This is a genomic window from Paraburkholderia tagetis, assembly GCF_022213065.1.
In the GTDB taxonomy this organism is placed as follows: Bacteria; Pseudomonadota; Gammaproteobacteria; order Burkholderiales; family Burkholderiaceae; genus Paraburkholderia; species Paraburkholderia tagetis.
The window spans coordinates 1-56,331 of the sequence record NZ_JAKLJA010000011.1; the positions used below are offsets into that span (position 1 = coordinate 1).

General features: G+C 64.3%; 56 protein-coding genes (1 of these 56 only partly in view). 43 read left to right on the plus strand and 13 right to left on the minus strand.

The features are described 5' to 3' along the window. Positions 1-659: 659 nt before the first annotated feature. The 6 genes from L5014_RS15305 to L5014_RS15330 all read left to right on the plus strand — a co-directional run bounded on the left by L5014_RS15305 (position 660) and on the right by L5014_RS15330 (position 6,708). Entirely contained in the window at positions 660-2,723 is a 2,064-nt protein-coding gene (locus L5014_RS15305; protein ID WP_338019289.1) for an FUSC family protein, read from the plus strand. Beyond that, the gene (locus L5014_RS15310; protein ID WP_238464581.1) at positions 2,720-2,947 is read left to right on the plus strand and encodes a DUF1656 domain-containing protein; all 228 of its coding nucleotides are present in this window, start codon (positions 2,720-2,722) and stop codon (positions 2,945-2,947) included. Before L5014_RS15305 ends, L5014_RS15310 begins: the two co-directional genes overlap by 4 nt. A gap of 1 nt (position 2,948) precedes the next feature. Next, positions 2,949-3,848, plus strand: coding sequence for an efflux RND transporter periplasmic adaptor subunit (locus tag L5014_RS15315; RefSeq protein WP_274389380.1), 900 nt, complete (start codon positions 2,949-2,951; stop codon positions 3,846-3,848). After that, positions 3,842-5,266 carry an efflux transporter outer membrane subunit gene (locus L5014_RS15320; protein WP_238464583.1) on the plus strand — a complete coding sequence of 475 codons (1,425 nt, stop codon included), beginning with the start codon at positions 3,842-3,844 and terminating at the stop codon, positions 5,264-5,266. Before L5014_RS15315 ends, L5014_RS15320 begins: the two co-directional genes overlap by 7 nt. A 188-nt stretch (positions 5,267-5,454) precedes the next feature. Beyond that, positions 5,455-6,438: a transcriptional regulator CynR gene (gene cynR, locus L5014_RS15325; protein WP_238464584.1), complete on the plus strand. Its 984-nt coding sequence runs from the start codon at positions 5,455-5,457 to the stop codon at positions 6,436-6,438. Between the two features lie 66 nt (positions 6,439-6,504). Continuing rightward, on the plus strand, positions 6,505-6,708 hold the full coding sequence (locus L5014_RS15330; RefSeq protein WP_238464585.1) for a hypothetical protein: 204 nt from the start codon (positions 6,505-6,507) through the stop codon (positions 6,706-6,708). 4 nt (positions 6,709-6,712) lie between these two features. Here the strand turns inward: L5014_RS15330 and L5014_RS15335 are convergent, their stop codons facing one another. Continuing rightward, on the minus strand, positions 6,713-7,237 hold the full coding sequence (locus L5014_RS15335) for an Lrp/AsnC family transcriptional regulator (RefSeq protein ID WP_238464586.1): 525 nt from the start codon (positions 7,235-7,237) through the stop codon (positions 6,713-6,715). A 205-nt stretch (positions 7,238-7,442) separates the two neighbouring features. Here L5014_RS15335 and L5014_RS15340 point away from each other — a divergent pair, with 205 nt between their 5' ends. Then, the gene (locus L5014_RS15340) at positions 7,443-8,459 is read left to right on the plus strand and encodes a 1-aminocyclopropane-1-carboxylate deaminase (RefSeq protein ID WP_238464587.1); all 1,017 of its coding nucleotides are present in this window, start codon (positions 7,443-7,445) and stop codon (positions 8,457-8,459) included. A 130-nt stretch (positions 8,460-8,589) separates the two neighbouring features. Further along, on the plus strand, positions 8,590-9,843 hold the full coding sequence (locus tag L5014_RS15345; RefSeq protein ID WP_238464588.1) for a M20 aminoacylase family protein: 1,254 nt from the start codon (positions 8,590-8,592) through the stop codon (positions 9,841-9,843). Here the strand turns inward: L5014_RS15345 and L5014_RS15350 are convergent. Further along, positions 9,840-10,274: a phosphate-starvation-inducible protein PsiE gene (locus L5014_RS15350; RefSeq protein WP_238464589.1), complete on the minus strand. Its 435-nt coding sequence runs from the start codon at positions 10,272-10,274 to the stop codon at positions 9,840-9,842. The genes L5014_RS15345 and L5014_RS15350 overlap by 4 nt on opposite strands. A gap of 279 nt (positions 10,275-10,553) precedes the next feature. On the opposite strand from L5014_RS15350, the gene L5014_RS38625 reads away from it, so the two are divergent. Next, positions 10,554-10,688, plus strand: a complete 135-nt coding sequence (locus L5014_RS38625; protein WP_274389381.1) for a hypothetical protein — start codon at positions 10,554-10,556, stop codon at positions 10,686-10,688. A gap of 156 nt (positions 10,689-10,844) precedes the next feature. Here L5014_RS38625 and L5014_RS15355 read toward each other — a convergent pair whose 3' ends face one another. Further along, positions 10,845-11,387, minus strand: coding sequence for a gluconokinase (locus L5014_RS15355; protein WP_238464590.1), 543 nt, complete (start codon positions 11,385-11,387; stop codon positions 10,845-10,847). 138 nt (positions 11,388-11,525) lie between these two features. Between L5014_RS15355 and gntR the strand changes: the two genes are divergently transcribed. The 3 genes from gntR to infA all read left to right on the plus strand — a co-directional run bounded on the left by gntR (position 11,526) and on the right by infA (position 13,586). Next, positions 11,526-12,554, plus strand: coding sequence for an HTH-type transcriptional regulator GntR (gntR, locus tag L5014_RS15360; RefSeq protein ID WP_238464591.1), 1,029 nt, complete (start codon positions 11,526-11,528; stop codon positions 12,552-12,554). Between the two features lie 217 nt (positions 12,555-12,771). Continuing rightward, complete coding sequence (locus tag L5014_RS15365; protein ID WP_028216504.1) at positions 12,772-12,975, plus strand: cold-shock protein; 204 nt, start codon at positions 12,772-12,774, stop codon at positions 12,973-12,975. Between the two features lie 347 nt (positions 12,976-13,322). Beyond that, entirely contained in the window at positions 13,323-13,586 is a 264-nt protein-coding gene (gene infA, locus L5014_RS15370; RefSeq protein ID WP_238464592.1) for a translation initiation factor IF-1, read from the plus strand. A 211-nt stretch (positions 13,587-13,797) separates the two neighbouring features. On the opposite strand, the gene L5014_RS15375 is transcribed toward infA, so the two are convergent. Both L5014_RS15375 and L5014_RS15380 read right to left on the minus strand, forming a co-directional pair. After that, the gene (locus L5014_RS15375; RefSeq protein ID WP_238464593.1) at positions 13,798-14,265 is read right to left on the minus strand and encodes a YaiI/YqxD family protein; all 468 of its coding nucleotides are present in this window, start codon (positions 14,263-14,265) and stop codon (positions 13,798-13,800) included. A 146-nt stretch (positions 14,266-14,411) separates the two neighbouring features. Next, the gene (locus tag L5014_RS15380; protein WP_238464594.1) at positions 14,412-14,819 is read right to left on the minus strand and encodes a hypothetical protein; all 408 of its coding nucleotides are present in this window, start codon (positions 14,817-14,819) and stop codon (positions 14,412-14,414) included. A gap of 456 nt (positions 14,820-15,275) precedes the next feature. On the opposite strand from L5014_RS15380, the gene pdxR reads away from it, so the two are divergent. The 3 genes from pdxR (at position 15,276) to xsc (ending at position 19,545) form a co-directional block, all read left to right on the plus strand. Then, entirely contained in the window at positions 15,276-16,808 is a 1,533-nt protein-coding gene (gene pdxR, locus L5014_RS15385) for a MocR-like pyridoxine biosynthesis transcription factor PdxR (protein ID WP_238464595.1), read from the plus strand. 323 nt (positions 16,809-17,131) lie between these two features. Next, positions 17,132-17,545, plus strand: a complete 414-nt coding sequence (locus L5014_RS15390; RefSeq protein ID WP_238464596.1) for a nuclear transport factor 2 family protein — start codon at positions 17,132-17,134, stop codon at positions 17,543-17,545. A 182-nt stretch (positions 17,546-17,727) separates the two neighbouring features. Continuing rightward, entirely contained in the window at positions 17,728-19,545 is a 1,818-nt protein-coding gene (gene xsc, locus L5014_RS15395) for a sulfoacetaldehyde acetyltransferase (protein WP_238464597.1), read from the plus strand. A 346-nt stretch (positions 19,546-19,891) separates the two neighbouring features. On the opposite strand, the gene L5014_RS15400 is transcribed toward xsc, so the two are convergent. The 3 genes from L5014_RS15400 to L5014_RS15410 all read right to left on the minus strand — a co-directional run bounded on the left by L5014_RS15400 (position 19,892) and on the right by L5014_RS15410 (position 22,848). After that, a complete protein-coding gene (locus tag L5014_RS15400; protein ID WP_238464740.1) occupies positions 19,892-20,281 on the minus strand; it encodes a nuclear transport factor 2 family protein in 390 nt (129 codons plus the stop codon). A gap of 82 nt (positions 20,282-20,363) precedes the next feature. Further along, positions 20,364-21,806 (minus strand): NAD(P)/FAD-dependent oxidoreductase, encoded by a 1,443-nt coding sequence (locus L5014_RS15405; RefSeq protein ID WP_238464598.1) that lies wholly within the window; start codon positions 21,804-21,806, stop codon positions 20,364-20,366. A 139-nt stretch (positions 21,807-21,945) separates the two neighbouring features. Beyond that, positions 21,946-22,848, minus strand: coding sequence for a LysR substrate-binding domain-containing protein (locus tag L5014_RS15410; protein WP_238464599.1), 903 nt, complete (start codon positions 22,846-22,848; stop codon positions 21,946-21,948). Between the two features lie 229 nt (positions 22,849-23,077). On the opposite strand from L5014_RS15410, the gene sdhC reads away from it, so the two are divergent. From sdhC to gltA, 6 genes are all read left to right on the plus strand, one after another. After that, positions 23,078-23,494, plus strand: a complete 417-nt coding sequence (gene sdhC, locus L5014_RS15415) for a succinate dehydrogenase, cytochrome b556 subunit (RefSeq protein WP_238463951.1) — start codon at positions 23,078-23,080, stop codon at positions 23,492-23,494. Between the two features lie 3 nt (positions 23,495-23,497). Next, a complete protein-coding gene (sdhD, locus tag L5014_RS15420; protein WP_238464600.1) occupies positions 23,498-23,866 on the plus strand; it encodes a succinate dehydrogenase, hydrophobic membrane anchor protein in 369 nt (122 codons plus the stop codon). Positions 23,867-23,870: 4 nt separating this feature from the next. Next, positions 23,871-25,646 carry a succinate dehydrogenase flavoprotein subunit gene (gene sdhA, locus L5014_RS15425; RefSeq protein WP_238464601.1) on the plus strand — a complete coding sequence of 592 codons (1,776 nt, stop codon included), beginning with the start codon at positions 23,871-23,873 and terminating at the stop codon, positions 25,644-25,646. Positions 25,647-26,347: 701 nt separating this feature from the next. Continuing rightward, on the plus strand, positions 26,348-27,049 hold the full coding sequence (locus L5014_RS15430; RefSeq protein WP_133193348.1) for a succinate dehydrogenase iron-sulfur subunit: 702 nt from the start codon (positions 26,348-26,350) through the stop codon (positions 27,047-27,049). Positions 27,050-27,064: 15 nt separating this feature from the next. Continuing rightward, entirely contained in the window at positions 27,065-27,331 is a 267-nt protein-coding gene (locus L5014_RS15435; RefSeq protein ID WP_027797784.1) for an FAD assembly factor SdhE, read from the plus strand. Positions 27,332-27,440: 109 nt separating this feature from the next. Beyond that, complete coding sequence (gltA, locus tag L5014_RS15440; RefSeq protein ID WP_238464602.1) at positions 27,441-28,742, plus strand: citrate synthase; 1,302 nt, start codon at positions 27,441-27,443, stop codon at positions 28,740-28,742. A 13-nt stretch (positions 28,743-28,755) separates the two neighbouring features. On the opposite strand, the gene L5014_RS15445 is transcribed toward gltA, so the two are convergent. Continuing rightward, a complete protein-coding gene (locus tag L5014_RS15445) occupies positions 28,756-28,956 on the minus strand; it encodes a hypothetical protein (protein ID WP_238464603.1) in 201 nt (66 codons plus the stop codon). 60 nt (positions 28,957-29,016) lie between these two features. On the opposite strand from L5014_RS15445, the gene L5014_RS15450 reads away from it, so the two are divergent. Both L5014_RS15450 and L5014_RS15455 read left to right on the plus strand, forming a co-directional pair. Next, positions 29,017-30,414, plus strand: coding sequence for a sensor histidine kinase (locus L5014_RS15450; protein ID WP_238464604.1), 1,398 nt, complete (start codon positions 29,017-29,019; stop codon positions 30,412-30,414). Between the two features lie 3 nt (positions 30,415-30,417). Continuing rightward, positions 30,418-31,074 (plus strand): response regulator transcription factor, encoded by a 657-nt coding sequence (locus L5014_RS15455; RefSeq protein WP_238464605.1) that lies wholly within the window; start codon positions 30,418-30,420, stop codon positions 31,072-31,074. 131 nt (positions 31,075-31,205) lie between these two features. Here the strand turns inward: L5014_RS15455 and L5014_RS15460 are convergent, their stop codons facing one another. Beyond that, a complete protein-coding gene (locus L5014_RS15460) occupies positions 31,206-32,249 on the minus strand; it encodes a TerC family protein (RefSeq protein WP_238464606.1) in 1,044 nt (347 codons plus the stop codon). A gap of 254 nt (positions 32,250-32,503) precedes the next feature. Here L5014_RS15460 and loiP point away from each other — a divergent pair, with 254 nt between their 5' ends. Further along, positions 32,504-33,274, plus strand: coding sequence for a metalloprotease LoiP (gene loiP, locus L5014_RS15465; RefSeq protein WP_238464607.1), 771 nt, complete (start codon positions 32,504-32,506; stop codon positions 33,272-33,274). On the opposite strand, the gene L5014_RS15470 is transcribed toward loiP, so the two are convergent. After that, positions 33,258-34,166: a MipA/OmpV family protein gene (locus L5014_RS15470; protein WP_420800075.1), complete on the minus strand. Its 909-nt coding sequence runs from the start codon at positions 34,164-34,166 to the stop codon at positions 33,258-33,260. The genes loiP and L5014_RS15470 overlap by 17 nt on opposite strands. A gap of 360 nt (positions 34,167-34,526) precedes the next feature. Here L5014_RS15470 and leuC point away from each other — a divergent pair, with 360 nt between their 5' ends. The 18 genes from leuC (at position 34,527) to L5014_RS15560 (ending at position 54,756) form a co-directional block, all read left to right on the plus strand. Beyond that, complete coding sequence (leuC, locus tag L5014_RS15475) at positions 34,527-35,936, plus strand: 3-isopropylmalate dehydratase large subunit (RefSeq protein ID WP_238464608.1); 1,410 nt, start codon at positions 34,527-34,529, stop codon at positions 35,934-35,936. Positions 35,937-35,949: 13 nt separating this feature from the next. Beyond that, positions 35,950-36,600 carry a 3-isopropylmalate dehydratase small subunit gene (gene leuD, locus L5014_RS15480; protein WP_238464609.1) on the plus strand — a complete coding sequence of 217 codons (651 nt, stop codon included), beginning with the start codon at positions 35,950-35,952 and terminating at the stop codon, positions 36,598-36,600. 55 nt (positions 36,601-36,655) lie between these two features. Next, complete coding sequence (gene leuB / locus L5014_RS15485) at positions 36,656-37,723, plus strand: 3-isopropylmalate dehydrogenase (protein ID WP_238464610.1); 1,068 nt, start codon at positions 36,656-36,658, stop codon at positions 37,721-37,723. Positions 37,724-37,862: 139 nt separating this feature from the next. Next, complete coding sequence (locus L5014_RS15490; protein ID WP_238464611.1) at positions 37,863-38,051, plus strand: hypothetical protein; 189 nt, start codon at positions 37,863-37,865, stop codon at positions 38,049-38,051. Positions 38,052-38,133: 82 nt separating this feature from the next. Then, the gene (gene asd / locus L5014_RS15495; RefSeq protein ID WP_238464612.1) at positions 38,134-39,255 is read left to right on the plus strand and encodes an aspartate-semialdehyde dehydrogenase; all 1,122 of its coding nucleotides are present in this window, start codon (positions 38,134-38,136) and stop codon (positions 39,253-39,255) included. A 240-nt stretch (positions 39,256-39,495) separates the two neighbouring features. Continuing rightward, on the plus strand, positions 39,496-41,778 hold the full coding sequence (locus L5014_RS15500; protein WP_238464613.1) for a FimV/HubP family polar landmark protein: 2,283 nt from the start codon (positions 39,496-39,498) through the stop codon (positions 41,776-41,778). A gap of 15 nt (positions 41,779-41,793) precedes the next feature. Further along, a complete protein-coding gene (gene truA, locus L5014_RS15505; RefSeq protein ID WP_238464614.1) occupies positions 41,794-42,597 on the plus strand; it encodes a tRNA pseudouridine(38-40) synthase TruA in 804 nt (267 codons plus the stop codon). 120 nt (positions 42,598-42,717) lie between these two features. Further along, positions 42,718-43,404, plus strand: a complete 687-nt coding sequence (locus L5014_RS15510) for a phosphoribosylanthranilate isomerase (RefSeq protein ID WP_238464615.1) — start codon at positions 42,718-42,720, stop codon at positions 43,402-43,404. Positions 43,405-43,465: 61 nt separating this feature from the next. After that, positions 43,466-44,659, plus strand: a complete 1,194-nt coding sequence (gene trpB / locus L5014_RS15515; RefSeq protein ID WP_238464616.1) for a tryptophan synthase subunit beta — start codon at positions 43,466-43,468, stop codon at positions 44,657-44,659. A gap of 21 nt (positions 44,660-44,680) precedes the next feature. Further along, complete coding sequence (locus tag L5014_RS15520) at positions 44,681-45,598, plus strand: DNA-methyltransferase (protein WP_238464617.1); 918 nt, start codon at positions 44,681-44,683, stop codon at positions 45,596-45,598. Positions 45,599-45,659: 61 nt separating this feature from the next. Continuing rightward, on the plus strand, positions 45,660-46,475 hold the full coding sequence (gene trpA / locus L5014_RS15525; protein WP_238464618.1) for a tryptophan synthase subunit alpha: 816 nt from the start codon (positions 45,660-45,662) through the stop codon (positions 46,473-46,475). A 131-nt stretch (positions 46,476-46,606) separates the two neighbouring features. Then, positions 46,607-47,479 carry an acetyl-CoA carboxylase, carboxyltransferase subunit beta gene (gene accD / locus L5014_RS15530; protein ID WP_238464619.1) on the plus strand — a complete coding sequence of 291 codons (873 nt, stop codon included), beginning with the start codon at positions 46,607-46,609 and terminating at the stop codon, positions 47,477-47,479. A gap of 207 nt (positions 47,480-47,686) precedes the next feature. Further along, entirely contained in the window at positions 47,687-48,997 is a 1,311-nt protein-coding gene (gene folC, locus L5014_RS15535; protein ID WP_238464620.1) for a bifunctional tetrahydrofolate synthase/dihydrofolate synthase, read from the plus strand. Positions 48,998-49,045: 48 nt separating this feature from the next. After that, complete coding sequence (locus L5014_RS15540; protein ID WP_238464621.1) at positions 49,046-49,966, plus strand: SPOR domain-containing protein; 921 nt, start codon at positions 49,046-49,048, stop codon at positions 49,964-49,966. A gap of 6 nt (positions 49,967-49,972) precedes the next feature. After that, positions 49,973-50,467 carry a CvpA family protein gene (locus L5014_RS15545; RefSeq protein ID WP_213301534.1) on the plus strand — a complete coding sequence of 165 codons (495 nt, stop codon included), beginning with the start codon at positions 49,973-49,975 and terminating at the stop codon, positions 50,465-50,467. Between the two features lie 145 nt (positions 50,468-50,612). Then, positions 50,613-52,157, plus strand: coding sequence for an amidophosphoribosyltransferase (gene purF / locus L5014_RS15550; protein ID WP_238464622.1), 1,545 nt, complete (start codon positions 50,613-50,615; stop codon positions 52,155-52,157). Between the two features lie 315 nt (positions 52,158-52,472). After that, on the plus strand, positions 52,473-53,669 hold the full coding sequence (locus tag L5014_RS15555; protein WP_238464623.1) for an O-succinylhomoserine sulfhydrylase: 1,197 nt from the start codon (positions 52,473-52,475) through the stop codon (positions 53,667-53,669). Positions 53,670-53,823: 154 nt separating this feature from the next. Continuing rightward, a complete protein-coding gene (locus tag L5014_RS15560) occupies positions 53,824-54,756 on the plus strand; it encodes an MOSC domain-containing protein (RefSeq protein WP_238464624.1) in 933 nt (310 codons plus the stop codon). A 102-nt stretch (positions 54,757-54,858) separates the two neighbouring features. Here the strand turns inward: L5014_RS15560 and L5014_RS15565 are convergent, their stop codons facing one another. Together L5014_RS15565 and L5014_RS15570 are read right to left on the minus strand one after the other, a co-directional pair. Then, positions 54,859-55,692 carry a helix-turn-helix domain-containing protein gene (locus L5014_RS15565; RefSeq protein ID WP_238464625.1) on the minus strand — a complete coding sequence of 278 codons (834 nt, stop codon included), beginning with the start codon at positions 55,690-55,692 and terminating at the stop codon, positions 54,859-54,861. Between the two features lie 57 nt (positions 55,693-55,749). Further along, positions 55,750-56,091, minus strand: a complete 342-nt coding sequence (locus L5014_RS15570) for an FKBP-type peptidyl-prolyl cis-trans isomerase (protein WP_238464626.1) — start codon at positions 56,089-56,091, stop codon at positions 55,750-55,752. 231 nt (positions 56,092-56,322) lie between these two features. On the opposite strand from L5014_RS15570, the gene L5014_RS15575 reads away from it, so the two are divergent. Then, on the plus strand, positions 56,323-56,331 hold the beginning of the coding sequence (locus L5014_RS15575; protein ID WP_238464627.1) for a sensor histidine kinase. The gene runs 819 nt beyond the window's last position; the window shows 9 of its 828 coding nt (coding positions 1-9); it begins with the start codon at positions 56,323-56,325; the stop codon falls past the right edge of the window.

Here is a 56,331-nt window from a genome sequence, read left to right on the forward strand (position 1 = left end):
TGAATAGCACCGGAACCCATTTCTTCGCAAAATTCATCACAGAAAGGCAGGACCCCGAGACATTCGAGATGTTCCGACTGGGAACCTAGCCGAAAATGGGCTCGAATTCGGCACTCACGAGTCCATTAGGTAAACCGATAATATGGATTTCCCGAATATTGACAAAATCCTTTCAATCTAAATTTTTTGCGCGCGGCATTATTTTCATCTTCGATGAACCTGGCATTAGTCTTTTGTGTTATTTACGCGCGCGCATCCGCACTGAAGAGGAGGCGCACGATGGCTTCCATAAGCTAAACCGATCGTCATCTTCGGAAATCCATCTTGGACGCGATGATCCAGAACAGGCACAATTTCTCCCGTTGCAATCGAGTAAAACCCGTACCTTTCGTTCGGGTTCGTCGTAGCCCCGGTTAGTTCGAATGCGCATCGCCAGGCTCACGGTTCAATAACAAGATGGCGCATTAGTGCTGGAAATGCCTTCAAGTACCCACTTTTTCGTGTGGATTCCTTTTCTCCACACCGGTCTCGCCCTCCCCCTTGCCGATCCTGGCGCATGCCACCCGGAACCCTCGATGTGGCGCTTTCATCTGGCGTAGTCAGCCGCTCTTCGTTACGCGCTTGACGTATTCATCAGTTGTTTTGCCAAAGGATTCCCTGTGCCGCACGCCTCTGCCGCGCCGCTTCGGTCGCGCCGCCCATTCACTGTCGATTTTGGAAAGCTGTCTTTCTCGTTAAGCACTTTTCTCGCGGCGGCGCTCGTGCTTATTATCTCGTTCGCGGCGAGTTTGCCGCGTCCGTGGTGGGCGCTTTTGACGGTTTATGTGACGGCGCAGCCAATGGCCGGCGCATTTCGCCCCAGAACGATTTACCGTCTCGCGGGTATTGCCACAGGGGCTTTCGTCACCATTCTGGTGGCGCCCAATTTACAGAATTCCCCTCTGTTACTGGTTTTATGCCTCGCAATCTGGATTGGGCTGTGCATTTATCTGGCGGTACTCGATCGCACGCCGCGGGCATTCCTGTTTCAGATGGCCGCATTCAGTTCCGCAGTCATTTGCTTTCCCTATCTAGATGATCCTTCGAACATTTTCACGACGACCATTTCGCGCGTCGAGGAAATGACGGTGGCCATTCTTTGCGTGACGATCGCACACCGGATCCTTCGGCCCGTCGACATCCGTGAGGTCATTCACGAGCGCGCACTCGCCTTCCTCTCCGATGCGTGCCGCTGGACCGCCGAGGCGTTCGGCACGCACCACACGCGGTTCGAGTACGAGCACCGCCGCAAGCTGGCAGTCGACGTGACGGAGCTCGGCATGATGGCCGTGAATCTGCGCTACGACCCGCGCTTCGCCCATGCCACGCGCGACACGGTGCGCGAATTGCAGCACCGGCTCGCGGTGCTGCTTTCGATTGCATCGGCGGCCGCCAATCGGCTCGAGCAACTGCGTGCCTTGAATGCGGTCGATGCCGAAACCGAGGCGCTGGTCGGCTCGTTGATCGACAGCCTCAAGTCCCCGCAGGATGTTGCCGAAGCGCTCGACGAAGGCCTCGTGTCGCGTTGCCGTGCGCTGGCCGCGAAGCACTTGCGCAGCACGGAGTGGACTTCGTTGCTCGCCGCCAACCTGTTCGAGCGCACCGCCGAATTCGTCGAGACGCTGCACATTGCGCGCGGCCTCGTGCGCGCATTCGCCGAGGGCGATCTCGACCATGAGATCCAGAAGCACGTCGCAAGCGGCGGCGACAACTTCCCGCTCGCGCGCGATCACGGCGTGGCGCTGCTGGCCGGCGCCGCGATGACCACGGCCATCATGATCTATTGCGCCGTGTGGATCCTGCTCGCGTGGCCCAACGGCGCGGCGACCGCGGCGTTCGCGGCGCTGGTGACCTGTTCGTTCGCGGCTCAGGACGACCCCGCGCCCATGATCGGCCGCTACCTGATTGCGACGCTCACGACGTTCCCGCTGGCCGCGCTCTATCTGTTCGTGATCCTGCCGCACGTGGACGGCGCCGGCATGCTCATCGTGACGCTCGCGCCCGCGCTCGTGTGGATGGGCTATATCCAGGCCGACCCCGCGCGCGCCGCGCGTGCGCTGCCCATGCTCTCGTGCTTCATCGTTGCGATGGGTTTTCTCGACCGCTTCCAGGCCGACTTCGCAGTGTTCATGAACACCGGGCTCGCGCAGGTCGGGGGAATCGTGACCACGCTCGTCGTGACCAAGCTGTTTCGATCCGCCAATTCGCGCTGGACCGCCTACCGGATCGTGCGCCAGAACTGGGCGGATCTCGCCCAGCTCGCCGACCCCGCCCAGCCGCTCGCCGCCAACGCGTGGACAGCCCAGGCCGTTGACCGTCTCGGTCAGGTGGCGGCGCGCATGGCGCTCGCCAACGCCGACGACAAGCTGCATGCAGCCGATGGCCTGAGCGACCTGCGCGTGGGCCGCAACATCATCCGCGCGCGCCAGGGCCTGGAGCAGCGCGACGCGCCCGTGCGCCTCGCGATCGAAGCGGCGCTCGGCGAGGTGTCGGCGCTCTTTCGCGCACAACTGGCCGCGCATCATCCGCTGCCAGGCACGAACCGGTTGCTGGACGCGCTCGACCGCGCCATCGACATCGTGGCGAGCCAGCCCGCGAAGCGCGGCGACCCCACGCTGATGGCGCTCGTCGGCATGCGCTGCAATCTTTTCCCGCAAACGTATTCACACGGAGCCGCAGCATGATGATCGAAGAGATCCGCCTCTTTGGGGTCTATATGCCATCCGCCCTGTTCTGGGCAGTCATTGCATTGACTGTCACGTTCCTGCTGCGCGGGGCGTTGCTGCGCTTGCCGTTGCGCCAGTTGCTCTGGCATCCGGCACTGATCGATCTGGCTGCGTTCTTCGCGCTCTGGTGGGGCATCACCCGCCTCGCCGACACCTGTTTCCCGCACGGCTTCATTTCCTGACATGCAGCGATTCACCAGTTTCCTCCGCACCGCCCTGACCGTGGCAGTCATCCTGGGCATCCTCGGCGCGATCTACGCGCTGTGGATCCGCTATCAAATCGAGCCGCTCACGCGCGACGGCAAGGTGCGAGCCGATATCGTGCCCATCGCGCCCGACATCAGCGGGCTCGTTACGGACGTGCGCGTGCACGACAACCAGAAGGTCAAACAGGGGCAGGTGCTGCTGGTGATCGACCCGTCGCGCTATCAGATCGCGCTCGCCCAGGCCAGCGCCAATCTGCAAAGCGAGCAAGCGGACTACGACGAAGCCGTGCGCGAAGACCGGCGCAACCGCTCGATGCCCGATGTCGTCGCCACCGAATCGACCGAGCAAGGCACCGCGCGCGTCGAGAAACTGCGCGCCGCGCTCGCACAAGCCAAATCCGCACGCGATCTCGCGGCGCTCAATCTCGAACGCACGCTCGTGCGCGCCCCCGTCGACGGCACCGTGACCAACGTTGGCCTGCTGCCCGGCGTTTATCTCACCGCAGGCAAAGGCGCGATGGCGCTCGTCAGTCAGGAGTCGTTGCGCGTGGAAGGCTATTTCGAGGAAACCAAGCTGCCGGCCATTCATGTGGGCGACCCCGCGAGCGTCTATCTGATGGGCGTGGCGAACCCGATCCGCGGTCACGTGCAAAGCATTGCGGGCGGTGTGCAGGACCGCGAGCGCGAAGGCGGCGATGCGCAGCTCGCCAACGTGAATCCCTCGTTCACATGGGTGCGACTCGCGCAGCGCATTCCGGTGCGCATCGCCATCGACTCGGTGCCGCCTGGCGTGCGTCTCGTGCCGGGCCAAACCGCCTCCGTGGAAATTCAATCCCGCGCGGGCGATGTCGTGGTGCGCAGGAGCCTGCCATGGTGAGCATGCGTGCGATGGGCGTTGCGGCGATCTGTGCGGCGATCTGCGCGGCCCTCGCGGCGTGCGCCGAAGTAGGCCCTGACTATAAAGTGCCGCCGCAGGCGCTGGTCAATGCGCCCGCTGCCAATGGCGCATTCGTTTCGGGCGCAACGGTCGCGACCAACGATCCCTTGCCCGATCACTGGTGGCGCCTCTACGAAGATCCCGTCCTCAATGGACTGATCGAAAAAGCCCTCGCCAGCAATGTCGATCTGCGCGCCGCGCAGGCCAACCTCGAGCGCAGCGACGCGCTGCTCGCGTCGGCACGCACGGCCCGCGAGCCCGACATCGCGGCCGACGCATCGACCAACTACACGCAGCAATCCGCACAGGCCGTGCTCTCGCATGTCCAGCCGCCCCGGCACGAGACCTACAACATGGGCATCGCGATCAGCTACGACCTCGATCTCTTCGGCGGCATCCGCCGCGGCATCGAGGCCGCGAGCGCCGATCGCGAAGCCGTCGTCGCGGCGCGCGACCTCGTGCGCGTGAACGTGGCCGCGCAAACGGCGCGCGCGTACTCGGACCTGTGCAACGCCGGCAACCAGCTCGACATCCTGCAACAGCAGATCGCGGTGCAACAGCGGCGTCTCGCACTCACGCGCGAAATGATCGCCCATGGCCGCGCGCCGTCCTTTACGCAGGACCGCGACCAGAGCGCCATTGAAAGCAGCCGCGCGCAGCTCGCGCCGCTACAGGCGCGCAAGCTCAATGCCGCATTCCGCCTTGCCACCTTGATGGGAAAGCCGCCCGAGCAGTACGACCCTTCCCTGCTCGCCTGCCATACGCCGCTCGCGCTCACGACGCTGATTCCGAGCGGCGACGGACGCGCGATGCTGAGCCGGCGCCCCGACGTTCGCGCCGCCGAGCGCCAGCTCGCCGCCGCCACCGCGCAGATCGGCGTGCAAACGGCAGCGCTCTATCCCGACATCAAGATTGGCGCATCGATTGGCTCGACGGGCGGCGCCGCCAGCTTCTTCACCCCGCTCACGAACCGCTTCGCCGTGGGCCCGATGGTGAGCTGGGATCTGCATCGCGATGCAATCCGCGACCGCATCGAAGCCGCTCGCGCAGGAAGCCGCGTGAGCCTCGCCCATTTCGACAGCACAGTGCTGACTGCGCTACGCGAAACGGAAACTTCGCTGGATAATTACGCTGCGGCGCTCGACCGGCTGCAACGGCTCGAGTCCGCGCGCGATGCGGCACGCTCGGTCAACGACCGAACCGACCAGCTCTGGCGCGGCGGGAAAGTCGGCGGCCTCGAAGCGCTCGACGCGCAGCGCACCTGGCTTGCCGCCGAAAACGCCGTCGCGGCTGCGCAAGCGGACGTCAATAACAACCAGATTTCAACGTTTCTGGCACTCGGAGGTGGATGGCAATGAACCTGTCTAACGTATTCGTCGAGCCTGCCCCGGGCGCCCGTCATCAACCGTCCTTTCGCTCGATGTTCGAAAATCATCCTCCTGCACCACACCGCGCGCCACACGAAGACATTCGCGGCCGCTCCGCAAACGATGGCGAGAAAGACCCGGCCAACGATCCATCATCCAACCAGCGGAGCAAGAGGACCATGCAGCGTAATCCACTTCTTCGGAACATCAGCTATCTGCTCGCGATCGACGAGCATCGCAACTTCACGCGCGCAGCCGATGCGTTATGCGTGTCCCAGTCGGCGCTCTCGCAGCGGGTCCGGCAACTGGAAGAGGAAGTCGGCGCGCAGTTGTTCGATCGCAGCGGGCGCGTGGTTCGCGTCACCGATTTCGGCGCCGTCTATCTGGAGTACGCGCGCCGCGCCTATAACGACCTGCTCACCGCGCAGCGCGCCATGCAGGACGTGCACGACCTTTCGCGCGGCCAGTTGCGGGTCGCCTTTACCCCGACCTTCACCGAATATCTCGTCGCTCCGGTCATCGAGCATTTCCACGAGTTGTATCCGGGCATCGTGGTCGAAATGACCGAGATGTCGCTGGACTCCGTGGAAAGCGCGCTGATCGACGATCAGGTCGATCTCGCGTTCGGCTTCGTCGACGTGCGCTCCGAGGAAATCGAAGCGGAGCCGCTGTTTCCCGAGCAATTGATGCTGGTGGTCGGCAAGACGCATCCGCTCGCGCAGCAACGCACGCCCATCACGCTGAACCAGTTCGCCAAAATTCCACTCGCGCTGCTGACGACCAGTTTCGTTTCGCGCTTCTATGTCGACAGCTATTTCCAGTCCTTCGACATGCGGCCCACCGTGGCCCTGCAGGCGAATTCGATCAGCGCGGTGCTCAAGATCGTGAGCCGTGGAAAGATTGCGACGATCCTGCCGAGCACCATCGAATTCGAGCATCGCGACCTGCAATACGTTTCGCTGGATCCCGCGTTTCCCGTGCGCACGACCGCGCTTCTCAGGTCGAGGCGCGCGTACCGCTCCACCGCCGCCGCGGCCTTCACGGCCACGGTGCTCGAGATGCTCAGCAACGGCTGTCTTTCGTCGCTACGCACACTGACGCAGCGGATCGGTCACGGCACGGCCATGAGCCCCGAACTTCCGCACGATCGGCGCGAGCCATAAGCGTGGGTACGCGAGCCGGACTCACGCTCGAACGTACCTGACCGTGCATTCTCGTCGACCCATTCCATGTCAGCCAGAAAATACCCCACACCGCCAGCCAGTACACCACCGCCCTCGGCCCGTAAAAACAAGGTGCGCATCATCGTCTCGATCGACCCCGATCTGCTCGCGGCGCTCGATCATGTAGCCACGCGCAAGGGACTCAGCCGCGCGGGTACGATGTCGCTCGCCTGCGCCGATCTGATCGATCGCGAGCATGAGCGCCGGTAGCACATCACAACGGCAGCGCATGGGTCGAGAGAATCTCCTTGAGCACCATGAAGCTGCGCACCTGCCGCACGCCGGGCAGATACAGCAACTGCTCTGCGTGAAGCTGATTGAAACTCTCGTTGTCTCGCGTGCGCACGAGCATGAAGTAGTCGAACTCGCCGGTCACGACGTGACACTCGACGCACCCCGATACCTTGCGCGCTGCTTTCTCGAATGCGCTGAACGCCTCGGGCGTCGAGCGGTCCAGCACGAAGCCGATCACGACCAGCATCCCCGCGCCCAGCGCCTTCGGATCCAGTAACGCGACGATCCCGCGTATCAACCCAATCTCCTTGAGTCGCTCGACGCGCCGCAGGCACGCGGGCGCGCTCAGCTTCACCTTGGCCGCCAGGCTCACATTCGAGATCGACGCGTCCAGTTGCAGATGCTTGAGGATCGCGCGGTCGATGCGATCCAGTGCCGGCAGCGTATCCGCCGTGGCTGCGGCCCTGGTTGTCGCAGTGGTTGCCGATCTCTTGCCTAATTTCATTGCGTCTTGCTCCTGGATTACGAATCAATTGTGTCCATCTAACCAAATATCCGTATCTAAAGTAGGTTTTGTCGATTTTTTTCGCAAGCACATTTCGCTGGCATCGGCTTAGCATTGGTCGAGCGGACGCCCGCCGCAATGGCGGCCCAACTGCGCCCCAACCGCCGCCGCTCCCCGCGTGCGCCAACTCTTCCGGAGACATTCGATGAACCTCCAACGCTTTCCCCGCTATCCGCTGACGTTCGGGCCAACGCCCATCCAGCCGCTCAAGCGCCTCTCCGCGCACCTCGGCGGCAAGGTCGAGCTCTATGCGAAGCGCGAGGACTGCAACAGCGGCCTCGCGTTCGGCGGCAACAAGACACGCAAGCTCGAATACCTGATTCCTGACGCGCTCGCACAAGGCTGCGATACGCTGGTCTCGATTGGCGGCATCCAGTCGAACCAGACGCGCCAGGTCGCCGCCGTGGCCGCGCATCTCGGCATGAAGTGCGTACTCGTTCAGGAGAACTGGGTGAATTACGCGGATGCCGTCTACGATCGCGTCGGCAATATCCAGATGTCGCGGATGATGGGCGCCGACGTGCGGCTGGTGCCCGACGGCTTCGATATCGGCATTCGCCCGAGTTGGGAGGAGGCGCTCGACAGCGTGCGCAAGGCGGGCGGCAAGCCGTATCCGATCCCGGCCGGCTGCTCCGAGCATCCGCTCGGCGGCCTCGGCTTCGTGGGCTTTGCCGAGGAAGTGCGCCAACAGGAAGCACAACTCGGCTTCAAGTTCGATTACATCGTCGTGTGCTCGGTGACGGGCAGCACGCAGGCGGGCATGGTCGTCGGCTTCGCAGCCGATGGACGTGCGGATCGCGTCATCGGCATCGACGCCTCGGCGACGCCGGAAAGGACGCATGCGCAGATCGCGCGCATCGCGCGTCATACGGCGGAGCAGGTCGATCTCGGGCGCGATATCCGCGAGAGCGACGTGGTGCTCGACAAGCGCTTCGGCGGCCCCGAATACGGCTTGCCCAACGAAGGCACGCTGGAGGCCATCCGCCTGTGCGCACGGCTCGAAGGCGTGTTGACGGATCCCGTCTACGAAGGCAAATCGATGCACGGGATGATCGACAAGGTCCGCCTTGGCGAATTCGAGCCGGGTTCGAAGGTGCTGTACGCGCATCTGGGCGGCGTGCCCGCGCTCAGCGCGTACAGCTTCCTGTTTCGTGACGGGTGAGCGACGGGTGAGTATGGCGTCGGTGCAATATACTCGGCGCTGCACGGGTTCAAGGCGTCAGCCCGAGCGGCACGCCACCCCACGAGACTCGACGCCCCGCGTCCACGCCCCTTTCAGGAGCCATCACCCCATGAGCGAAAGCCGCGAAAGCCGCGAAAGCCGCGAAAGCCGTTATTGCGAAGTTGCCGATCTGGCCGATGCCCGCGAGCAACTCGGCGAGATCCGTCATCACATCCACAAGCATCCCGAGCTCACTTACGAGGAAGCCAATACCTCGGAATTCGTGGCGCAAAAGCTCGCGGCGTGGGGCTACGACGTGACGCGCAATATCGGCGGCCATGGAGTCGTCGGGTCGCTGAAGGTGGGCACGAGCGCACGCACGGTGGGCGTGCGCGCCGACATGGATGCGCTGCCGATCCAGGAGCAGACCGGCCTAGACTACGCGAGCATCCACGACGGCAAGATGCACGCGTGCGGCCACGACGGCCACACCACCGTCCTGCTCGGCGCGGCGCAGCAACTCGCGAAGACGCGCAATTTCGACGGCACAGTGCACCTGATCTTCCAGCCCGCCGAAGAAGCCGGCTCGGACAGCGGCGCCGTGCGCATGATCGCCGATGGCCTGTTCGAGCGCTTCCCGTGCGAAGCCATTTTCGGGCTGCACAATCACCCGGGCGTGGCGGCCGGCACCTTCGGCTTTCGCAGCGGCGCGTTGATGGCCGCCTGCGACACGGTCAAGTTGCGCATTACCGGGCGCGGCGGCCACGCCGCGCGTCCGCATCTGGCGATCGACCCGGTACTGGTGGGCAGCAGCATCGTGATGGCGCTGCAATCGGTGGTGTCGCGCAATGTCGACCCGAACGAAGCGGCGGTGATCACCGTGGGCTCGTTCCACTCGGGCTTCGCGCCGAACGTGATTCCCGAGGACGCCGTGCTGGAAATGAGCGTGCGCTCGTTCTCGCCGGCAGTGCGCGAGACGCTCGAAACGCGTATTCGCGGGCTGGTCGAATCGCAGGCGCAAGCCTATGGCGCGAGCGCGGAGATCGACTATATCCGCGGCTATCCGGTGCTCGTGAATAGCGAAGCCGAAACGGAGTTCGCGCGCCAGGTGGCCGAAGAGTTGGTCGGGCCGGGGCGCATCATCGCGCCGTTCCCGCCCATCGCGGGCAGCGAGGACTTCGCGTACTACCTGCAGCAGCGTCCCGGCTGCTTCGTGCGCCTCGGCAACGGCGAAGGCCAGCCGATGCTGCACAACGCCCGCTACGACTTCAACGACGAGAATCTCACCGTTGGCGCGGCGTTCTGGACGCGTCTCGTCGAACGCTTTTTGAGCGACGCGCGCCCCATTCCTCCAAGGCCTGCTCACGCTAATAACCGGCCCTAGCTAACCCCTTCGTTTTTCGACCCACCCGTATCGCTTGGATATTTCGCCCGCCCGTAGCGAATCAAGAGGACGCCCAGCGCGATCAGCACGATCGCGCCCGCCGACGCCAGCAGATGCAGTTCCGTATTCGATCCCGAGCGAAGAATCAGATCTCGCGCGATCGACACCATCGCGATGTAAAGCGGGAAGCGAACGGGCAACTGGCCGGCCTTCAGGTATTGGCCGACCATCGCGAAGACTTCCAGATAGAGAAACATCAGCAGCAGATCGGTCAGCGTGACGCCGTCGGAATTCACCATCCGCCAGATCAGATGAACCATTGCCGCAACGGTGCCAATGCCGATAATCCCGAGGCCGAATAGCTCCGCAAGCTCCATCGCGCGCTCGAGACGTCCCTTGATCGCCTTTTGCAAGGCGCTCTCGTATTTCATGTTCCTTCAACCCATTGAATAGTCAGTCGGAACGAGGAATCGTAACGCGAGACGATGAATTTTGAGAAATCGTGCCGGTAAAGTGCGCGGGCGAGGCGCTGCGGCCCAAGCGTCGGGCTTTCATCTGCGGAATGTGGCGGTAGCGCAACGGTCAATCGGCGCGCGCCCCGCAAATTGGCGGTTTGGCCCTCCATTGCTCGCTCTGTCCTTGCTTTCCCGCAAGGCATCACTATAATAGGGTTAACCCTTAGGTAACTACCCTAGCCAAACGAGGACAGCATGGCCGCGCTCATCGCCGCAATTTCGTCTACCGTAACTCACGCTCTCGAGGCAACTGGCCGCCTCGGCGTCAAGGCACTCAACCGCCACCTGGAATACTGCGAACTGCTCGCAGAAGCGCAACGCCGCTACTAAATCCGCTGATTCAGTAAAACCCGGTCTGGAGCGCCAGACGCCGCGCGCTTGTGTGCCTTGCGCCGCGGCGGCGCCGGACCGGCACAGCTGCGCCCGTTCCCGGGCGCGGTCCGCCGTTACGCCGGCCGCTCCAGCCGACGATGAGACAGCGCTATCTCATGCAGCCGACGCGAAATCCGGTTGCATCTGCACATTCGCGCACCACGCAACCGCATCCGCGACGATATTGGCCAGCGAGCGCGTGCCGTCGACGGTCAGGGTCAACGGCTCGGCGACCGGCGGCTCCAGCGCGGCGAACTGGCTTTCGACCAGCGACGCCGGCATGAAATGATCCTCGCGCTGCGCGACACGCTGCAGCGCCTCCGACTGCGGCAGCTCGAGAAATACGAAGCCGAGCGACGCCGTGGCCGCCCGCAGCCGGTCGCGGTAGCGCTCCTTGAGCGCCGAGCACGCCAGCACGGCGCGCTCTCCCCGGCTCGCGACGCGCTCGAGTTCCACGGACAACCGGTCGAGCCAGCCTGCGCGGTCCTCGTCGGTGAGGGGGATACCGCGGGCCATCTTGTCGACGTTCGCCTGCGGGTGGAACGCATCGCCCTCGATCAGCACGCCGCCAACCTGCTCGGCAACGGCCCGCGCCACGCTGCTCTTGCCGCAACCTGCCACGCCCATGACGACGAGAGATGAAATTTGCCGGGTCATTCGAGGCTCCCTGAATGCTGAGATAGCGCTATCTCACGTTCGCAAAAAAAGTGCACCTTCGCGTACTATCCGTGGCGGCCCGTCAATAAGGGACACTACGCTTGCGCGGGGTGCAAGACAGCGCTATCCTAATCGATCATGGCGACATCGACACTCAGGAAAACCCGCAGCACCGGCCGGCCCACGCTCGAAGAGGTGGCTCGTCGCGCCGGCGTGAGCACGATTACGGCGTCGCGCGCCCTGCGCGGCGTGGGCTCCGTGGGCCCGGACTATGTGGAGAAGGTCAAGGCCGCCGCCGCCGCGCTCAACTACGTCACGAATCCCGCAGCCCGCGCGCTCGCATCCTCGCGCAGCGACGCCGTCGCTGTGGTGATTCCGTCGATCTCGAATGCGGTGTTCGTGGACGTGCTGGAGTCGATTCACACCGTGCTGCGTCCGCGCGGCTACGAAGTGCTGATCGGCAACTCGCACTATTCGCGCAACGCGGAGGAAGACCTGATCCGCCATTACCTGGCGTCGCCGCCCAGCGGCCTGATCGTCAGCGGCTTCGACCGCACGGAAAGCGCGCGGCGCCTGATCGCGGCGAGCGGCGTGCCCTGCGTGCACATCATGGAGCTCGACGAAGGCGCGGGCGTGCACTGCGTCGGCTTCTCGCAGATGCAAGCCGGCGAGGCCGTTGCGGGGCATCTGCTGAAACGTGGCTGCCGTCGCAATGCTTTTGTCGGCGCGCAACTCGATTCACGGACCATGCAGCGCGCCGAGGGCTTTCGCGAGGCGCTCAGGCGCCAGGACCTCTACGACCCCGATCTCGAAGTGCTCACGCCATCGCCGTCGTCGATCGGGCTCGGATGCGATCTGTTCCGGCAACTGCTGCAACGCCGCCCCGACGTGGACGGCATTTTCTTCGGTAACGACGACCTCGCGCAGGGCGCACTGTTCGAGGCCCGCCGCCAGGGCATCGAGGTGCCGTCGCAGGTGGCCATTGTCGGCTTCAACGACCTGGCCGGCGCCGCCGACTGCGTGCCGCGCCTGACCACGGTTCGCACGCCGAGAGCGGAAATGGGACGCGTGGCGGCCAACCTGCTGCTCGCCATGATCGAGCGCGAGCCGATCGCAAAACCGGCGGTCGATCTGGGCTTCGAACTGGTGGTGCGCGAAAGCGCTTGAGCGAGTGACACGAGATGTCGGCATCCATCGAGAAAGCACTTGACTTGGCACCGTGTACCGCGTACCGTCCCATATCTAAGTCTCCAAATTGCTCGATTGCTCATCAATAGCCGCAATGACTGTTATACGCGGCTCTCGTTGACCTCTTCTTTTTGATCTTTGATTCGCCCTTTTTTCGAGGGCGTGCATCTTTATTCGTCTGTTTAAGGAATATCTAGTGGAAACCGGTACCGTCAAGTGGTTTAACGACACCAAGGGCTTTGGCTTCATCACGCCGGACAAGGGCGGCGACGACCTGTTCGCACACTTCTCGGAAGTGCGTGGCACGGGCTTCAAGACCCTCGCAGAAGGCCAGAAGGTCAGCTACGAAACGAAGCGCGGCCCGAAGGGCCTCCAGGCTTCGAACATCACGCCGCAGTAACGCTTTCGAATCGCGTCCTCCCGCTGCTCTCCTGCTTTGGGCGGACGCGATTCTCCCGCCTTACCGTGGCGCTCGCACGCCACGCTCGCCAGCCATATTTCCTGCATTCCCGCTCCCGCTGCACCCGCAGGCTAACGGTGCGGTATGGTTCTATGGCTCGCGCGGTCTTCGCGCTCGCTACTCGATATCAGATTCCCGCCTGTCGGCGGAGAACCGATGGTTTCATCGACAGCGTCACTCGAGCGCATTCCCCGGGCAATCCGGGGCCTTGAACTGCAACTGCAATCGTCGGCGTATTCGCCGGCGTCTTGCATCGACGCAGCATCACGCTCTCTGGAGGTATTGATTTGGCAAAAGAAGAACTACTGGAACTGGACGGGGTCGTCGACGAAGTGCTGCCGGACAGCAAATACCGCGTCACGCTCGAGAACGGCGTGGTGGTAAATGCGTATGCATCGGGCCGCATGCGCAAGAATCACATTCGCATTCTTGCCGGTGACCGGGTCACGCTGGAATTGTCGGTCTACGACTTGACGAAAGGCCGGATCAACTTCCGGCACAAAGACGAGCGCGCGCCTACCGGACCGCGCCCCGCCATGCGCCGCCGCTAAGCGCGCCAAGGGTCCCGAAACGCCCCAAACGCACGCGGGCGCGCCTGCATGGCGCGGCGCTGCGTTTGTGCTGCGTTTGCGCTGCGTTTGAGCGGCGGCCCGTTCAATAAAGCCCTGGCAAGCCCAGACAATCACCTGTTCGATCCGCTTCCAGTTCGCGCCCCAACCAACTGCAACTGCGGCGCTAAACCGTGCGGATATCAGCGCGGAATCAATCGGTCTCGCGAGGCGACGTTCTGTGTCGTGCGAGGAACCGGTCAAGCTGGCTCGCAAACGCCTTGCTGTCGCGCGCGCTGAACGGCGCCGGCCCACCTGTATCGATGCCGGCACTGCGCAGTTGATCCATGACGTCGCGCATCGTCAAGCGCTCCTGAATATTTTCACGCGTAAACCAGTTCCCGCGCGGATCGAGTGCTTGTGCGCCCCGCTCTATTACCGCGGCGGCGAGCGGGATATCCGCGGTAATCACCAGGTCGCCCGACGCGACGAGCTCGACGATACGGGCATCGGCCACGTCAAAACCCGCCGGCACCTGGATCGATTTGATAAACGGAGACGGCGGTGTGCGCAAATATTGGTTGGCAACCAGCGTCACCAATACTTCGGCACGCCGCGCGGCCCGAAACAGCATGTCCTTGATCACGGCAGGACAAGCATCAGCGTCAACCAGCACTTGCATATGGGTAATTCCCGTACATGACGACGCGATTATATATTCAGCGATGTTTTGAATGGTCGGCGAGCAATTGCTGATGGTGCGCTTCGGTTTCGTCGTCCGCGGAAAACAGGCATGCCACGTGTCGCGCGGACGCATCGTGCCAGCATTCAGCGGCGATCGGTAATCGGGCCTTCGGCATCCACGCGCCCAACGGCGCCGGCCGGGCCACCCACGTTGATCGGGCCACGCGCTTCCAGATCGCCGTGCACGACCAGCGGACCGTGCACGGTAAGCGGGCCGTAAAACGTGTTTTGTCCCGGGCGCCGGTCCAAGGCGGGATCGTCGGGAGAAATTCGCTCGACCCGTGCCGCCTTGATGGGCCCGACAGCGTGGATGTTACCGGCCACCATCAGCGAGCCGTCGACGGTCAACGGCCCGCGGACGACGAGCGACCCGTTGGTGCTGAGCGGCCCGGTGGCAACGGGCTCGGCATACGCCGAAGCAAAGCCGATGGAAGACACGAACAGAAGCGCGCCTGCCGCCGCGCGCCGCGTCAGTCTCGATGTGGTGCTCATTCCGACCCTCGCGATATAGAGTTTCAGGTTGCCTCACGGCTGGAGCAACTTGCGCGCCCGCCGGTGTGGCCGCCGTCGGCATGCGCGCGGCCAATATGAACAAGCGTGAATGAGCACGCGTGAGCATGAATAAGCGCTTCACCGCGAGAGGCGATTCGCAAAATATTCATGAGGATCACTATCCATTTACGGAATCGCAACGCCTCACGACCATCTCCTCGGTACAACCAGCCGGCTATGGCTATGACAACTGCCACGGCGCATCGCCCCAGCGTTCCCCCAGCGCCTCCAACGTCGCCAAGGCCCGCCCGAAGCGGGCAAACCGCCCACGCCGCATAAGCAGGGATCGGCCACTTCCGCATGCTCGGTAATTTTTCTGGTCGACGCGAACCCGTCAATTTGGGTATTGTCTTGCCAATCACTCGTCCAACCCAATACCAACACCCAGGAGACAGCATGCCGCCCCGTACCCCGTCCGCCCTATGGGCTCAGCAATTCAGGCGGTCACCGGAGTCGAAGGCAACGCTGCAGCACCAGATTCGCCAGATGCTGGTCGCGGCAATCCTCGATGGCCAGCTCCCTCCCGACTCGGCGCTGCCGTCGAGCCGCGAGTTGGCCGACCAGCTCGGCGTGGCCCGCAATACCGTCGTGCTCGCCTATCAGATGCTCGTGGAAGAAGGCTATCTGCTCTCACGCGAGCGCAGCGGGCACTTCGTCAACCCGGAAATGCTCCAGGGCCTGCACGGCGTCACGGCGCGCCAGCCCGAGCCTGGCCCGGAGGCCCCGCAGGATGGCGAAATGCTCGCGCGGCCCGTCTGGCAACAGCGCATCGTGCGGCCGCCCTCGGCCCAGCGCAACATCGTCAAGCCCGCAAATTGGCAGAACTATGCATATCCGTTCATTTACGGGCAATTCGACCAATCGCTCTTTCCCACCAACGACTGGCGCGAGTGCTGTATGAAGGCGCTTTCGATCATGGAGATCCGCAACTGGGCGCCCGACCTGATCGAGCGCGACGACGAATCGCTGATCCAGCAAATCCGCACGCGCGTGCTGCCGCGCCGCGGAGTGTTCGCGATGCCCGAGGAGATCGTCATCACGAACGGCTGCCAGCAGGCCCTGTATCTCGTGGCCGACCTGCTCTGCGGCAAGCGTACGACGGTGGGTTTCGAGAATCCGGGCTACCCGGACGCGCGCAACATCTTCGTGAATCGCAACGCGCATCTGCTTGAACTGCCCGTGGACGCCGAAGGCATCGACCCGCAGCAGCTCGCCGACTCGCTCGCGCGCTGCGACTACGTGTACGTCACGCCGAGCCACCAGTGCCCGACCACGGCCACCATGCCCATCGAGCGCCGCCGCGCGCTGCTCGAACTCGCGCAGCGCAACGACTTCGTCATCATCGAAGACGACTACGAGAGCGAGAACACGTTCTCCGGCACGCCGCATCCGGCCTTGAAGAGTCTCGATACAGCAGACCGCGTGATCTACGTCGGCAGCCTTTCGAAGACCTTCGCGCCGGGCCTGCGCCTCGGCTACGTGGTCGGGCCGCAGGAACTGGTCCGCGAGTTGCGCTCGCTGCGCCGCCTGATGGTGCGCCACCCGGTCGCCTATATCCAGCGCGCGTTCGCGACCTTCCTCGCGCTCGGGCATCACGACGCGCTGCTGCGCCGGCTCGCGCATGCCTACAAGGAGCGCGCGCAGGCGCTGATGGCGGCGCTCGACGCGCATCTGCCCGAGGTGCGCTACGTGCCAGTGGCGGGCGGCGCGTCGTGCTGGGTCGAAGGCCCGCCGTGGCTCGACTCCGTGCGTCTCGCCGACGACGCGCGTGAGGCCGGCATCCTGATCGAACCGGGCGGCGTGTTCTTCGCCGACGAAACCGAACGCAGATGGTTCCGCATGGGCTTCTCGGCGATCAAGCTCGAGAAGATCGAGCCCGGCGTGCGCGCGCTCGCGCAGGTCGTGCGCCAGCAGCAGCCGTCGCCGTAGTTCACGCCGTAGTTCACGCCGTAGTTCACGCCGTAGTTCACGCCGTGGTTCACGCGGTAGTTCACGCCGTAATCCTCGTAACCGCTCTCGTAGTAGACCACGCAACAGCCGTCCAGGCAGCCCTCGCGCTGCCGCCTTCGCTCATCCCCCTCGCCCTCTCCGTCGAGCCTCGCGCAGCCCGCCTGCGCGCTGGCCCAGGCGAATCCTCAGCACTGGTGCTACCCGCCTCGACGCACGAACTCTAACGTGTCGCTATACCGTGCTGCGCGCATCGTCGGCGCAACGCACGCCACCCGCTACCCCACAGTTACGAGGAGACACGCATGGCAGACACGCTCACCGCTCGACCCACTGCAACGGTCGTCACAGCCGACACGCTCGCCGCCTTTTCCGACGCCTTCAACCGCCACGACGCCAATGCGCTGATGGGGTTCATGACCGAGGACTGCGTATTCGACGCAGCCGGCGGGCCCGAAGTATACGGCGCCCGATTCGTTGGCCGCGAGGCGGTGCGCGCCGCATTCGAAGCGGTGTTTCGCACTTTCCCCGACGCGCACTGGGGCAAAGGGCGCCACTACGTCGTGGGCTCGCGCGGCGTATCGGAGTGGGTGTTCACGGGCACGCATGCGGAAGGCTGGCGCATCGAAGCCGAAGGCTGCGACCTGTTCGAGTTCCGCGACGGTCTGATCGCCGTGAAGCGCGCGTTCCGCAAGGAGCGCCCGAAGCAGCCCGCCTGACGCGGCACGGCTGTACAGCGGCACAGCATTTTTTGAAACGAATCGTTTCATTCCATTTCAGATTCACCCATCAAGAACGGAATCGCTTGATCCGCAAAACGCGGCGAATAGCATTCGATGCATAGCGTTCAAAGCGCATTCGAAAACAGGCCATTCCGTCACACGACAACCGGAGACAGCTGATGAGCGACAAGACCCCCAACCAGACGGCAACGGCCAATGGTCCGCAGGACATGACCCCCTCCGAAGCCTTCGTCGAGACCATGGCCGCCAACGGCGTGACGGACATGTTCGGCATCATGGGCTCCGCGTTCATGGACGCCATGGACATCTTCGCGCCCGCTGGCATCCGCCTCATTCCCGTCGTTCACGAACAGGGCGCCGCGCACATGGCCGATGGCTACTCGCGCGTTTCGGGCCGTCACGGTGTCGTGATCGGCCAGAACGGCCCCGGCATCAGCAACTGCGTGACGGCCATCGCGGCCGCGTACTGGGCCCACAGCCCGGTCGTGATGATCACGCCCGAAGCGGGCACCATGGGCATCGGCCTCGGCGGCTTCCAGGAAGCCAACCAGTTGCCGATGTTCCAGGAATTCACCAAGTACCAGGGCCACGTCACGCACCCCGCGCGCATGGCCGAATACACCGCGCGCTGCTTCGACCGTGCGATGTCCGAAATGGGCCCCACGCAGCTGAACATTCCGCGCGACTACTTCTACGGCCAGATCAAGGCCGAGATTCCGCAGCCGCGCCGTCTCGATCGCGGCGCCGGCGGCGACGAGAGCCTGAACGAAGCGGCCGAATTGATTGCGAGTGCGAAGTTCCCGGTCATCATCTCCGGTGGCGGCGTGGTGATGGGCGATGCAATCGAGGAATGCAAGGCGCTCGCCGAACGCCTGGGCGCGCCGGTCGTCAACAGCTACCTGCACAACGACTCGTTCCCGGCCAACCATCCGCTGTGGTGCGGCCCGCTCGGCTACCAGGGCTCCAAGGCGGCGATGAAGCTGATCTCGCGCGCCGACGTGGTGATCGCGCTCGGCTCGCGTCTCGGACCGTTCGGCACGCTGCCGCAGCACGGCATGGACTACTGGCCGAAGAACGCAAAGATCATCCAGATCGATGCCGACCACAAGATGCTCGGCCTCGTGAAGAAGATCTCGGTGGGCATCTGCGGCGATGCAAAGGCCGCGGCGATTGCGCTGACCGAGCGTCTCGCGAACCGCAAGCTCGTGTGCGACGCCACGCTTGCCGAGCGCGCCGATCAGATCTCGACTGAAAAGGCGATGTGGGAGAAAGAGCTCGATGGCTGGACGCACGAGCGCGACGCCTACAGTCTCGACATGATCGAGGAGCAGAAGCACGAGCGCCCGCCCACGGGCGGCGAGTACCTGCATCCGCGCCAGGTGCTGCGCGAGCTGGAAAAGGCCATGCCCGAAGACGTGATGGTGTCCACCGACATCGGCAACATCAACTCGGTCGCCAACAGCTATCTGCGCTTTAACAAGCCGCGCAGCTTCTTCGCGGCGATGAGCTGGGGCAACTGCGGTTACGCGTTCCCGACCATCATCGGCGCGAAAGTGGCGGCACCGCACCGCCCGGCTGTCTCGTATGCGGGCGACGGCGCCTGGGGCATGAGCCTGATGGAAACGCTCACCTGTGTGCGCCACAACATTCCGGTGACGGCCGTGGTGTTCCATAACCGCCAGTGGGGTGCGGAGAAGAAGAACCAGGTGGACTTCTACAACCGCCGCTTCGTGGCGGGCGAACTCGACAGCCCGAGTTTCGCCGGCATCGCGAAGGCGATGGGCGCCGAAGGCATCGTGGTGGACAAGCTGGAAGATGTTGGCCCGGCGCTCAAGCGCGCGATCGACATGCAGATGAACGAAGGCAAGACGACCATCGTCGAGATCATGTGCACGCGCGAGCTTGGCGACCCGTTCCGCCGCGATGCGCTCTCGAAGCCAGTGCGCCTGCTCGATAAGTACAAGGACTACGTCTGAGTGTTGCGCAGTGGCGAGGCCGTGTTGCGGCCTCGCATGCCACCCGTCGGCCGGAATAGCGGACTCCCCTGCCGCCTCCGGCCGTTTTTTATTCCGATGCCGATGTGGCGGCTTGTGCTGCGTTTTTTTATTTCGTGGTGCATGGGTTGGTGATTTTTCGCGTTTCCTTGTTTTCGTGTCGGTCTATTAGCGTTGCCCCTGTGCGGGGCGGCACCTACTTTTCTTTGCCGCTGCAAAGAAAAGTAGGTGCCGCCCCGCACAGGGGCAACCCAGGCAGACCGACACGAACACAAGAAAACGCGACAAAGCATGAACCGAGAAACAGCAACCGCGCGTGACCGCACCCTCAAAGCGTCTTACGATCCTTTCGGTAGGCGTTCTTCACTGCGATCTTGCCGTCCTTGAAGGTAAACACATCCACCATACGCGCCTCGATGCGCGCCCCATCGGCCGTGATACCACGAAACGTCGACTCTGAGACACCACGATCGCCGCTCACGAAATGCTCGCCCTCTTTCCATGATGCATCGGGACAGGTTTGCCACGCGAGTTCGAAACCTTTTCGCACCTCGTCGCGGCCCTTGAAGGTACGGCCCAGCAGGTCCGGTCCGGCTACGCCATGAAACACGCACTCGTCGGCCATGCAATTCATCAGCGCCTCGATGTCGTGGCGATTCCACGCGTCGTTGAACGTTTCGAGAAGACGGATATAGTCCGCATCAGTTTGATTAGTCATATTGATGATTGATCGCTTCGTTGCAGAAAATGGAACGAGTACCGCGCGTGCACTGGAAAGCGGTCGCACAGTACCTCACTGACTAGCGCATTTCGTCCAGCTTCTCGTCCTGCGCCAGATACTTGTGGTAAAGGAAACGCTGGCCGACGCGGCGGAACGGTGCGAAGCCCCTCCACTTCACGAGACCCATCACATTCGGATACTCGAGCGCCGAGTTATAAATCGGCAGATCGTCGAAACCGGACCATTTGCCGGCGACGCGCTGCGCCATTCGCCGCCCCGCGTGTGCGGAGAACGAAACGCCGTTGCCGCCGTAGCCGACCGCATAGAAAATGCTCTGCTGGGGATCGGGTTGCATGACGCGCGGCATCATGTCGTGGCTGACATCGACCCAGCCCCACCACGAAAAATCCACGCGAATATTGGCAAGCGAAGGAAACTTGCGGTGCAGCCCTTCGACGAGCACTGCGAGATGCCGCGGATTGGCCGCATCGGCGCCGGTAATCGCACTGCGGCTACCGATCTGCAAGCGGTTGTCCGGCAACAGGCGGTAGTAGAAGCGCAGCGTGCGGGTATCGGTGATCACCACGTGGGTCTGGAACCCGGTCGAGGCGATCTCGTCCTGAGTCAGCGGGCGCGTCACGAGCGAGTTCGAAAGAATCGGCATGATCCTGGCGCTAAGCACCTTGTGCATGTCGTTGCGCGTATAACCGCCGGTCGCGAAAGCGACGGCCTTGGCGCGAATGACGCCACGCGGCGTGCGAACATGATGCACGCCACGCACGGTTTCGACGCCCAGCACAGGTGTCCCCGGATGGACCTTGACACCGAGAGCGCGCGCCATGCGCAGGTAGCCGAACGCCAGCTTGAGAGGATGCACGCCGATCCCATCCGGCTCCAGCAACGCGCCGCAGTTTTCCTTGTCGTCGACATACGATTCGGCGACTTCCTTTGCGCTCAGCATGCGCGTGTCGTAGCCAAATACGTCGTGCATCACCTTGCATTCATTGCTGAGGAATGCCATCTTTCTGGCCCGGTGCGCGATATACAGATGGCCGCCCGGTTGGGGATCACAAGGCACTTCGCTAATGAGCGTCTTGAACGTATTGAACCCTTCGCGAATCTCCGCGTCCAGCTTGAGCGCGGTGGCCTTGCCCCATCGTTCGATCCACTGCGAGCGATAAAGCCGGCCACTGGCGTTTTGCCCCTGGCCGCCATTGCGGCTGGTACACCCCCACGCGGTACGGTTCGCGTCGACAACCATCGCTCGAATCCCGTGCTCGCGCGCCAGAAAGAGCGCGGTAGACAGGCCTGTGAAGCCCGAGCCGACGACCAGCACGTCGACATCCGCATCGCCCTCGAGTGGACCGTCGTCTTCGGGAGGCTCGCCAGCCGACGCAACCCAGTAGGTGGGTGCGTACTCCATGCCCTGACTGGACAAAGGAGATACGAGCGGGTCGTAGAGCGCATCATAAGGCGCGGGCGCATCCCCGCGAAGCTGCACTATGGAGTCGGTTGTGGCCACGATATCTCCCCGTTACTGTTCTGATACTGCCTCGAACGTAAAAGAAAGCTTAGTACCAGGTTCACACGTTCGATAGTGCCAGACGGGGCGCAGACGGGCCGACCAGAGAAACTCCAGGGCGATTTTTTTCGTCGGAGGATTACTCGGCAACAGGCGATAGGGATGACTCGTTCGCAATAGCCAGAAAGTTTGCGATCTTGGCTGTCGTTGCGTCCTTGCGTGAAGCGAGTGCGAGGCGAATCGAAATGTTTTCGCCGGGAATGTCTGCGTAGACAACCCCCTCGACACGAATCTGGCACACCGATGCGGGCACCAGCGACACACCGAATTCCGCCGCGACCAGGTTGACCACCGACGAGAGTTGCGGCGCTTGCTGCCCTATCACCGGGGCAAATCCCGCGTCCCGGCAGGCGCCAAGGATCACGTCGTTCAAAGTCGGGCTTACTTCGCGGGGAAGCAGCACGAAGGGATCCTGAGCAAGGGCAATGAGCGGCACGTTTCGTTTCTTTGCCAACGGATGCGTAGTCGGCAAGACGAGCTTCATGGGCTCGACCGCGATGTGGTGAAACGCAACGCCAGCGGGCGATTGATTGCCGAGACGCACGAAGGCGACGTCGAGTCGGCCATCGTCCAGATACGCGAGCAGTTGTGCCGTATTGCCTTCGGCCAGGGTCAGCGAGACTGCGGGATATGACTGGCGAAACTTGCGGATCAGATTCACCACGACCGGATTGAACGCAGCGGATCCGGTAAAGCCAATATTCAGTTGCCCCATCTCGCCGCGCCCGGCGCTTTGTGCGTTCTCGATCGCCTGCCGCGCATCGTCGAGCACACGCTTCGCGTCGATCACGAATGCTTCGCCGGCTTCGGTGAGCACCACGCCATGACCGGTACGACGAAACAGCCGGACGCCCAGTTCGTCTTCAAGCGCGTGGATTTGCTGACTGAGGGGCGGCTGTCCAATGCCCAGCTTCTCAGCGGCGCGCGTGACGTTGCGCTCCTCGGCTACCGCCATGAAATATCGGATGTGCCGGAGTTCCATAGTGATATCTGTAAAACGTATTCCAGAAAGATACGATAGATATTGGACAGAATATCACTAATGGACGAAGATGCGGCAATCTGTCGGTAGACCGAGTTGCCGGCAATCATCTGCTCTGTGCCGCGCTCCCACTTCCCAGAGTGTCTCGAAGCAATGCGGACGTGCCATTCCCTATGGCGCCAGATCACAGCGGCGGATGCGATCTGTTATCCAATTGAAGGGGTCTAGCATGGCAGAAGCCACAAAAAAACCGAGGCCGGAATACCGGAACATCGGGCTTGGGCAGATATTGCTCGCATACCGCCTGCCGCTCGCGGGCCGCGTGTCGATCGGCCACCGCGTCAGTGGTGCGCTGTTGTTCCTGTTCCTGCCTTTCATCCTGTTCCTGTTTGACCAGAGCCTCACCTCCGAGCTCAGCTTCGAGGTCTTCAAGGGCTTCCTCTCCAACGTCATCGTCAAGCTCATCGTGCTGGTCCTCGGCTGGGCCTTCCTCTTTCACTTCTGCGCCGGCGTGCGCCACCTGTTCATGGACTTCAGCCATGACCTCGTGAGCAAGGAAAAAGGCAAGTCGACCTCGCTCGTGGTCGTTGTCATCTCCACGATCCTCACGATCGCCTTCGCGGCCAAACTCTTCGGAGCGTTCTAAAAAATGTCGGCTAAAAACGGAATCGGTCCGAAGCGCCTTGTCGTGGGCGCGCACTACGGCCTGCGCGACTGGATGGCCCAGCGCGCCACCGCCGTGATCATGGCGATCTACACCATCGTGCTGCTCGTGCTCTTCTTCGGCGCGCACGACTTCTCGTACGACGGCTGGGCTTCGATCTTCTCCGCGCAGTGGATGAAGCTCGCCACGTTCGTCACGGTGCTCGCGCTGTTCTATCACGCCTGGATTGGCGTGCGCGACATCTGGATGGACTACATCAAGCCGGTCGGCCTGCGCATCACGCTGGACGTCCTCACGATCGCATGGCTGCTGGGCAGCCTCGGCTACGCCGCTCAGATTCTCTGGAGAGTGTAAAAGAATGGCTGCAATCAAGAATTCTCTGCCGCGTCGCAAGTTCGACGTGGTCATCGTCGGCGCGGGCGGCTCGGGGATGCGCGCGTCGCTCCAGCTCGCGCGTGCAGGCCTCTCGGTCTGCGTGCTCTCGAAGGTGTTCCCCACGCGCTCGCACACCGTGGCGGCGCAAGGCGGCATCGGCGCCTCGCTCGGCAACATGAGCGAAGACAACTGGCACTACCACTTCTACGACACGATCAAGGGCTCCGACTGGCTCGGCGACCAGGACGCGATCGAGTTCATGTGCCGTGAAGCGCCGCACGCCGTGTACGAACTCGAACACATGGGCATGCCGTTCGACCGCAACGCCGACGGCACGATCTACCAGCGCCCGTTCGGCGGCCACACGGCCAACTACGGCGAGAAGCCGGTGCAGCGCGCCTGTGCCGCTGCTGACCGTACCGGCCACGCGCTGCTGCACACGCTGTACCAGCAGAACGTTGCGGCCAAGACCACGTTCTTCGTCGAATGGATGGCGCTGGACCTGATCCGCGACGCCGAAGGCGACGTGCTCGGCGTGACCGCGCTGGAAATGGAAACGGGCGACGTCTACATCCTCGAAGGCAAGACCACCCTCTTCGCCACGGGCGGCGCGGGCCGGATCTTCGCGGCATCGACGAATGCGTTCATCAACACCGGTGACGGTCTCGGCATGGCCGCGCGCTCGGGCATCGCGCTGCAGGACATGGAGTTCTGGCAGTTCCACCCGACCGGCGTGGCCGGCGCGGGCGTGCTGATCACCGAAGGCGTGCGCGGCGAAGGCGGCATTCTGCGCAACGCGAACGGCGAGCGCTTCATGGAGCGCTACGCACCGACGCTGAAGGACCTCGCGCCGCGCGACTTCGTCTCGCGCTCGATGGACCAGGAAATCAAGGAAGGCCGTGGCGTGGGTCCGCACAAGGACCACGTGCTGCTCGACCTCTCGCACATTGGCGCCGAGACGATCCTGAAGCGTCTGCCGTCGATCCGCGAGATCGCGATGAAGTTCGCGAACGTCGATCCGATCAAGGAGCCGATCCCGGTCGTACCGACCATCCACTACCAGATGGGCGGCATCCCGACCAACATCAATGGTCAGGTCGTTGGCACGCCGAAGGGTCACGAAGAAGTCGTGAACGGCTTCTACGCCGTGGGCGAATGCTCGTGCGTCTCGGTGCACGGCGCGAACCGCCTGGGCACGAACTCGCTGCTCGACCTCGTGGTGTTCGGCCGTGCGGCCGGCAACCATATCGTCAAGCACGTCAAGGAACTGCGCGATCACAAGCCGCTGCCGGCCGACGCCGCCGACTTCGCGCTCTCGCGTCTGGCCGAGCTCGACCGGTCGACCTCGGGCGAGTACGCGCAGAGCGTGGCGAACGAGATCCGCGGCTCGATGCAGAAGCATGCGGGCGTGTTCCGCACCTCGAAGCTGCTGGCAGACGGCGTGAAGGACATCGCGCAGGTGGCCGAGCGTGCGAAGCACATCCACCTGAAGGACAAGTCGAAGGTGTTCAACACGGCGCGCGTGGAAGCGCTCGAAGTGGCGAACCTGATTGAAGTTGCGCGCGCAACGATGGTCTCGGCTGAAGCGCGCAAGGAAAGCCGTGGTGCGCACGCGCAGAGCGACTTCGAACACCGCGACGACGAAAACTGGCTGCGCCATACGCTGTGGTTCAGCGAGGGCGACCGTCTCGACTACAAGCCGGTTCACATGCAACCGCTGACCGTCGAGTCCGTGCCGCCCAAGGCGCGAACGTTCTAAGAGCGTGTTTGGGGTGGGGAGGGCCTTGCGGGCCTTTGGGGCGGGTTGTTTGCGGTCTGCGCACGGATTTCGCGTTTCCTTGAATTCGTGTCGGTCTGCATGCGTTGCCCCTGTGCGGGGCAGCACCTACTTTTCTTTGCAGCCGCAAAGAAAAGTAGGCAAAAGAAAGCGGCTCACACCGCTAGTGTGACGCAGTACACCACTGGTCTTTAATCGGAGCGGTTCCGGAGCGTCTGTCACCACGCGCCGTACAACAGAGTGACCAAGGACTCATACCTCCGGCGGCGCTACGCGCGCCGTGGAGCATAACTCAAGACCAATGGGGCGCGTGCGTATTCGCGTGTCAGGCAGCACGCCTGGTTTCCCGTGCAGACCCGACCGCTGCGCGCGTAGCGAGCAGCGGGATGGATGAGCCCTTTGTCACTGAGTTTGAAGGTGCGAGGTGACGGATGCCCCGGAACCACTTCGATAATGGGCGAGAGGTTCACTGCGTCACACTGGCGGTGTGAGCGGCTTTCTTTTGCCTACTTTTCTTTGCCGCTGCAAAGAAAAGTAGGTGCCGCCCCGCACAGGGGCAACGCTAGCAGACCGACACGAACACAAGGAAACGCGAAAAAGCACGAACCACGAAACAGCAATCTCCCCACCCGGAAACCAACACCCCCTAAAACCAAAGCAAAGCCAGTCACAAGGAATCGGAAATGGCCAAACGAATTTTTGAAGTCTACCGCTACGATCCGGACAAGGACGCGGCGCCGCGCATGCAGTCGTACGAGCTGGAAATCACGCACGAGCGCATGCTGCTCGACGCGCTGGTGAAGCTCAAGGAACTGGACGAGACGCTGTCGTTCCGCCGTTCGTGCCGCGAAGGCGTGTGCGGCTCGGACGCCATGAACATCAACGGCAAGAACGGTCTGGCGTGTCTGACGAACCTGAACGACCTGCCGGCGAAGATCGTGCTGCGTCCGCTGCCCGGCCTGCCCGTGGTGCGCGACCTGATCTGCGACTTCACGCAGTTCTTCAACCAGTACCACTCGATCAAGCCGTACCTGATCAACGACACGCCGCCGCCCGAGAAGGAGCGTCTGCAGTCGCCGGAACAGCGCGACGAGCTCGACGGTCTGTACGAGTGTATTCTGTGCGCGAGCTGCTCGACGTCGTGCCCGAGCTTCTGGTGGAACCCGGACAAGTTCGTCGGCCCGGCAGGCCTGCTGCAGGCTTACCGCTTCATCGCGGACAGCCGCGATGAAGCCACCGGCGAGCGTCTGGACAACCTCGAAGACCCGTACCGTCTGTTCCGTTGCCACACGATCATGAACTGCGTCGACGTCTGCCCGAAGGGGCTGAACCCGACGAAGGCGATCGGCAAGATCAAGGAACTGATGGTCCGCCGCGCGGTTTGAGGCTGCGGTACTGAAATGGAATCGCACCAGTCTGATCCCCATCGCCGCGCGCGCCTTCGCTGGCGCGCGCGGCGCGGTCTGCTCGAAAACGACCTGATTTTCGAGCGCTTTTTCGACCGCTATGAGCATGACCTCAGCGACGCCGATGTGGGTGCGCTTACGCGCCTGCTCGAGCTGAGCGATAACGACCTGATGGACTTGCTGCTTGCACGCAAGGAACCAGAAGGCGACCTTGCCGACCCGGACGTGAAGCGGGTGCTGGAGCTGCTTCGCAACGTCTGAGATGCGACGGCGTCCGCAGTTGCCGTGATTGCCGCAGTTGCATGAGCGGCAGGCGCCGCGCCGGACGAAACTATCGAATCCTGTGTTTATCTTCGATTGAGGATGTGCTATGACCCCGTCTGATGTAAAAGCCACGCTATCGTTCAGCGACAATTCGCCGAGCGTCGAACTGCCGATCTACAAGGGCTCGATGGGCCCGGATGTGATCGACATCCGCAAACTGTACGGTCAGACCGGCAAGTTCACGTACGACCCGGGCTTCATGTCGACGGCGGCATGTAACTCGGCCATCACGTACATCGACGGGGACAAGGGCGAACTGCTCTACCGCGGCTTCCCGATCGACAACCTCGCGCAGAACGCCGACTTCCTCGAAACCTGCTACCTGCTCCTGAAGGGCGAGCTGCCGAACCAGGCGCAGAAGGCCGAGTTCGTGAAGACCGTCACGCAGCACACGATGGTGCACGAGCAGATGCACTTCTTCTTCCGTGGCTTCCGCCGCGACGCACACCCGATGGCGATTCTGGTCGCCGCGGTGGGCGCGCTCTCGGCGTTCTACCACGACTCGCTCGACATCAATAACCCGCGTCACCGCGACATCTCGGCCATCCGCATGATCGCCAAGCTGCCGACGCTGGTTGCCATGGCGTACAAGTACTCGATCGGCCAGCCGTTCGTGTACCCGCGCAACGAGCTTTCGTACAGCGCGAACTTCATGCACATGATGTTCTCGAACCCGTGCGAAGAGTACAAGATCAACGACGTGCTCGTGCGCGCGCTCGACCGCATCCTGATCCTGCACGCCGACCACGAGCAGAACGCTTCGACCTCGACGGTGCGTCTGTCGGGTTCGTCGGGCGCGAACCCGTTCGCGTGTATCGCGGCCGGCATCGCGTGTCTGTGGGGCCCGGCGCACGGCGGTGCGAACGAAGCCGCGCTGAACATGCTCGAAGAGATCGGCTCGGTCGACAACATCCCCGAGTTCATCAAGCAGGTCAAGGACAAGAACTCGGGCGTGAAGCTGATGGGCTTCGGCCACCGCGTCTACAAGAACTACGATCCGCGCGCGAAGCTCATGCGCGAGACGTGCCACGAAGTGCTCAACGAACTCGGCCTGCACGACGATCCGCTGTTCAAGCTCGCGATGGCGCTCGAAAAGATCGCGCTGGAAGACGAGTACTTCGTGTCGCGCAAGCTGTACCCGAACGTCGACTTCTACTCGGGTATCGTGCAGCGCGCGCTGGGCATCCCCACGTCCATGTTCACCTGCATCTTCGCGATGGCGCGCACGGTGGGCTGGATCGCGCAGTGGAACGAAATGATCGCCGACCCCGAGCAGAAGATCGGCCGTCCGCGTCAGCTCTTCATCGGCGATACGCCGCGCGAAGCGAAGCCGATCGCGCAACGCTAAGCCATACCGTTCTTCACGCGGTGCGCCGCGTGAAGAACGAGCCGAGCGAAACAAAAACGCCCCGACGGGCTTTGCCCGTCGGGGCGTTTCTCTTTGCGGTCAGCGTCGTGCGATCCGTGTCGATTTTGTGGCGGGTCGCGAGGCGGGTGGCCGCGTCGGCGCCGCTCGCGCTGACCGCCCAGCGGCGCAAGCCATTGCCGGAAACGAGCGGCATGGGCGGCGACCCACTGTGAATCCTTTATGATGGAACGCGCCTAAATTCCAGAGCCGTTCCATGTTCTTCGCCGCGAATTCCTTGCACCGCCGCCTGAGCATCGCCATCGGCTCGCTTGCGATTCTGGTTGGCCTGCTAGGGGCGCTCGGCACGTTTCTCGTGGTGCGCAGTCTCGCGAGCGAATTCAGCTCGAGCCTGCGCGATGCAGCCGCGCATGTGCAAACCGGCGTGCCGCACCGCGACGCCGAACAGAGCGGCGAGCCGGGTGGCAAGGTGGGCGGCAAGGCGGACGGTGTACGCCGTCCCTCGGACGATCTCGTCGTGCAGATCTGGTCCGCCGGGGACACGGCCACGCCAGGCCGCACCAGCGACCCCGATATCGCGCTGCCGCGCGCGCAAACGGGCTACTCGTCGCTGCAATACGATGGCGAGGCATGGGACGTCTTCGCGCTCGCCACGGGCGACGAGCAGATCCAGGTCGCGGAATCGCGCAGCATGCGCAACCGCAACGCGCTGCGCGTGGCGTTCTGGAGCCTGCTGCCAGTGCTCGCGCTGCTGCCTCTACTCGTGCTGACGATCGCCGTGACGGTACGGCTCTCGCTGCGGCCGCTGGAGCGCGTCGGCCGGCGCGCGGCGAAAGTCGATCTGCACGAGCTCAAGCCGCTCGATGCGCAGAAGGCGCCCGTGGAGCTGCGGCCCTTCGTCGAGTCGATCAATCGGATGATCGAGCGCCTTTCGGTGCTCGTGAACGCCGAGCGCAAGTTCATCGCCGACGCCGCGCACGAGTTGCGCTCGCCCATTTCGGCCATGCAGTTGCAGATCGACAATCTGCGCGATGCGCCGCCCGATCAGTACGGCGAACGCTTCGACGAGCTGCGGCGCGGCGTGGCGCGCACGGGCTCGCTCGTGTCGCAACTGCTCGGCCTCGCGCGGGCTGAGATCGGCGGCGGGCAGCGTGGGAGCGTCGAGATCGCGCTGCCGCAGCTCGTGACCGATGTGCTCGCCGACCTGCTGCCGCTCGCCGATGCGCGCGGCGTGGATCTGGGCGTCGAGCGTCTCGACGACGCGAGCGTGCGCGCGACCGAAGGCGACATGCGTGTGCTGGTGCGCAATCTGATCGACAACGCGGTGCGCTATGGTCGCGCAGGCGGGCGCGTCGACGTGACGGTGCGCCGCGACGCGCAAACGGCAACGATCGAAGTGACCGACGACGGCCCGGGCATTGCGGCAGAGGATCTGCCGCACGTCTTCGACCGCTTCTTTCGTGCGCGCGGCAACGACGCCGAAGGCAGCGGACTTGGCCTCGCGATCGCGCAGGCGCTGGCGCAGAGCTATCGCGGGAGCGTGACGCTCGAAAATCGCGTCGACGGCCAGACAGGCATCGTCGCGCGCATCGAGTTGCCGCTGGCCCGAAACGATGCGCGCCGACAAGTGCAACAAAGTATTGAGGAACACTGAGCGATGCGGATTCTGCTGATCGAAGACGATCTGCTGATCGGGCCGGCGCTGCTGCGGGCGTTGAAGGACGCCTCATATAGTGTCGATTGGGTGCGCACGGGCGAGAGCGGCCGCGCGGCCGTGCGCGACGGCTCGTACACGACCATTCTGCTCGATCTGGGCCTCGGCGACATGAGCGGCCTCGACGTGCTGCGCGGCTTGCGCGAGGCCAACGACGCCACGCCGGTCATCATCATCACCGCGCAGGACGACGTGGATACGCGCGTGGAGGGCCTCGACCTCGGCGCCGACGACTACCTCGTCAAGCCGTTCGAGAGCAAGGAGCTGCTCGCGCGCATTCGCGCGGTGGTGCGGCGCAAGTCGGGCTTCGCCTCGTCGACGATGGGCAGCGCGCGCGTGACGCTCGACATGAACGCGCGCCGTCTCAGCTTCGATGGTCAATCCGATGAGCTTTCGGCGCGCGAGTATGCGCTCATGCTCGCGTTGCTGGAGCGTCCCGGCGCGATCCTCTCGCGCCAGCAACTCGAAGAGCGGCTCTACGGCTGGGGCGAGGAGGTCGAGAGCAATGCCGTCGATGCGGTGATCTACAGTGTGCGGCGCAAATTCGGCCACGCGGTCATCCGCAACGTGCGGGGCCTCGGCTGGGCGGTGTGCGTCTGACGTTTGACGGGCGCATGCGGTCGCGAGCGCACCGACCCACTCGGCTTCGCCCTCCGCGAGATGGCGATCCGCATGGACGGCGACGAGGCACAGGCGCAGCACCTCGGCGCGCAGCGCCGGATCCAGGCCGGTTACCGCGCTCCCAGACCGCCGCTCTCGCTGTCCTGCGGCCGCGTCTTGACGAGCGATACCACCACGCCGCCTGCGAGCAGCGCTGCCGTCACGCCGAGGCTCAGCAGCGCGGGAATCTTGCCGACGATGCCCACGAGAAAGATCTTCGCGCCGATGAACACCAGCACGAGCGCGAGCGCATGCTTGAGGTAGTGGAAGCGGTGCGCCATCGCCGCGAGCGCGAAGAACAGCGCGCGCAGGCCGAGCACGGCGAAGATGTTGCTCGTGTAGACGATGAACGGATCGGTGGTGATCGAGAAGATCGCCGGGATCGAGTCGACGGCGAAGATCAGATCGGCGAATTCGACCATCAGCAGCGCGACCAGCAGCGGGGTGGCGAAGCGCTTGAGCTTGCCAGTCGCCGGGTGCGCGCGCCGCACGATGAACGCGCCGCCCTCGAGCTGCGGCGTGACGGGCAGCACGCGGCGGATCAGATGCAAGATCTTGCTGCTTTCCACGCCGGCTTTGTCGCCGGTTTCTGCGCCAGTGCCTGCGTTCGCGCCTTCGTTCGATCCTTCCTTCGAGCCGAGCAGCATCTTCACGCCGGTCACGGCGAGAAAGAGCCCGAACACGAACAGCATCCACTCGAACTGCGCGACGAGCGCCGCGCCGAGCCCGACCATGATCGCGCGCAGCACCAGCACGCCGGCGATGCCCCAGAACAGCACGCGATGCTGATACACGCGTGGCACCGCGAGCGCACCGAAGATCGACGCGATCACGAACACGTTGTCGAGCGAGAGCGACTTCTCGATGAGGTAGCCGGTTAGGTATTCGGTGGCCGGCCGTGCGCCGAGTTGCCACCAGATGAAACCGCCAAACAGCACGCCGACCGCGATGTAGCCGAGCGATAGCCACAGGCTTTCGCGGATGCCGATCTCGCGATCGTTACGATGCAGCACGCCGAGATCGAGCGCCAGCAGCACGATTACCACCGCGAGGAAGGCGGCCCAGAGCCAGACAGGCTGTCCGAGGAAGCTGGCGGTGAAAAGCGGCGGGAGCATGAGGTGGATCCTTGTCGTGGCGTGGTGAGGAGTCGAGCAATTGGGCCTTGGCCCAATCGCCAGCGTAGCGACGAAGAATGAGGAGCGAATGAGGGCGTACTGGCATGGAAAAGCGCTGAAGATGCATCCTCCACGCGCCAGGTCGCGGCTCGATGTTTGACATGGATTCAGAGAACCCGCTTAAATTCGGCGCCCGGCATATCCAAAAACTGCGCAGTGCTAAATTCATTGGCTTCAAAAATAAGCCAAGGACTATGAGAACGACACCCATCAAAGCCGGGATCGCCTGTGGTCTCGTCGTTGCGTTGAGTGCCTGCGCAGGCCTCCAGAACATCGATCCCAATGCGGCGGTTTCCGCGGGGACCTCCCTCCTCAAGGCTGCGACGATTTCGGATAGCGACATCGTGACGCTCTCGAACGAGGCGTGCCAGGCAAGCGACGCGAAGTCTCAAATAGCGGCGCCGGGCAGCGCGTATGCGAAGCGGCTCACGAAGGTGATGAGCGGTTTCGGCGACATGACCCTGAACGGACAGAAGATCGACTACAAGGTGTATGTCACGAAGGACGTCAATGCCTGGGCGATGGGCAACGGTTGCGTGCGCGTCTATAGCGGCCTGATGGACATGATGAACGACGACGAACTACGCGGCGTGATCGGGCACGAGATGGGGCACGTTGCGCTCGGCCATACGAAGAAGGCCATGCAGGCGGCCTATACCGTGAGCGCGGCGCGAACGGCGGTAGGGGCTTCCGGTAATTCGGTGGTGACGGCGTTGAGCACGTCCCAACTCGGCGATCTGACCGAGCAGTTCATCAATGCGCAGTTCTCGCAGAAGCAGGAGAGCGCGGCGGACGATTATTCCTTCGATTTGCTCAAGACGAAGGGCATGAGTCAGCAAGGCCTCGTTACGGCATTTCAGAAGCTCGCGGCCCTCGATGGCGGCCAGAGTTCGATGATGAGTTCCCATCCGTCCTCGCCGAGCCGCGCACAACATATCGAGAACCGCATCAAAACTGGTAGTTGATCGAAATATCGCAGACTCCATCGGTTTTCGTCTGGATGATCGGGCTTCTGGCGGCGCTGCCGAGCAGGCGTCTCAAGGCGCCATCGGCGCTGACGAACCAGTGCTTGTCGACGAAGTACACCATCGTGATGCCGAAGCCCGCCGACTTCAGGCCCGCGCCCGCGTCGTAGCGCCGGTAGCCCGAGGCGGCGGCCTGCTGGCCATTCACGCCGAACCAGCTCTGCATGTAGTTCGAATCGGCGAACGTGACGGAAGGGCCGGCGAACCAGTAGAACTTCTCGTTGCTGCCCGGCAGCGGCATATAGGTGCCCAGGTCGGCGCTCCAGCCATTCGAGCCGCCGAAGCTGCGCGTGAACGCCGCGCGCAACACCAGCGGGAAATCCTTCGACACCACATATTCCGCAGCCAGCTTCAGCTCGGGGGCCGGGTTGATGTTGCCAAGGCCGCTCAGATGCTCTGGATCGTCGTGGCCGCGCCGCCCGAGGTCGTAGGCGGCGGCCACGCTCACGCGCCAGTTCTGGCCTTGCAGGACATTCACGCCGAAGCCTTCGCCGGTCGAGCCGAACAGGATGTCCTTGTAGCGGATGTCGATGCTCGGCCCGGTGAGCATGTGATAGCGGTCCGAGCCGTCGTAGCGCGGCTCGAAAGTCGCGCCGATGCCAAGGCGCGCTTCGAGAGGCGGGCGGTCGGGATCGAACATTTTTTCCAGCGGGATGCCGGCGGAGTATTGCCATTCCCCAAGCGGAGAAGGCGTTTGCGCCGCGGCGTGCGGTGCGAAGGCGGCGAGTATGCAGGCCGTGGCGGCGAGCGAAGCCTGCCGGGCGCTCCCACAGGGAAGGGCCTGCGGGACACAAGAAAACTTCCTTCGGGGCGTGCAGGGTGCGAAAGGCATGAGGCCTCCGTGATTGCCTGGTCTGGGCGCGCGGTGTTCGTTCAGTGTGATGGAACCATATTCCGGGCGTCCGTGCGGCGGCGCATGTCATGCAATCGACGTGCCCACGACAGGGCGCGGCGTCGCACTGCCTCGGCGTCGGGTCGCAAGCGCCTTTCGTGAAGCTTGCCACTGTGTGCCGCTCGCCGGGTAACATCGATACAGGTATCGCCACTACCACCCAACCCACTGTTTTTTATCGCTTTTTTTCGCCCGGGGCGATGCGGGAGGCGCATTTCGCGTGGCATAATCGATTCACAACGTCGATTCACAACGCAACGCTCCCCGCAGTCACTCGCAGTCATTCAATCCCCGCATATCATGGCAAAGACGCTCTACGACAAGTTGTGGGACTCTCATGTGGTCCACACGGAAGACGACGGCACGACGCTCCTTTACATCGACCGTCAACTGCTGCACGAAGTCACCAGTCCGCAGGCATTCGAAGGGCTGAAGCTGCACGAGCGCCCGGTGTGGCGCATCAGCGCGAACCTGGCCGTTTCCGACCATAACGTGCCCACCACCGACCGCAGCCACGGCATCGCCGACCCGGTCTCGAAGCTCCAGGTGGACACGCTCGACGCGAACTGCGACGCCTTCGGCATCACGCAGTTCAAGATGAACGACCAGCGTCAGGGCATCGTTCACATCGTAGGTCCTGAGCAGGGCGCGACGCTGCCCGGCATGACCATCGTCTGCGGCGACTCGCACACCTCCACGCACGGCGCGTTCGGCGCGCTCGCGCACGGCATCGGCACCTCGGAAGTCGAGCACGTGCTGGCCACGCAAACGCTCTTGCAAAAGAAGAGCAAGAACCTGCTCGTGAAGGTCGAAGGCCAACTGCCGCGCGGCTGCACCGCGAAGGACATCGTGCTCGCCATCATCGGCAAGATCGGCACGGCGGGCGGTACGGGCTACGCCATGGAGTTCGGCGGCTCGATGATCCGCGGCCTCTCCATGGAAGGCCGCATGACCGTGTGCAACATGGCGATCGAGGCCGGCGCGCGCGCGGGCATGGTCGCCGTGGACGACACCACGATCGACTATCTCAAGGGCCGTCCGTTTTCGCCGCAAGGCGTGGAGTGGGATCAGGCCGTCGAATACTGGAAGACCTTCCGCACCGACGACGGCGCGCACTTCGACCACGTGGTCGAATTGAGCGCAGCCGACATCGTGCCGCAGGTCACCTGGGGCACCTCGCCCGAAATGGTCACCTCGGTCGATGGCCGCGTGCCCGATCCCGAGCGCGAAAAGGATCCGGTCAAGCGCAACGCGATGGAACGCGCGCTGCAATACATGGCGCTCGAGCCGAACACGCCGATCGAATCGATCAAGCCGGACAAGATCTTCATCGGTTCGTGCACCAACGCGCGCATTGAAGACCTGCGCTCCGCCGCTTACGTCGTGAAGAAGCTCGGTCGCCGCGTCGCGTCGAACATCCGTCTGGCGATGGTCGTGCCGGGCTCGGGCCTCGTGAAGGCACAGGCCGAGCGCGAAGGCCTCGACAAGGTGTTCACCGAAGCGGGCTTCGAATGGCGCGAGCCGGGCTGCTCGATGTGCCTCGCGATGAATGCCGACCGGCTGGAGCCGGGCGAGCGCTGCGCGTCCACCTCGAACCGCAACTTCGAAGGCCGTCAGGGCGCGGGCGGGCGCACGCACCTCGTGAGCCCGGCCATGGCCGCCGCAGCGGCAATCGAAGGGCATTTCGTCGACATTCGCAAGCTGGGCTGAGGCTACACGGATCATGGAAAAATTCATCGTACACACCGGCGTCGTGGCGCCGCTCGATCGCGAGAACGTGGACACCGACGCGATCATCCCGAAGCAGTTCCTCAAGTCGATCAAGCGCACCGGCTTCGGCCCGAACGCCTTCGACGAATGGCGCTATCTCGATCACGGCGAACCGGGCCAGGATAACTCGAAGCGCCCGCTCAACCCGGACTTCGTGCTGAACCAGCCGCGCTACCAGGGCGCGTCCATTCTGCTCACGCGCAAGAACTTCGGTTGCGGCAGCTCGCGCGAGCACGCGCCGTGGGCGCTCGACCAGTACGGCTTCCGCGCGATCATCGCGCCGAGCTTCGCCGACATTTTCTATAACAACTGCTTCAAGAACGGCCTGCTGCCGATCGTTCTCTCCGAGTCGGACGTCGATCATCTGTTCAACGAAACGTATGCGTTCAATGGCTTCCAGCTCACTATCGATCTGGACAAGCAGGTCGTGCGTACGACCGACGGCGCGAAGGAATATCCGTTCGAAGTGGCTGCGTTCCGCCGCTACTGCCTCCTGAATGGCTTTGACGATATTGCTCTTACGCTGCGTCACGCCGACAAAATCCGCCAGTTCGAAGCCGAGCGCCTCGTGCGCCAGCCGTGGCTGAAGAATCGCGTGATCTAAGCGCGCATCTGATTGCATCGCGCACCCAACACAAAACATAGCGAGGAATCACAGGATGAAGATTGCAGTGTTGCCGGGCGACGGCATCGGTCCCGAGATCGTCAAGGAAGCCGTCAAGGTTCTCAATGTGCTCGGCGAGAAGTTCGAGCTGGAAGAAGCGCCCGTTGGCGGCGCGGGCTACGAGGCGAGCGGCCATCCGCTGCCCGAAGCGACGCTCGCGTTGGCGAAGGCCGCTGACGCGATCCTGTTCGGCGCCGTGGGCGACTGGAAGTACGACAAGCTCGAGCGCGCGCTGCGTCCGGAGCAGGCCATTCTGGGCCTGCGCAAGCATCTGGAGCTGTTCGCGAATTTCCGTCCGGCGATCTGCTATCCGCAGCTTACGGGCGCTTCGTCGCTCAAGCCGGAAATCGTTTCGGGTCTCGACATCCTGATCGTGCGCGAGCTGAACGGCGACATCTACTTCGGCCAGCCGCGCGGCACGCGCGAAGCGCCGGACGGCAACTTCAAGGGCGCGCGCGAAGGCTTCGACACGATGCGTTATGCGGAGCCCGAAGTGCGCCGCATCGCGCACGTGGCTTTCCAGGCCGCCCAAAAGCGCCAGAAGAAGCTCACTTCGGTCGACAAGGCCAATGTGCTCGAAACCTCGCAGTTCTGGAAGGACATCGTGATCGATGTCTCGAAGGAGTACCCGGACGTCGAGCTTTCGCACATGTACGTCGATAACGCGGCCATGCAGCTCGTGAAGGCGCCCAAGGCGTTCGACGTGGTGGTCACCGGCAACATGTTCGGCGACATCCTCTCGGACGAAGCGGCCATGCTCACGGGCTCGATCGGCATGCTGCCCTCGGCCTCGCTCGACAAGAACAACAAGGGCCTGTACGAGCCTTCGCACGGCTCGGCGCCGGACATCGCGGGCAAGGGCATCGCCAATCCGCTCGCGACCATTCTTTCGGCCGCGATGATGCTGCGCTATTCGCTCGGCCGCGCCGAGCAGGCGGACCGCATCGAGAACGCGGTGAAGAAGGTGCTCGAGCAGGGCTATCGCACCGCCGACATCGTCACGCCGGATTGCAAGAAGGTCGGCACGGCGGAAATGGGCGACGCGGTGGTCGCGGCGCTGTAAAACAGTCGTAAAAGGGCATGCCTGAGAAGGTTTCAGGCGTGCCCTTTTTTCGTTGTGCGGATGCAGGGTTCAAGGCGGCGTGCCGCCGCAGGGCGCGTCGTTAATCGCGGGAAACGCGTGGAAAGCGCGTGGAAAGCGCGTGGAAAGCGCGTGGAAAATGCGGGTAGCCCCGCGCGAAATTACGGTTTTCGTGTATATTGTTCCGATGGCGACGATCCCCCAGATCACTTCTGTTTCGAAAATCCACGGCACGGCCCGTGTGATTTCGCTCGCCATCACCACGATTATCACGAAAGCGATTATTACCAAAACGATCATCACTCGTTGATCGCTCGTCGTGCCCGCTCATCTTCCCCGCGCGGCCACGCCGGGCGAGCGAAGCGGGGAAGTGTCCATATCAAGGGTTAATCATGAACGTAGGTCTCGTAGGTTGGCGCGGCATGGTCGGCAGCGTGCTGATGCAGCGCATGCAGGAAGAACGCGATTTCGACCTGATCGAACCGGTGTTTTTCAGCACCAGTAACGCAGGCGGCGCGGCGCCGTCGTTCGCCAAAAACGAGACGAAGCTCAAGGACGCGAACAGTGTCGACGAGCTCAAGAAGTGCGACGTCATCATCACCTGTCAGGGCGGCGACTACACCAATGAGGTGTATCCGAAGCTGCGCGCCGCGAGCTGGAAGGGCTACTGGATCGACGCGGCCTCGGCGCTGCGCATGAAGGACGATGCGGTCATCATCCTCGACCCGGTCAACCTCGACGTCATCAAGGACGCGCTCGTCAAGGGCCAGAAGGATTTCGTCGGCGGCAACTGCACGGTCAGCCTGATGCTGATGGCGCTCGGCGGCCTGTTCCGCGAGAACCTCGTCGACTGGATGACGGCCATGACCTATCAGGCCGCTTCGGGCGCGGGCGCGCAGAACATGCGCGAGTTGCTCTCGCAGATGGGCGCGCTCAACGCGGCGGTTGCGAGCGATCTCGCGAACCCGTCGTCGGCGATTCTTGACATCGACCGCAAGGTGCTCGCCACCATGAACAGCGACGCCATGCCCACCGCACACTTTGGCGTGCCGCTCGCGGGCTCGCTGATCCCCTGGATCGACAAGGACCTCGGCAACGGCATGTCGAAGGAAGAGTGGAAGGGCGGCGCGGAAACCAACAAGATTCTCGGCAAGCCGGCCATGGGCGAGCCGGGTTCGATTCCGGTGGACGGCCTGTGCGTGCGCGTCGGCGCGATGCGCTGCCACTCGCAGGCGCTCACGATCAAGCTCAAGAAGGACGTGCCGCTCGACGAGATCGACGGCATCCTCGCCTCGGCCAACGACTGGGTCAAGGTCGTGCCGAACCAGCGCGAAGTCTCGATGCGCGAGTTGTCGCCGGCGGTCGTCACGGGCACGCTCTCGGTGCCGGTCGGCCGTCTGCGCAAGCTGGCGATGGGCGGCGAGTATCTCTCCGCGTTCACTGTCGGCGACCAGCTCCTGTGGGGCGCCGCCGAGCCGCTGCGCCGCATGCTGCGCATTCTGCTCGACAAGTGAATGAATTAAACTACGCGCCTAATGACGCGTAGACAGGGTGATAAAGCGCCGCGCCAGTCGCGGCGCTTTTTTATTTCCGGGATGTTTCCGGGCGCCGGGCTGCAGGGCGCCGAGTTGCCGGAAGCCGGCGCATGGCCGGCCATCTCACACGCAACGAACTTCCGTTTCATCGACTGCCGCGCGAGCGGTGTGCCAGGGCATCTGATGATCGTTCGATTTGAATCCATTCCAAACCCAACCATGAAAGCGCGACGGGCGCGCCGTGCCGCCGTTGCGGTGTCCGCGGCGGCGCTGGTCGCCGTGACCGGCACTGTGGGCGTGGCCCACGCGCAAGGCGGCGCCACGCAGGCAGCAACAACACATGCAGTCACGCATGCAGCGACGCATGCAGCAACGCATGCAGCAACGCATGCAGCAACGCATGCAGCCGCGCCGGCCGTAACGCAAGCAGCCGCAGCCGCAGCGGCGAGCGGCGCTGCCGCTGCCGCCTCGGGTGCGTCTGCTACCGCTGCGGCGTTGCCCGTGATTGGCCAGTACACCATCCGCGCGGGGCAGTCGCTGCACGATGTGGCCGTTGATGTCACGCAGTCGCACGACAAGACGGTGATCGCGCGCGCGAGCCAGGCGCTGTTCGACGCGAATCCCGCCGCGTTCATGAAGCACGATCCGAGCCGCCTCAAGGTGGGCGCCGTGCTGAACGTGCCGGGCACGCCGGATATGGCTAGCGGCGCAGCCGGTGCTTCTACGCCTGCGGCGGGGGCCTCTGCTGCCGTGGGGGCCGGCGCCTCGGCGCCTGCCGCTGGGGCAAGCGCGCCCGGCGCTGCGGTTGGCATGGCTCCGGCTTCGGGCGCCACGAGTTCCAGTTCCGCGACCCATGCGACGGCGGCCACGGCGGCAAGTACGGCGGCGACTTCCGCAGCCGCAAGCGCTAGCACGGGCGTGAACGCTGGCGTCCCCGCGGCGAGCAGCGCAGCAGGCGCCTCGGCGTCCCTGGAGGCTGGCGCGAGCGCGGCGAACGCGCAGGCCGCATCCGGTGCCTCGGCCGAAGCGAGCGCGGGTGCAGCGCCCGCATCGGCCAGCGACGCCCATTCGTGGAGCGGCGCCGTTCAGACCGCACCGAGCGCAGGTGAGGCGTCGGGCGCGTCCGCGACGCCGGGCACGGCGGCATCGGCGCCCATCACGGTATCGAGCCTGCAACAGTTGCTGGCACTCAAGAATCGCGTGCTGATGGCCTTGCAGCAGCACGGCATCGGCAAGCAGGCGCGCGTGGCCGGCGCTCCGGCCGGGACGTCGGGTGCGCATGGCGGCGCCCCGGCCGGTGGCGCGCTGCCGGGAGCGAACGGCACGCAGCCCGAGATTTCGCCGATCACGCTCGGCGGCGTGGCTGCGCTCGTGCTGGCATTCGTCGCGCTGGTCGTGCGCTTGCTCATGCGCAAACGTCGCAAGCCGGTGCCTGCGGCCAGCGAAAACGCGGCGGAGCCGCCGCGTTCGGCCGCTCCGCCGTCCGTTCCGCCATCCGAGCACGAAGCTGCGCCGGCGCCACACGAAACGCCGGTACAGCCTGCCGCGCCTCTGGGCGCCGGCGCGGCAGCCGCAGCCGCAGCAGCGGTGGAGGCGCAGGTCGAGACGCCGGCCGAGCCGCCCCAGCGCGACGCCACGCTCGACCGTGCAGCGGATGCGGCCAGCCTCGCGGCGGCTGCCGAACTCGGCGGCGAGGCACTTCCGCCGCCGGGGTTTGAGGCAAGCCCGATCGAACTGACGATACCGGCTGTGCAAGTCGAACCGCGAGCCGAACAGCAAGCTGAACAGCGGGCCGAGCCACAAGCAGAGCCACCAACCCCCGCCGCCGAGGCCGAGGCGCCCACGGCCGCGATCGAACCTGCTGCGCCTGTTGCGGCAGCAGCGCCGCTGCACGAACCACAAGCAGCGGGCGACCATGCAGCGCCCGAAACACCTTCAGAATCGCTTGCTGCACCCGTTGTCCCACTAGAACAAAAAGTAGAAATGCCACACCTGGAAGTACCGCTGGAAGTGCCGCAAGAGTTTCCGAAGTCCGCACTGGATGCCCTCGGCGGGCTCGACATGCCGCTGCCGCCGCGCGTCGAAACCCCGTTGCCGATGCCCGGCGCTCCGATCTCGACAGAGCCGGTCGCGACGCCCGAGACGATCGCGCGTCAGACGCTGCCGTTTGCCCAGCCGCCCGTGCTGCCGGCCGGGGCGGCCATCGAGGCGGGCACCGCGGGCGCAGGCGCAATCGCAGGCCTGGGCGCGCCGCGCTTCGGTACGCTCACGCTCGATTTCGACCTGAATCTGCCGGCCGATTCCGCCGAGCCGCTGCCGGTTTTCACGCCGGAGCAGCTCTCGCGCATCGCCCGCAACAAGCTTGACCTTGCGCACGAATACATCGCGCTTGGCGACCTGTCCGGCGCCCGCTCGCTGATCAACGAAGTGATCGAGTCGAACGACCACGCCACGCGCGCCGATGCGCAGGCGCTGCTGTCGACGCTCTCGCCGCTGTCCTGACGTTGCATCCGATATATGCGTATCGCGCTAGGAATCCAGTACGACGGGGCCGCCTTCTGCGGCTGGCAATCGCAGCCGCACGGCAAGACGGTGCAGGACGCGCTCGAGCGCGCGCTGCGCGAGTTTGCGACCGTGCCGCTGTCCACTGTCGTCGCGGGCCGTACCGACACGGGCGTGCACGGCCTGGGCCAGGTCGTGCACTTCGACACCGACCTCAACCGCACGCCATTCTCGTGGGTGCGCGGCACCAACGCGTTCCTGCCGCCGACGGTCGCCGTGCAGTGGGCCCAGCCGATGCCAGAGGCATTTCACGCGCGCTTTTCGGCGTTCGAGCGCACGTATTACTACGCGCTCTATGTGAACGCGGTGCGCTCGCCCATGCTGGCGGGCCGGGCGGGCTGGATCCACACGCCGCTCGACGTGGACGCCATGCGCGAAGCGGCTGCCTGCCTGATCGGCGAGCATGATTTTTCGGCGTTTCGCTCGTCCGAGTGCCAGTCGAAGACGCCCGTGAAGCACCTGTATCAGATCGACATCCGGCCGCTGGGCGATTTCATCCACTTCCGCTTCCGTGCGAACGCGTTCCTCCACCACATGGTGCGCAACTTGATGGGCTGTCTGGTGGCGGTGGGGCGGGGCCGCTATCCGGCCACGTGGATGGCCGAGGTGCTGGCCGGGCTCGATCGCACCAAGGCCGCGCCGACCTTCATGCCGGACGGTCTCTATCTTGCCCAAGTAGGCTATCCTGACGAGTTCGCGGTACCCGCCGCGCATACGGCGAGCGTGCCGTGGAGCACGGTCTGGACCGATGAGGCGTAGCGCCGGCCAGCTTGCTTCAGAAGCGCACGCCTACTTCGCGGGAGTTGCGCGAAGCCGCTGCTAAATGTCGCTAAAACCCGCGCGAAATTGCCAGCAAAACCAGCTATCGAACCTCAAGCCATGACCCCAGCCGAGCAACCCGCCACCGCCGCCACGCACCGCACGCGCATCAAGCTATGCGGGCTTTCGACGCCCGAGGCAGTCGCGCACGCGATCGACCTGGGGGCCGACGCCATCGGGCTCGTGTTCTATCCGCCCAGCGCGCGCTCGGTGAGCGTGGCCCAGGCCGTCGAACTCACCCACGATATTCCGCCGTTCGTCTCGGTGGTGGGGCTGTTCGTGAACGCCACGCCGCAATGGATCGGCGAGGTGGCGAGCAACGTCTCGCTCACGCTGTTGCAGTTTCACGGCGACGAAACGCCCGACCAGTGCGAATCGCTGGCTTCGGTTGCCGGTTTGCCCTGGTTGCGCGCGTTGCGGGTGGCGGCCGATACTCGCGAGGCCGATTTGATAGAATCGGCAAACCGTTATTCATCAGCCAGCGGCCTGCTTTTCGACACCCATGTCGAAGGCTACGGCGGCGGCGGGAAGGTCTTCGATTGGTCACTTATCCCCGCAGGGCTCGCGCGTCGGGCCGTTTTAAGTGGTGGCTTGAACGCGCAAAACGTCAGTGATGCGATTCGCCAGGTGCGTCCGTTCGCCGTCGATGTCTCCAGTGGCATTGAGGTACCGGGCGCGAAGGGCGTGAAAGATCACGCCCGCATGGCGGCGTTCGTGCGCGCAGTGCGCGAAGCGGACGCGGGATAAATTTCTTGGGTTAACCGGCGCTTGCACAACGCAAGGTGCCGCTGGCCTTAGCGAGTGACTTATGTACAATTTGCCCGATGAACGTGGCCATTTCGGCCCCTATGGCGGCGTATTCGCTGCCGAAACCCTGATGCAGGCGATCGACGAGCTGCGCGACGCCTATGCGAAATTCAAGGACGATCCCGACTTCGTCGCCGAATATGAGCGCGAGCTGAAGCATTTTGTCGGCCGTCCGTCGCCGATCTATCACGCACAGCGCTGGAGCGAGTTGCTGGGCGGCGCGCAGGTCTATCTCAAGCGCGAAGACCTGAACCACACCGGCGCGCACAAGGTGAATAACGTGATCGGCCAGGCGCTGCTCGCGAAGCGCATGGGCAAGCCGCGCGTGATCGCGGAAACCGGCGCGGGCCAGCATGGCGTGGCCACCGCGACTATCGCGGCGCGCTTCGGCATGGAGTGCGTGGTCTATATGGGCGCCGAGGACGTGCGTCGCCAGGCCGCCAACGTCTACCGCATGAAGCTGCTGGGCGCGACCGTCGTGCCCGTGGAATCGGGTTCGCGCACGCTCAAGGACGCGCTCAACGAAGCCATGCGCGACTGGGTCACCAATGTCGAAAACACCTTCTACATCATCGGCACCGTGGCGGGCCCGCACCCGTATCCGATGATGGTGCGCGACTTCCAGCGCGTGATCGGCGACGAATGTCGCGTGCAGATGCCGGAAATGACGGGCCGCCAGCCCGACGCCGTGATCGCATGCGTGGGCGGCGGATCGAACGCGATGGGCATCTTTTACCCGTATATCGAAGATAGTTCGGTGCAGTTGATCGGCGTCGAGCCTGCCGGCGACGGCATGGAGACGGGCCGTCATGCTGCCTCGCTCGCAGCCGGCACGCCGGGCGTGCTGCACGGCAACCGTACCTATCTGCTGCAGGACGAGAACGGCCAGATCATCGAAACGCACTCGGTCTCGGCGGGCCTCGACTATCCGGGCGTCGGTCCCGAGCACGCGTGGCTCAAGGACAGCGGCCGCGCGCAGTACGTGACCATCGACGACGAGGAAGCGCTCAAGGCATTCCACGACTGCTGCCGCATCGAGGGCATCATTCCCGCGCTCGAATCGAGCCACGCGCTCGCGTACGCGGCGAAACTGGCGCCCACACTGCCCAAGGACAAGGTTCTGCTGGTGAACCTGTCGGGCCGCGGCGACAAGGACATGCACACGGTCGCCGAGCGATCGGGCATCCAGTTCTGAGCGCGCGGAGCGACCCCAGCGATGCGTGACGAGTTCGACGAGCCGCCGATGCCGACGTCCACGGGCGAGGCCGGTGCCGACACGGCTGCTTCCATAGCCGCCGTGCCCCCGGCACCTGCCGTGTCCTTGGTGCCGGACAGCATCCGGCTCCTGAACCGCGATTTTCTGACCGATGCGGCGAACCTGCCTGACGCCTCGATCGACCTGATCGTTGCCGACCCGCCTTATGGGCTCGGCAAGGACTACGGCAACGACTCCGACATGCGCTCGGGCGAGAATTTTCTCGCCTGGACGTATGAGTGGCTCGACCTGGCGATTCCGAAGCTCAAAGCCAGCGGCTCGCTCTATGTGTTCTGCACCTGGCAGTACGCGCCCGAGATCTTCGTTTATCTGAAGTCGAAAATGACGATGATTAACGAGATCGTCTGGGATCGTCGCGTACCCAGCATGGGCGGCACGACCCGCCGCTTTACCTCGGTGCACGACAATATCGGTTTCTTCGCGGTCTCGAAGGATTATTACTTCGATCTCGATCCCGTCCGCATCCCGTATGATGCCGTCACGAAGAAGGCGCGTTCGCGCAAGTTATTCGAAGGCAGCAAGTGGCTGGAGCTCGGCTACAACCCCAAGGACGTCTGGTCCGTCTCGCGGCTGCACCGTCAGCACGCCGAGCGCGTGGATCATCCCACCCAGAAGCCTCTTGAGATCGTCGAGCGCATGGTGCTCGCGAGCTGCCCGCCGGGCGGCCGCGTGCTGGACCCGTTCATGGGCAGCGGCACCACGGCAGTCGCTTGCGCGCGTCATCAGCGCGAATTCGTCGGCTATGAAATTAACGAAAGTTACTGCGCGATCGCGCGCGAACGCGTGAGCGCGGCCGCTTTGGCTACCGCTGCGCGTGCGTCCGCCGCGGCGTCCGCGGCTGTTGCGGCCGGCGCCTGATGCGCCGTCGCCGGCTCGCGCCGCGCGGTAACGACCGAAGACCGAATCTGAGGACCCTGAAATGTCCCGCATCAAAACCACGTTCGAGGCGCTCGCCGCCGCCAGCAAGAAAGGCCTGATCCCGTTCATGACGGCAGGCGACCCCGATCCGGCCCGCACGGTCGAATTCATGCATGCGCTCGCCGCCGGCGGCGCCGACGTGATCGAGCTCGGCGTGCCGTTCTCGGACCCGATGGCCGATGGCCCGGTGATCCAGCAGTCCTCCGAGCGCGCGCTCGCGAAAGGCGTGACGCTCAAGAGCGTGCTCGCCGACGTCAAGCGTTTCCGTGAATCCGACGACCAGACCCCCGTCGTGCTGATGGGCTACGCGAACCCGATCGAGCGCATGGGCGCCGACGCGTTCGCCGCCGCCGCGAAGGATGCGGGCGTGGACGGCGTGCTGGTGGTCGACTATCCGCCCGAGGAGTCGGTGGAGTTCGCCGCGAAGATGAAGGCCGCCGGGATCGATCCGATCTTCCTGCTCGCGCCCACCTCCACCGACGAGCGCATCGCCGAAGTGGGGCGCGCGGCGAGCGGCTATGTCTATTACGTTTCGCTCAAGGGCGTGACGGGCGCCGGGCATCTCGACGTCGCGAGCATCGCGAGTAAAATCCCGGCGATCAAGGCGCGCGTGCCGCTGCCGGTTGGCGTCGGCTTCGGCATTCGCGACGCGCAGACCGCTGCCGCCGTGGCCCAGGTGTCCGACGCCGTCGTGATCGGCAGCCGCATCGTGCAGTTGCTCGAGCAGGCGCCGGCCGATACCGCCGCCGAGGCGCTCACGCAGTTTGTGCTCGATATTCGGACGGCGCTCGACGCGGTCTCGGACAACGCGAAATGAGACTGCTGTAAAATCCACTTTTCGCCATGCGCGGACGGGGTCGGAACCCGGTCATTTGTACCGAACCGGCCGTTCAGTCGAACGTTCGATCCGCCGCGCCCGCGCATCACGAAGGTTAAGGAAGAAACAATATGAGCTGGCTCGATAAACTGCTGCCGCCCAAGATCAAGCAAACCGATCCGAAAAGCCGCAAGAGCATTCCGGAAGGTCTGTGGATCAAGTGCCCGTCGTGCGAGGCGGTCCTGTACCGCAACGACGTGGAAGCGAATCTGCACGTCTGCCCGAAGTGCGATCACCACATGCGCATCAACGCGCGCGAGCGCCTCGACGGTCTGCTCGATCCGGAAGGCCGCTATGAAATCGGCCAGGAAATCGTGCCGGTCGACGCGCTGAAGTTCAAGGACAGCCGCAAGTACCCCGACCGCATCAAGGAAGCGATGGACGACACGGGCGAAACCGACGCCATGGTCGTCATGGGCGGCGCGATCCACACGCTGCCGTGCGTGGTTGCCTGCTTCGAGTTCTCGTTCATGGGCGGCTCGATGGGCTCGGTGGTGGGCGAACGCTTCGCACGCGGCGCGCAGAACGCGATCGAGCAGCAAGTGCCGTTCATCTGCTTCACCGCTTCGGGCGGCGCGCGCATGCAGGAAAGCCTGCTTTCGCTCATGCAGATGGCCAAGACCACGGCCATGCTCACGAAGCTCTCGGACGCCAAGCTGCCGTTTATTTCCGTGCTGACCGACCCCACGATGGGCGGCGTGTCGGCGAGCTTTGCGTTCCTCGGCGACGTCGTGATCGCGGAGCCGAAGGCGTTGATCGGCTTCGCCGGCCCGCGCGTGATCGAGCAGACGGTGCGCGAGAAGCTGCCTGAAGGCTTCCAGCGCTCGGAATTCCTGCTGCAGAAGGGCGCGATCGACATGATTATCGATCGCCGCAAGATGCGCGAAGAAATCGCTCAATTGATGGCGTTGCTACAGCGTCAGCCCGCCGACGCGGTGGCCTGACGCGGTGGCCTGAACATAAACATAAAACGCGCGGAACTCGCAGCTTCCGCGCCGTGTCTGACGCGCCGCGAGCGAAAGCAAGCGGCGCGTTGTCATTTCCGCGATAATGCCGTTTTTTCGCAGCGGCCCGTGAGTGTGAACGGCGCGCCTAATCCGCGCGCCATTGCATGATCGCACGCTGTGCACGTACTTCCCTGAATCGTCCCGATGAGTACTTTTCCCACCCTCGACGCGTGGCTCACGCATCTCGAAACCGCGCATCCGGTCGGCATCGACATGGGCCTCGAGCGCATTCGCCAGGTCAAGGACGCGCTGAACCTGAAGTTCGAATGCCCGATGTTTACGGTGGGCGGCACGAACGGGAAGGGCTCCACCTGCGCGATTCTCGAAACCATCCTGCTCAAGTCGGGCTATCACGTCGGCTGCCATACGTCGCCGCATTTGCTGGCGTTCAACGAGCGCGCGCGCATCGACGGCCAGGAGGCCAGCGACGCCGACCTGCTGCCGCACTTCGAGGCCGTGGAAGCCGCGCGCAACGCGCTCGCCACGCCGGTCACGCTCACGTACTTCGAATTCACGACGCTCGCGATCATGCATCTGTTCGCGTCGCGGGGGCTCGATGCCGTGATCTTCGAAGTGGGTCTGGGCGGGCGTCTGGATGCCGTGAATGTGCTCGACACCGACTGCGCGATCGTCACGAGCATCGACCTCGATCACACCGAATATCTCGGCGACACGCGCGAGAAGATCGGCTTCGAAAAAGCCGGCATCTTCCGCGCCGGTGTGCCGGCAATCTGCTCGGACCCGCTGCCGCCGCAGTCGCTCGTCGATCATGCGCAGGCGATCGGCGCCGATCTGTGGCTCTTCGGCCGCGATTTCCGCTATGAAGGCCAGGCCGGCAGCGAGCGTCAGCAGTGGAGTTACATCGGCCGCTCGCAGCGCCGCTCGGCGCTCGCCTATCCGGCGCTGCGTGGCGCCAATCAGCTGATCAATACCTCGGCGGCGCTCGCGGCGCTCGAATCGATGCGCGACCGGCTGCCGGTGTCGGCGCAGGACATTCGCCTCGGGCTCGCCAATGTGGAGTTGCCTGGCCGCTTCCAGGTGCTGCCGGGCAAGCCGTCGATCATTCTCGACGTGGGCCACAATCCGCACGCCGCCGCCGTGCTCGGGCAAAATCTCTCCAGCATGGGCTATTTCCCGTACACCTACGCGGTGTTCGGCGCCATGCGCGACAAGGACCTCGCGGGCGTGATCGCGCATCTGAAGGGCGAGATCGACCACTGGTGCGTGACCGATTTGCCGTTGCCGCGCGCGGCGTCGGCGCAACAACTTGAAGCGGTGCTGCGCGAGGCCGGTGTGGAAGACGGCCCCGACAGCAGCATCACGCGCTATGAAACGCCCGCCGCGGCGTTTCAAGATGCGCTAAAACGGGCGACCGAAAATGATAGAATTCTCGTTTTCGGAAGTTTTTTGACGGTTGCCGGCGTGATGGCCTGGCGAAAGTCGCAGCAGCACTGATCGCGCGGCCCCCTACAGCCGCTACGCACAGGCCAAAAGCAGCCATACATGGGAATTTTCTCGTTCGGCAAGAAAGACGACGCGCCCAGCCGACGCGACGCCGAAGCCGGCCCCCGCCGCCGGAGCAGTCAGAACACGCGCGTGGAGCGGCGCAGCCGCCGGCCGGCCCGCTCCGGCGACGCCGAGGCGATGCTGCTCGATCCCACCCTGCCCGAAAAGCAGCGCGCGCGCCGGCGCCTCGTTGGTGCGATTGCGCTGGTGCTGGCCGCCATCGTGATTTTGCCGATGGTGCTCGATTCGCACCCTAAAACCGTCACCAACGACATCTCCGTCGATATTCCGAGCCGCCCGGTGTCGAAGACCGCCGCGCGTGGCGACGAGGACACCCAGGCGGGCGTCGCGCCGGACAATCCCGCTGCCGCACTGGGCGTAGCGACGCCCGGCGCGACGGCAGCTTCGGGCGCCGCGCCGGCGCAGACTGCACGTTCGGCGCAAGCGACCCAAACGACTCAAGCGAAACCCGCAGCGCCGGCCAAATCCGCGCCGGCCGCTCAGGTTCAAGCTCAAGCGAATCAATCGAAGGTGGAAGCGGCGAAGCCGGCCTCGGGCGCGGCGCTCGCGTCGCGCGGCAAGTCGGCGGGCACCACTGCGGCCACTAATGCGGCCACTAATGCGGCCACCACCGCAGCCAACGCCGAAAACGATGCGGGCGCACCCGCCGCGCCGCCGGGTGCGCGCTTCGCGGTGCAACTGGGCGCGTTCGGCAGCGACGCCGCCGCGAATAAATGGGTCACGAAGTTGAAAACTGCGGGTGTACCCGCATATACCGAGCAGCATAAGGAAGCCGACGGCACGACGCGCACGCTGCTGCGCGCCGGTCCGTTCCCCGATCGCGCATCGGCCACCGAGGCGATCGCGAAGGTGCGCGGCGCAGGCCTGATGGCGGGTTCCAACGGCTCGGCACAATAACGCCCGATGTTCACCGCATTCGACTACGCTGTAATGGCGGTGATCGGTTTGTCGGCGCTGCGCGGGGCGTGGCGCGGGCTCATCGGCGAGATTTTCGGGCTGATCGGCTGGATCGCGGCGCTCATCGTGGCGTGCCGCTACGTGGATCGCGTGGTGCCCTTCATTCCGGCGAACTGGCCGGGCGGGGCGCTGACTCAATGGCTGATCGCCTTCGCGCTGATCGTGATCGGCGTGGTGCTGGTGGCCGGCGTGGCGAACGCGCTGCTCGGCCGGCTGGTGCAGGTGAGCGGCCTGTCCGGTGTGGACCGCTCGCTCGGCATGATGTTCGGCCTCGTGCGAGGCGTCGTGCTGGTGCTGATTCTCGTCGTCCTCGCGGGACTGACCGAGCTGCCCCAGCAGGACTTCTGGCGCAACGCGCTGCTGCGGCCGTATGCCGTGCAGGGTGTGCTCGAACTGAAACCGTTTTTGCCCGAGACGCTCGCGGCCTATGTTCACGTCTGATCAGAAGCTGATCGCGTGACGGGAGGCGAAGCCGACCGGCAGTACTGCCAGGGCATTGCCCGATCATGCGGCGCATCCCCGCCGGCCCGGCCGGCCGTCGGAACTGCTCCGTGACTGCTGATTTCGCTTTTTTGAAGGACCTGCCATGTGCGGCATCGTAGGCGTAGTTTCCCGCTCCCCCGTCAATCAGCTCCTCTATGACGCGCTGCTGCTCCTGCAGCACCGTGGTCAGGACGCGGCCGGCATTGCCACCGCGAACGGCAGCACGTTTCACATGCACAAGGCCAATGGCATGGTGCGCGACGTGTTCCGCACGCGCAACATGCGCAGCCTGCCCGGCACCAGCGGCATCGGCCAGGTGCGCTACCCGACGGCCGGCTCGGCATCGAGCGAAGAAGAAGCCCAGCCGTTCTACGTGAACGCGCCGTTCGGCATCGTTCTCGCGCACAACGGCAATCTCACGAACTGGCAACAGCTCAAGGAAGAGATGTTCCGCGTGGACCGCCGGCACATCAACACCCATTCCGACACCGAAGTGCTGCTCAACGTGCTCGCGCATGAAGTGCAGCTCGCGACCTCGGGCCTCGAGCTCGATGCGGCCGCGCTCTTCAAGGCCGTGTCGGGCGCGCACCGCCGCCTGCGCGGCTCCTACGCCATCGTCTCGCTGATCGCAGGCTACGGCCTGCTCGCGTTCCGCGACCCGTTCGGTATCCGTCCGCTGTGCATCGGCAAGATGGAAACGCCCGAGGGCACCGAGTGGATGGTGGCCTCGGAATCGGTCGCGCTCGAAGGCATCGGCTTCGAATTCGTGCGCGACGTGCAGCCGGGCGAGGCGGTGTTCATCGACTTCGAGGGCAACTTCCACTCGCAGCAATGCGCCACGGCGCCCAAGCTGAACCCCTGCATTTTCGAACTCGTGTATCTCGCGCGTCCGGACTCGGTGCTCGACGGCGTGCCGGTCTACAACGTGCGTCTGCGCATGGGCGACTATCTGGCCGAGAAGGTCAAGCGCGAGCTGCCCGACGTGAAGATCGACGTGGTCATGCCGATTCCCGATTCGTCGCGCCCCGCCGCCATGCAGGTCGCGAAGAAACTCGGCGTGGAGTATCGCGAGGGTTTCTTCAAGAACCGCTACGTGGGCCGCACCTTCATCATGCCGGGCCAGGCCATGCGCAAGAAGTCGGTGCGCCAGAAGCTCAATGCCATGGGCGTCGAGTTCAAGGGCAAGAACGTGCTGATCATCGACGATTCGATCGTGCGCGGCACCACCTCGCAGGAAATCGTGCAGATGGCGCGCGACGCCGGCGCGACCAAGGTGATCTTCGCTTCGGCGGCGCCGCCCGTGAAGTATCCGAACGTCTATGGCATCGACATGCCCACGCGCGGCGAGCTCGTGGCGCACGGCCGCACGGATGAAGAAGTGGCGCGCATCATCGGCGCGGACCACCTCGTGTATCAGGACGTGGAAGCGCTCAAGCAGGCCGTGCGCGACATCAATCCGGATCTCAACGAGTTCGAGGCTTCGTGCTTCGACGGCGACTACATCACCGGCGACATCACAAGCGCGTATCTCGACAACATCGAGCTCGCGCGCCTGGCACCGCAGGCGCAGTCGGACCGCGACGCCGCGAGCGACGCGATGGACGGCGGCACGCGCTCGCAACTGCACCTGCAACTCTCGGTGGAGTGAGCGGCGCGAGGGGAGCGCGTGCGCTGTGCGCTTCCCGTGTTGGCCGCTGTGGTAGCCGCCGTGTTAGCATTAGGGCTTGCGTCGATTTGATCTCAGCTTGCGGACGCGGGGCAACCCAAAACAGCTAAAGCGAACGGTGTCAGTCTCACCGCCGCTCTATCGCTAGACTGCCCCCGGATTTCCCGCATTTTCAGAGAGCCCGCTTCTGCCGACGCAAAAGCGGGCTTTTTTGCGCCTGTGCGCCACTGTGTATGCGAGCGACGCGTTGCAGGCATGACGGCTCAGGAAACGGCTCAGGAAACGGAATAAACGAACATGGACGAGAACCTCAACTTCGACACGCTGGCGGTCCGCTCGGGCACGCTGCGCAGCGGCTTCAACGAGCATTCGGAAGCGCTCTACCTCACGTCGAGCTTCTGTTTCGGCAGCGCCGCCGAAGCGGCCGAGCGCTTCAGGAATTCCGAAACGGGCTATACGTATGCACGTTTCACGAATCCGACCGTCACCATGTTCCAGGACCGCCTTGCGGCGCTCGAAGGCGGCGAGGCGTGCATGGCCACGGCCTCGGGCATGGCCGCGATCATGTCGGTGGTGATGGCCGCGTTGCAGGCGGGCGACCACATCGTCAGCTCGCAGAGCATTTTCGGCTCGACGCTCGGCATGTTCTCGCAGATCTTCAGCAAGTTCGGCATCACGACCACTTTCGTCGATCCGACCGATCTCGACGCCTGGAAGAATGCCGTGCGCCCCGAGACGAAGATGTTCTTCCTCGAGACGCCGTCGAACCCGCTCACCGAAGTCGCCGATATCGAAGCCGTGGGCAAGATCGCGAAGTCGGCAGGCGCGCTGTTCGTGGTCGATAACTGCTTTTGCAGCCCGGCGCTGCAGCAGCCGCTCAAGTTCGGCGCCGATGTCGTGATGCACTCGGCCACCAAGTTCCTCGACGGCCAGGGCCGCGTGCTGGGCGGCGCGCTCGTGGGCTCGAAGCAGTTCATCATGGAGAAGGTGTTCCCGTTCGTGCGCAGCGCGGGCCCGACGCTCTCCGCGTTCAACGCGTGGGTGCTGCTCAAGGGCATGGAAACGCTCTCGCTGCGCGTGGAGAAGCAGTCGGCCAACGCGCTCGAAATCGCGCGCTGGCTCGAGGCGCATCCCGCAGTGAAGCGCGTCTTCTACCCGGGGCTCGAGTCGCATCCGCAGCACGCGCTCGCGATGCGCCAGCAGAAGTCGGGCGGCGCGATCGTCTCGTTCGAGCTCAAGGGCGACACGCCCGAGACGCAGCGCGCGAACGCCTGGCGCGTGATCGACGGCACCAAGGTGTGCTCGATCACCGGCAATCTCGGCGACACGCGCACGACCATCACGCATCCGGCCACGACGACGCATGGCCGCATCACGCCTGAAGCGCGCGCGGCGGCGGGCATCACCGAAGGGCTGATTCGTCTCGCGGTGGGCCTCGAAGATCCGCGCGACGTGCGTAACGATCTCGCGCATGGTCTTGATGCGGCGCAGTAAACCACGCGGTAAAGGCGGGCATTGAGCGGCGCATCAAGCCGCGCAATAAGCCGCACAACGCAGTGACGGTATGATCGTGGGCCGGGGTTCGGGTGCTTGCTTCAAAGCGGCCCGAACCCCGGCCCAATTCATTTTCCTTGTTCGCGAGTTCGCCATGGCCATCGTTCGTGCGTTGTTCGTCTATCCCGTGAAGTCTTGTGGCGCGATCGCACTCGATCGCGCGCGACTCGAAGCGAAGGGGCTGCAATGGGACCGTCACTGGATGGTGGTGGACGCATCGGGCCGCTTCGTCTCGCAGCGCGAAATCGCAGCGATGGCGCGCATCGTGCCCGCGTTCGTCGAGCACGGCGTGCGTCTCACGATGACGGGCGCGGACATGCCGGTCGTGGACATGCCGGTCGTGGACATGCCGGTCGACAAGCCGCTGTTCCTGCCGTTCGCGCCGCGCGGCAACGAGGCGCGCGTGCGGGCCACGGTCTGGAAGGATACGTTCGAGGCGCTCGACGAAGGCGACGAGGCGGCGCAATGGTTTTCGCAGGCGCTCGGCGTGCCGCTGCGCCTCGTGCGTTTCGCACAGGACGTCACGCGGCTCGCGAGCAAGCAGTGGACAAACGACGAGGACGTGCCCACGCAATTCGCCGACGGCTTCCCGCTGCTCGTCACGAGCGAAGCGTCGCTGGCGGAGCTGAACGCGCGCCTCGCGGCGAAGGGCGCGCCGCCGGTGCCGATGAGCCGCTTTCGCCCGAACATCGTCGTGGATGGCGGCGATGCGTTCGACGAGGATTTCATCGACACGCTGTCGATCGCGAGTGAGGAGGGGAAAGAGGGTGAAAGCGGCACGCGCGAGGTGGTGCTGCGATTCACCAAGCCGTGCGCGCGCTGCCCGATCACGACGATCGATCAGCGCACGGGCGAGCGCGACGGCGAGTGGCCTGCCGAGCCGCTCGACACGCTCGCGGCGTTCCGTGCCGATCCGCGCGTGGATGGCGGGCTTACGTTCGGCCAGAACGCGATGGTCGTCGCGGGCGCGGGCGAGTGTCTCGCGGTGGGCGCGCAGGCGCAGTGGGAATACCGCTTCGAGGAATGACGACGCAGCGCGTGGGCACAGCCGTGGTGGATACCGTCGCATGAATACGGTCGCGTAAAACAGCCGCACGAGCCCGCGCGACAGTTAACGCCTGGTTGACGTTCAGTGCGAAGGCAACGCGCGCCACTGCCCGGGTGCGAGCCCGAAGCGCCGCGTAAACGCATGCGTGAAAGCGCTCTGGTCGCCGAAGCCCACTTCGAGGGCGATATGCGTGAGCGAGAGGCGGGGATCCGCGAGCAGCGCGAGCGAGGTGTCCAGACGCAAGCGCTGCAGATAGCGATGCGGCGTTTCGCCGAACGCTTCGATAAAGAGCTGATGAAAGCGCCGCATGCCGAAGCCGCAATGTGCGGCCAGATCGGCGATGCGCAGCGGCTGCGCCAGATGTGCGCGCAGCCAGCGGTCGATGCGGGCGAAGTCGAGGCCCGCTGCGGCTTCGAAGGCGTCGCTGCCGGCGATGCCCGCTTGCGCGAGCACGGCCGCGCATAACTGCGTCGAAGCGTCCCAATGAAAGCGCCGTGTGTGCATCTCGGCGCGCTCGCTCGCGCCGGGGGCCGGCGCGGCGAGCAAGGCGCGTTGGCCACGCTGCGCGATCTCGCGCACGAGTTGCGCGAGCGCGGGGGCGATGCGCACGGCGCGCGCCGTGTCGAAGAGCCGCTCGGGCACCGCGAGCGCGGCGGCGGGCAAGTCCAGCACGAGCTGGCGATTTTCGCCGACGCCCGCATAGTCGTGCCGCGCGCCGGCCGGAATCAGCCAGGCCGAGCTCGGGTCGATGCGCTCGCCGACACCGTCCACCGTCATCACCATCTCGCCGTCGAGTCCCAGCACGATCTGATGAAAATCGTGCACGTCGGTTTCCTCGATCGCGCCATAGCAGCGCAACGCGATGCCGGGCGCGGCAACGGGCGCGGTGACGGGAATGGTGCGATGCGAATTCATGGCGAACGACGCATGGGGCGCGTGCGGCGCATCGGCGCCACACGCGCGCCGCGATGCTTAGACGGCGAGCAGTTCCACTTCGAACACGAGCGTGGCGTTCGGCGGAATCACGCCGCCCGCGCCGCGCGCGCCGTAGCCGAGTTGCGGCGGGATCGTGAGCTTGCGCACGCCGCCCACCTTCATGCCCTGCACGCCTTCGTCCCAGCCCTTGATGACCATTCCGCCGCCCAGCACGAAGGCGAACGGGTCGTTGCGGTCCTTGCTCGAATCGAACTTCTGGCCGTCCGTCAGCCAGCCGGTGTAGTGCACGCTGACCGTCTGGCCGGCCTTTGCCTCGGCGCCGCTGCCTTCGGTCAGGTCTTCGTACTTGAGGCCGGATGCGGTGGTCGTGATCGACATGGAATGCTCCTGAATCGGAAAGGGGAAAAGCGTCATTGTAGGCGCTTTGCAGGCCGCGCGAGGCGCGCAGCCCGAGCGCGCCTCGCCTGTGCTTCGCCGGTGTATCGCCTGTGCTTTGCCCGTGCTGCGCGGGCACGGCGCGTGCGCGTGCCACCACGGCGCCACCACGATGGGCGCCGCTGCCTATAATTGGGCCGGCCCGCCCCAGGTGGGCGAAAGAAGAGGAATTCGATGGCGTCC

Coding starts and splice junctions, on each gene's coding strand:
- purF (WP_238464622.1), top strand. CDS start 50,613: ATGTGCGGCATCGTAGGCGTAGTTTCCCGCTCCCCCGTCAATCAGCTC.
- gltA (WP_238464602.1), top strand. CDS start 27,441: ATGACCCCGTCTGATGTAAAAGCCACGCTATCGTTCAGCGACAATTCG.
- trpA (WP_238464618.1), top strand. CDS start 45,660: ATGTCCCGCATCAAAACCACGTTCGAGGCGCTCGCCGCCGCCAGCAAG.
- pdxR (WP_238464595.1), top strand. CDS start 15,276: ATGCCGCCCCGTACCCCGTCCGCCCTATGGGCTCAGCAATTCAGGCGG.
- L5014_RS15330 (WP_238464585.1), top strand. CDS start 6,505: ATGTCAGCCAGAAAATACCCCACACCGCCAGCCAGTACACCACCGCCC.
- loiP (WP_238464607.1), top strand. CDS start 32,504: ATGAGAACGACACCCATCAAAGCCGGGATCGCCTGTGGTCTCGTCGTT.
- L5014_RS15400 (WP_238464740.1), bottom strand. CDS start 20,281: ATGACTAATCAAACTGATGCGGACTATATCCGTCTTCTCGAAACGTTC.
- sdhA (WP_238464601.1), top strand. CDS start 23,871: ATGGCTGCAATCAAGAATTCTCTGCCGCGTCGCAAGTTCGACGTGGTC.
- L5014_RS15375 (WP_238464593.1), bottom strand. CDS start 14,265: ATGCAAGTGCTGGTTGACGCTGATGCTTGTCCTGCCGTGATCAAGGAC.
- L5014_RS15450 (WP_238464604.1), top strand. CDS start 29,017: ATGTTCTTCGCCGCGAATTCCTTGCACCGCCGCCTGAGCATCGCCATC.
- L5014_RS15565 (WP_238464625.1), bottom strand. CDS start 55,692: ATGAATTCGCATCGCACCATTCCCGTCACCGCGCCCGTTGCCGCGCCC.
- L5014_RS15340 (WP_238464587.1), top strand. CDS start 7,443: ATGAACCTCCAACGCTTTCCCCGCTATCCGCTGACGTTCGGGCCAACG.
- sdhD (WP_238464600.1), top strand. CDS start 23,498: ATGTCGGCTAAAAACGGAATCGGTCCGAAGCGCCTTGTCGTGGGCGCG.
- leuC (WP_238464608.1), top strand. CDS start 34,527: ATGGCAAAGACGCTCTACGACAAGTTGTGGGACTCTCATGTGGTCCAC.
- accD (WP_238464619.1), top strand. CDS start 46,607: ATGAGCTGGCTCGATAAACTGCTGCCGCCCAAGATCAAGCAAACCGAT.
- truA (WP_238464614.1), top strand. CDS start 41,794: ATGCGTATCGCGCTAGGAATCCAGTACGACGGGGCCGCCTTCTGCGGC.
- leuD (WP_238464609.1), top strand. CDS start 35,950: ATGGAAAAATTCATCGTACACACCGGCGTCGTGGCGCCGCTCGATCGC.
- folC (WP_238464620.1), top strand. CDS start 47,687: ATGAGTACTTTTCCCACCCTCGACGCGTGGCTCACGCATCTCGAAACC.
- L5014_RS15545 (WP_213301534.1), top strand. CDS start 49,973: ATGTTCACCGCATTCGACTACGCTGTAATGGCGGTGATCGGTTTGTCG.
- L5014_RS15510 (WP_238464615.1), top strand. CDS start 42,718: ATGACCCCAGCCGAGCAACCCGCCACCGCCGCCACGCACCGCACGCGC.
- L5014_RS15555 (WP_238464623.1), top strand. CDS start 52,473: ATGGACGAGAACCTCAACTTCGACACGCTGGCGGTCCGCTCGGGCACG.
- asd (WP_238464612.1), top strand. CDS start 38,134: ATGAACGTAGGTCTCGTAGGTTGGCGCGGCATGGTCGGCAGCGTGCTG.
- L5014_RS15410 (WP_238464599.1), bottom strand. CDS start 22,848: ATGGAACTCCGGCACATCCGATATTTCATGGCGGTAGCCGAGGAGCGC.
- L5014_RS15380 (WP_238464594.1), bottom strand. CDS start 14,819: ATGAGCACCACATCGAGACTGACGCGGCGCGCGGCGGCAGGCGCGCTT.
- L5014_RS15345 (WP_238464588.1), top strand. CDS start 8,590: ATGAGCGAAAGCCGCGAAAGCCGCGAAAGCCGCGAAAGCCGTTATTGC.
- L5014_RS15455 (WP_238464605.1), top strand. CDS start 30,418: ATGCGGATTCTGCTGATCGAAGACGATCTGCTGATCGGGCCGGCGCTG.
- gntR (WP_238464591.1), top strand. CDS start 11,526: ATGGCGACATCGACACTCAGGAAAACCCGCAGCACCGGCCGGCCCACG.
- L5014_RS15560 (WP_238464624.1), top strand. CDS start 53,824: ATGGCCATCGTTCGTGCGTTGTTCGTCTATCCCGTGAAGTCTTGTGGC.
- trpB (WP_238464616.1), top strand. CDS start 43,466: ATGTACAATTTGCCCGATGAACGTGGCCATTTCGGCCCCTATGGCGGC.
- sdhC (WP_238463951.1), top strand. CDS start 23,078: ATGGCAGAAGCCACAAAAAAACCGAGGCCGGAATACCGGAACATCGGG.
- L5014_RS15500 (WP_238464613.1), top strand. CDS start 39,496: ATGAAAGCGCGACGGGCGCGCCGTGCCGCCGTTGCGGTGTCCGCGGCG.
- L5014_RS15430 (WP_133193348.1), top strand. CDS start 26,348: ATGGCCAAACGAATTTTTGAAGTCTACCGCTACGATCCGGACAAGGAC.
- cynR (WP_238464584.1), top strand. CDS start 5,455: ATGCAGCGTAATCCACTTCTTCGGAACATCAGCTATCTGCTCGCGATC.
- xsc (WP_238464597.1), top strand. CDS start 17,728: ATGAGCGACAAGACCCCCAACCAGACGGCAACGGCCAATGGTCCGCAG.
- L5014_RS38625 (WP_274389381.1), top strand. CDS start 10,554: ATGGCCGCGCTCATCGCCGCAATTTCGTCTACCGTAACTCACGCTCTC.
- L5014_RS15570 (WP_238464626.1), bottom strand. CDS start 56,091: ATGTCGATCACGACCACCGCATCCGGCCTCAAGTACGAAGACCTGACC.
- L5014_RS15310 (WP_238464581.1), top strand. CDS start 2,720: ATGATGATCGAAGAGATCCGCCTCTTTGGGGTCTATATGCCATCCGCC.
- L5014_RS15335 (WP_238464586.1), bottom strand. CDS start 7,237: ATGAAATTAGGCAAGAGATCGGCAACCACTGCGACAACCAGGGCCGCA.
- L5014_RS15315 (WP_274389380.1), top strand. CDS start 2,949: ATGCAGCGATTCACCAGTTTCCTCCGCACCGCCCTGACCGTGGCAGTC.
- L5014_RS15460 (WP_238464606.1), bottom strand. CDS start 32,249: ATGCTCCCGCCGCTTTTCACCGCCAGCTTCCTCGGACAGCCTGTCTGG.
- leuB (WP_238464610.1), top strand. CDS start 36,656: ATGAAGATTGCAGTGTTGCCGGGCGACGGCATCGGTCCCGAGATCGTC.
- L5014_RS15520 (WP_238464617.1), top strand. CDS start 44,681: ATGCGTGACGAGTTCGACGAGCCGCCGATGCCGACGTCCACGGGCGAG.
- L5014_RS15435 (WP_027797784.1), top strand. CDS start 27,065: ATGGAATCGCACCAGTCTGATCCCCATCGCCGCGCGCGCCTTCGCTGG.
- L5014_RS15320 (WP_238464583.1), top strand. CDS start 3,842: ATGGTGAGCATGCGTGCGATGGGCGTTGCGGCGATCTGTGCGGCGATC.
- L5014_RS15445 (WP_238464603.1), bottom strand. CDS start 28,956: ATGCCGCTCGTTTCCGGCAATGGCTTGCGCCGCTGGGCGGTCAGCGCG.
- L5014_RS15390 (WP_238464596.1), top strand. CDS start 17,132: ATGGCAGACACGCTCACCGCTCGACCCACTGCAACGGTCGTCACAGCC.
- L5014_RS15470 (WP_420800075.1), bottom strand. CDS start 34,166: ATGCCTTTCGCACCCTGCACGCCCCGAAGGAAGTTTTCTTGTGTCCCG.
- L5014_RS15350 (WP_238464589.1), bottom strand. CDS start 10,274: ATGAAATACGAGAGCGCCTTGCAAAAGGCGATCAAGGGACGTCTCGAG.
- L5014_RS15540 (WP_238464621.1), top strand. CDS start 49,046: ATGGGAATTTTCTCGTTCGGCAAGAAAGACGACGCGCCCAGCCGACGC.
- L5014_RS15355 (WP_238464590.1), bottom strand. CDS start 11,387: ATGACCCGGCAAATTTCATCTCTCGTCGTCATGGGCGTGGCAGGTTGC.